General features: G+C 68.8%; 49 protein-coding genes (2 of these 49 only partly in view). 21 read left to right on the top strand and 28 right to left on the bottom strand.

The annotated features are described in order from the left end of the window. From ACWGE0_RS29520 to ACWGE0_RS29490, 7 genes are all read left to right on the top strand, one after another. Positions 1 to 1,813 carry the 3' portion of a S8 family peptidase gene (locus ACWGE0_RS29520; RefSeq protein WP_452264162.1) on the top strand. 1,310 nt of this gene lie to the left of the window's left edge, so the window shows 1,813 of its 3,123 coding nt (coding positions 1,311–3,123); the start codon falls outside the window, past its left edge; it ends in the stop codon at positions 1,811 to 1,813. Positions 1,814 to 2,488: 675 nt separating this feature from the next. Further along, positions 2,489 to 3,754: an alpha/beta hydrolase family protein gene (locus tag ACWGE0_RS29515; protein ID WP_452264161.1), complete on the top strand. Its 1,266-nt coding sequence runs from the start codon at positions 2,489 to 2,491 to the stop codon at positions 3,752 to 3,754. A 328-nt stretch (positions 3,755 to 4,082) separates the two neighbouring features. Beyond that, positions 4,083 to 7,889, top strand: a complete 3,807-nt coding sequence (locus ACWGE0_RS29510; RefSeq protein ID WP_452264160.1) for a discoidin domain-containing protein — start codon at positions 4,083 to 4,085, stop codon at positions 7,887 to 7,889. Positions 7,890 to 7,941: 52 nt separating this feature from the next. Beyond that, positions 7,942 to 11,244: a CARDB domain-containing protein gene (locus ACWGE0_RS29505; RefSeq protein WP_452264159.1), complete on the top strand. Its 3,303-nt coding sequence runs from the start codon at positions 7,942 to 7,944 to the stop codon at positions 11,242 to 11,244. Positions 11,245 to 11,325: 81 nt separating this feature from the next. Further along, positions 11,326 to 12,177, top strand: coding sequence for a universal stress protein (locus tag ACWGE0_RS29500; protein WP_452264158.1), 852 nt, complete (start codon positions 11,326 to 11,328; stop codon positions 12,175 to 12,177). A gap of 6 nt (positions 12,178 to 12,183) precedes the next feature. Next, positions 12,184 to 12,591, top strand: a complete 408-nt coding sequence (locus tag ACWGE0_RS29495) for a hypothetical protein (protein WP_452264157.1) — start codon at positions 12,184 to 12,186, stop codon at positions 12,589 to 12,591. A gap of 46 nt (positions 12,592 to 12,637) precedes the next feature. After that, complete coding sequence (locus ACWGE0_RS29490) at positions 12,638 to 13,465, top strand: hydrolase (RefSeq protein WP_452264156.1); 828 nt, start codon at positions 12,638 to 12,640, stop codon at positions 13,463 to 13,465. Positions 13,466 to 13,468: 3 nt separating this feature from the next. Here ACWGE0_RS29490 and ACWGE0_RS29485 read toward each other — a convergent pair whose 3' ends face one another. The 3 genes from ACWGE0_RS29485 to ACWGE0_RS29475 form a co-directional block, all read right to left on the bottom strand. Then, entirely contained in the window at positions 13,469 to 14,404 is a 936-nt protein-coding gene (locus tag ACWGE0_RS29485) for an alpha/beta hydrolase (RefSeq protein ID WP_452264155.1), read from the bottom strand. Between the two features lie 134 nt (positions 14,405 to 14,538). Then, entirely contained in the window at positions 14,539 to 16,539 is a 2,001-nt protein-coding gene (locus ACWGE0_RS29480; protein WP_452264154.1) for a neutral/alkaline ceramidase, read from the bottom strand. A 25-nt stretch (positions 16,540 to 16,564) separates the two neighbouring features. Beyond that, the gene (locus ACWGE0_RS29475) at positions 16,565 to 17,425 is read right to left on the bottom strand and encodes an EamA family transporter (RefSeq protein ID WP_452264153.1); all 861 of its coding nucleotides are present in this window, start codon (positions 17,423 to 17,425) and stop codon (positions 16,565 to 16,567) included. 69 nt (positions 17,426 to 17,494) lie between these two features. Here ACWGE0_RS29475 and ACWGE0_RS29470 point away from each other — a divergent pair, with 69 nt between their 5' ends. Together ACWGE0_RS29470 and ACWGE0_RS29465 are read left to right on the top strand one after the other, a co-directional pair. Beyond that, on the top strand, positions 17,495 to 18,343 hold the full coding sequence (locus ACWGE0_RS29470; protein ID WP_452264152.1) for a LysR family transcriptional regulator: 849 nt from the start codon (positions 17,495 to 17,497) through the stop codon (positions 18,341 to 18,343). An 80-nt stretch (positions 18,344 to 18,423) separates the two neighbouring features. Continuing rightward, a complete protein-coding gene (locus tag ACWGE0_RS29465; protein ID WP_452264151.1) occupies positions 18,424 to 20,028 on the top strand; it encodes a long-chain fatty acid--CoA ligase in 1,605 nt (534 codons plus the stop codon). Between the two features lie 227 nt (positions 20,029 to 20,255). Here the strand turns inward: ACWGE0_RS29465 and ACWGE0_RS29460 are convergent, their stop codons facing one another. Then, positions 20,256 to 21,923, bottom strand: coding sequence for a helix-turn-helix domain-containing protein (locus ACWGE0_RS29460; RefSeq protein ID WP_452264150.1), 1,668 nt, complete (start codon positions 21,921 to 21,923; stop codon positions 20,256 to 20,258). A 144-nt stretch (positions 21,924 to 22,067) separates the two neighbouring features. Here ACWGE0_RS29460 and ACWGE0_RS29455 point away from each other — a divergent pair, with 144 nt between their 5' ends. Continuing rightward, positions 22,068 to 23,432, top strand: a complete 1,365-nt coding sequence (locus ACWGE0_RS29455) for an MFS transporter (protein ID WP_452264149.1) — start codon at positions 22,068 to 22,070, stop codon at positions 23,430 to 23,432. Between the two features lie 55 nt (positions 23,433 to 23,487). Further along, a complete protein-coding gene (locus tag ACWGE0_RS29450) occupies positions 23,488 to 25,059 on the top strand; it encodes a tannase/feruloyl esterase family alpha/beta hydrolase (RefSeq protein WP_452264148.1) in 1,572 nt (523 codons plus the stop codon). An 8-nt stretch (positions 25,060 to 25,067) separates the two neighbouring features. Here ACWGE0_RS29450 and ACWGE0_RS29445 read toward each other — a convergent pair whose 3' ends face one another. Beyond that, a complete protein-coding gene (locus ACWGE0_RS29445) occupies positions 25,068 to 25,955 on the bottom strand; it encodes a LysR family transcriptional regulator (RefSeq protein ID WP_452264147.1) in 888 nt (295 codons plus the stop codon). Positions 25,956 to 26,037: 82 nt separating this feature from the next. On the opposite strand from ACWGE0_RS29445, the gene ACWGE0_RS29440 reads away from it, so the two are divergent. Continuing rightward, complete coding sequence (locus ACWGE0_RS29440) at positions 26,038 to 27,270, top strand: MFS transporter (RefSeq protein ID WP_452264146.1); 1,233 nt, start codon at positions 26,038 to 26,040, stop codon at positions 27,268 to 27,270. Here ACWGE0_RS29440 and ACWGE0_RS29435 read toward each other — a convergent pair. From ACWGE0_RS29435 to ACWGE0_RS29425, 3 genes are read right to left on the bottom strand one after another with little or no spacing between them, the layout of a single operon-like run. Then, entirely contained in the window at positions 27,203 to 30,979 is a 3,777-nt protein-coding gene (locus tag ACWGE0_RS29435; RefSeq protein ID WP_452264145.1) for an nSTAND1 domain-containing NTPase, read from the bottom strand. The genes ACWGE0_RS29440 and ACWGE0_RS29435 overlap by 68 nt on opposite strands. After that, positions 30,945 to 31,814, bottom strand: coding sequence for a phosphotransferase (locus ACWGE0_RS29430; RefSeq protein ID WP_452264144.1), 870 nt, complete (start codon positions 31,812 to 31,814; stop codon positions 30,945 to 30,947). The genes ACWGE0_RS29435 and ACWGE0_RS29430 overlap by 35 nt, the downstream gene beginning before the upstream one ends. Further along, complete coding sequence (locus tag ACWGE0_RS29425; RefSeq protein WP_452264143.1) at positions 31,807 to 32,535, bottom strand: DUF1963 domain-containing protein; 729 nt, start codon at positions 32,533 to 32,535, stop codon at positions 31,807 to 31,809. Before ACWGE0_RS29425 ends, ACWGE0_RS29430 begins: the two co-directional genes overlap by 8 nt. Before the next feature lie 69 nt (positions 32,536 to 32,604). On the opposite strand from ACWGE0_RS29425, the gene ACWGE0_RS29420 reads away from it, so the two are divergent. After that, positions 32,605 to 33,072 (top strand): hypothetical protein, encoded by a 468-nt coding sequence (locus tag ACWGE0_RS29420; RefSeq protein ID WP_452264142.1) that lies wholly within the window; start codon positions 32,605 to 32,607, stop codon positions 33,070 to 33,072. A gap of 45 nt (positions 33,073 to 33,117) precedes the next feature. Here ACWGE0_RS29420 and argG read toward each other — a convergent pair whose 3' ends face one another. Both argG and ACWGE0_RS29410 read right to left on the bottom strand, forming a co-directional pair. Further along, the gene (gene argG / locus ACWGE0_RS29415; RefSeq protein WP_452264141.1) at positions 33,118 to 34,563 is read right to left on the bottom strand and encodes an argininosuccinate synthase; all 1,446 of its coding nucleotides are present in this window, start codon (positions 34,561 to 34,563) and stop codon (positions 33,118 to 33,120) included. Positions 34,564 to 34,648: 85 nt separating this feature from the next. Further along, entirely contained in the window at positions 34,649 to 35,128 is a 480-nt protein-coding gene (locus ACWGE0_RS29410) for a hypothetical protein (RefSeq protein WP_452264140.1), read from the bottom strand. A 78-nt stretch (positions 35,129 to 35,206) separates the two neighbouring features. Here ACWGE0_RS29410 and ACWGE0_RS29405 point away from each other — a divergent pair, with 78 nt between their 5' ends. Then, positions 35,207 to 36,028, top strand: coding sequence for a siderophore-interacting protein (locus ACWGE0_RS29405; protein WP_452264139.1), 822 nt, complete (start codon positions 35,207 to 35,209; stop codon positions 36,026 to 36,028). 252 nt (positions 36,029 to 36,280) lie between these two features. Continuing rightward, complete coding sequence (locus tag ACWGE0_RS29400) at positions 36,281 to 37,027, top strand: NPP1 family protein (protein WP_452264138.1); 747 nt, start codon at positions 36,281 to 36,283, stop codon at positions 37,025 to 37,027. Here ACWGE0_RS29400 and ACWGE0_RS29395 read toward each other — a convergent pair whose 3' ends face one another. Then, positions 37,028 to 37,699, bottom strand: coding sequence for a TetR/AcrR family transcriptional regulator (locus ACWGE0_RS29395; RefSeq protein ID WP_452264137.1), 672 nt, complete (start codon positions 37,697 to 37,699; stop codon positions 37,028 to 37,030). Between the two features lie 93 nt (positions 37,700 to 37,792). On the opposite strand from ACWGE0_RS29395, the gene ACWGE0_RS29390 reads away from it, so the two are divergent. Both ACWGE0_RS29390 and ACWGE0_RS29385 read left to right on the top strand, forming a co-directional pair. After that, entirely contained in the window at positions 37,793 to 38,518 is a 726-nt protein-coding gene (locus ACWGE0_RS29390) for an SDR family oxidoreductase (protein ID WP_452264136.1), read from the top strand. Then, positions 38,518 to 39,390: an SDR family oxidoreductase gene (locus tag ACWGE0_RS29385; protein WP_452264135.1), complete on the top strand. Its 873-nt coding sequence runs from the start codon at positions 38,518 to 38,520 to the stop codon at positions 39,388 to 39,390. The genes ACWGE0_RS29390 and ACWGE0_RS29385 overlap by 1 nt, the downstream gene beginning before the upstream one ends. Positions 39,391 to 39,413: 23 nt before the next feature. On the opposite strand, the gene ACWGE0_RS29380 is transcribed toward ACWGE0_RS29385, so the two are convergent. From ACWGE0_RS29380 to ACWGE0_RS29355, 6 genes are read right to left on the bottom strand one after another with little or no spacing between them, the layout of a single operon-like run. Further along, positions 39,414 to 40,133, bottom strand: a complete 720-nt coding sequence (locus tag ACWGE0_RS29380; protein WP_452264134.1) for a polysaccharide deacetylase family protein — start codon at positions 40,131 to 40,133, stop codon at positions 39,414 to 39,416. A 7-nt stretch (positions 40,134 to 40,140) separates the two neighbouring features. Continuing rightward, the gene (locus ACWGE0_RS29375) at positions 40,141 to 40,629 is read right to left on the bottom strand and encodes an MOSC domain-containing protein (RefSeq protein WP_452264133.1); all 489 of its coding nucleotides are present in this window, start codon (positions 40,627 to 40,629) and stop codon (positions 40,141 to 40,143) included. Next, complete coding sequence (gene msrA, locus ACWGE0_RS29370; RefSeq protein ID WP_452264132.1) at positions 40,608 to 41,105, bottom strand: peptide-methionine (S)-S-oxide reductase MsrA; 498 nt, start codon at positions 41,103 to 41,105, stop codon at positions 40,608 to 40,610. The genes ACWGE0_RS29375 and msrA overlap by 22 nt, the downstream gene beginning before the upstream one ends. 23 nt (positions 41,106 to 41,128) lie before the next feature. After that, complete coding sequence (locus ACWGE0_RS29365) at positions 41,129 to 42,277, bottom strand: AI-2E family transporter (RefSeq protein ID WP_452264131.1); 1,149 nt, start codon at positions 42,275 to 42,277, stop codon at positions 41,129 to 41,131. 51 nt (positions 42,278 to 42,328) lie between these two features. After that, positions 42,329 to 45,238, bottom strand: coding sequence for a DUF4062 domain-containing protein (locus ACWGE0_RS29360; protein ID WP_452264130.1), 2,910 nt, complete (start codon positions 45,236 to 45,238; stop codon positions 42,329 to 42,331). A 46-nt stretch (positions 45,239 to 45,284) separates the two neighbouring features. Continuing rightward, positions 45,285 to 45,680: a nuclear transport factor 2 family protein gene (locus tag ACWGE0_RS29355; RefSeq protein ID WP_452264129.1), complete on the bottom strand. Its 396-nt coding sequence runs from the start codon at positions 45,678 to 45,680 to the stop codon at positions 45,285 to 45,287. 83 nt (positions 45,681 to 45,763) lie between these two features. Between ACWGE0_RS29355 and ACWGE0_RS29350 the strand changes: the two genes are divergently transcribed. Next, positions 45,764 to 46,132, top strand: a complete 369-nt coding sequence (locus tag ACWGE0_RS29350; protein WP_452264128.1) for a winged helix-turn-helix transcriptional regulator — start codon at positions 45,764 to 45,766, stop codon at positions 46,130 to 46,132. Here the strand turns inward: ACWGE0_RS29350 and ACWGE0_RS29345 are convergent. Both ACWGE0_RS29345 and ACWGE0_RS29340 read right to left on the bottom strand, forming a co-directional pair. Next, complete coding sequence (locus ACWGE0_RS29345; protein ID WP_452264127.1) at positions 46,129 to 47,304, bottom strand: FAD-dependent oxidoreductase; 1,176 nt, start codon at positions 47,302 to 47,304, stop codon at positions 46,129 to 46,131. The two genes, ACWGE0_RS29350 and ACWGE0_RS29345, sit on opposite strands and share 4 nt — an antisense overlap. A 26-nt stretch (positions 47,305 to 47,330) precedes the next feature. Next, on the bottom strand, positions 47,331 to 48,092 hold the full coding sequence (locus ACWGE0_RS29340; RefSeq protein ID WP_452264126.1) for a DUF4142 domain-containing protein: 762 nt from the start codon (positions 48,090 to 48,092) through the stop codon (positions 47,331 to 47,333). Positions 48,093 to 48,187: 95 nt separating this feature from the next. On the opposite strand from ACWGE0_RS29340, the gene ACWGE0_RS29335 reads away from it, so the two are divergent. Then, the gene (locus ACWGE0_RS29335) at positions 48,188 to 48,676 is read left to right on the top strand and encodes a MarR family winged helix-turn-helix transcriptional regulator (protein WP_452264125.1); all 489 of its coding nucleotides are present in this window, start codon (positions 48,188 to 48,190) and stop codon (positions 48,674 to 48,676) included. Here the strand turns inward: ACWGE0_RS29335 and ACWGE0_RS29330 are convergent. From ACWGE0_RS29330 to ACWGE0_RS29310, 5 genes are all read right to left on the bottom strand, one after another. Further along, a complete protein-coding gene (locus ACWGE0_RS29330) occupies positions 48,623 to 49,180 on the bottom strand; it encodes a TetR/AcrR family transcriptional regulator (RefSeq protein WP_452264124.1) in 558 nt (185 codons plus the stop codon). The genes ACWGE0_RS29335 and ACWGE0_RS29330 overlap by 54 nt on opposite strands. Before the next feature lie 10 nt (positions 49,181 to 49,190). Further along, the gene (locus tag ACWGE0_RS29325) at positions 49,191 to 49,619 is read right to left on the bottom strand and encodes an SRPBCC domain-containing protein (RefSeq protein ID WP_452264123.1); all 429 of its coding nucleotides are present in this window, start codon (positions 49,617 to 49,619) and stop codon (positions 49,191 to 49,193) included. 111 nt (positions 49,620 to 49,730) lie between these two features. Beyond that, positions 49,731 to 50,810, bottom strand: a complete 1,080-nt coding sequence (locus ACWGE0_RS29320) for a CU044_5270 family protein (protein WP_452264122.1) — start codon at positions 50,808 to 50,810, stop codon at positions 49,731 to 49,733. Further along, positions 50,803 to 51,444 (bottom strand): RNA polymerase sigma factor, encoded by a 642-nt coding sequence (locus ACWGE0_RS29315; protein WP_452264121.1) that lies wholly within the window; start codon positions 51,442 to 51,444, stop codon positions 50,803 to 50,805. Before ACWGE0_RS29315 ends, ACWGE0_RS29320 begins: the two co-directional genes overlap by 8 nt. 22 nt (positions 51,445 to 51,466) lie before the next feature. Then, complete coding sequence (locus ACWGE0_RS29310) at positions 51,467 to 52,033, bottom strand: GNAT family N-acetyltransferase (RefSeq protein WP_452264120.1); 567 nt, start codon at positions 52,031 to 52,033, stop codon at positions 51,467 to 51,469. Positions 52,034 to 52,112: 79 nt separating this feature from the next. Between ACWGE0_RS29310 and lexA the strand changes: the two genes are divergently transcribed. Next, positions 52,113 to 52,769, top strand: a complete 657-nt coding sequence (gene lexA / locus ACWGE0_RS29305) for a transcriptional repressor LexA (RefSeq protein WP_452264119.1) — start codon at positions 52,113 to 52,115, stop codon at positions 52,767 to 52,769. Between the two features lie 6 nt (positions 52,770 to 52,775). Here the strand turns inward: lexA and ACWGE0_RS29300 are convergent, their stop codons facing one another. Continuing rightward, complete coding sequence (locus tag ACWGE0_RS29300; protein ID WP_452264118.1) at positions 52,776 to 53,669, bottom strand: LysR family transcriptional regulator; 894 nt, start codon at positions 53,667 to 53,669, stop codon at positions 52,776 to 52,778. Positions 53,670 to 53,724: 55 nt separating this feature from the next. Between ACWGE0_RS29300 and ACWGE0_RS29295 the strand changes: the two genes are divergently transcribed. Further along, on the top strand, positions 53,725 to 54,381 hold the full coding sequence (locus tag ACWGE0_RS29295) for a type 1 glutamine amidotransferase domain-containing protein (RefSeq protein WP_452264117.1): 657 nt from the start codon (positions 53,725 to 53,727) through the stop codon (positions 54,379 to 54,381). On the opposite strand, the gene ACWGE0_RS29290 is transcribed toward ACWGE0_RS29295, so the two are convergent. The 3 genes in view from ACWGE0_RS29290 to ACWGE0_RS29280 are tightly spaced (at most 27 nt apart) and all read right to left on the bottom strand, a layout consistent with a single transcriptional unit that may run on beyond the window. Then, entirely contained in the window at positions 54,378 to 55,901 is a 1,524-nt protein-coding gene (locus ACWGE0_RS29290) for a nucleotidyl transferase AbiEii/AbiGii toxin family protein (protein ID WP_452264116.1), read from the bottom strand. The genes ACWGE0_RS29295 and ACWGE0_RS29290 overlap by 4 nt on opposite strands. 27 nt (positions 55,902 to 55,928) lie before the next feature. After that, positions 55,929 to 57,233: a DUF6297 family protein gene (locus ACWGE0_RS29285; RefSeq protein WP_452264115.1), complete on the bottom strand. Its 1,305-nt coding sequence runs from the start codon at positions 57,231 to 57,233 to the stop codon at positions 55,929 to 55,931. Next, positions 57,230 to 57,435: the 3' end of an ABC transporter ATP-binding protein gene (locus tag ACWGE0_RS29280; RefSeq protein WP_452264114.1), read on the bottom strand. 406 nt of this gene lie beyond the right edge of the window; 206 of the gene's 612 nt are visible here — the last part of the coding sequence; the start codon falls outside the window, past its right edge — the gene reads right to left on this strand; it ends in the stop codon at positions 57,230 to 57,232. The genes ACWGE0_RS29285 and ACWGE0_RS29280 overlap by 4 nt, the downstream gene beginning before the upstream one ends.

Raw genomic sequence — 57,435 nt, 5'->3', positions numbered from 1 at the left:
CGGCAGCACCACGCCCACCGCGAAGCTGACCCCGTTCGAACAGGGCTCCGGCCGCGTCGACGTCGCCAAGCTGATCAAGCAGAACGTGACCTCGAACCCGACCAGCCTCAGCTTCGGCGCGCACCAATGGCCGCACACCAGCAAACCCGCGCTGACCAAGGAGATCACCTACAGCAACGCGGGCACCGAGCCCGTCACGCTCGACCTCACCACCGACACCAACGGCTCGCTGTTCAGCGTCTCCCCCGCCAAACTCACCGTGCCCGCGGGCGGCTCCGCGACCGCCACCGTCACCGCGGACATCGCCAAGCAGCCCAACGGCGGTGTGATCGGCGGCGCGGTCGTCGCGAACGGCGTCCGCACAGCCGTGGTCGTCGACCTGGAAACCGAAAGCTACGACGTCAAGATCACCGGCGTCGAACGCTCCGGCGTCGCCACCACCTCGACCTTCGCGTTCCTGATCAACGTCGACACCGGCACCCGCGTCTGGCCGAACAACACGACCGGCGTGGCCCGCCTCGCCAAGGGCCGCTACATCCTCAACGGCAGCGTCATGTCGTCGAGCGGCGCTTACACCCACGACGTGATCAACTACCCGAACCTCACCATCACCGGTGCCACCACGATCGACCTGGACGCCCGCCAAGCCAAGCCGGTCCAGGTGAAACTCCCGGTCGCCGCACAACTCTCGTTGCTGCAGACCGGTTTCGAACGTGTCGTCAACGGCACCGCCTACACCATCGGCAACTTCTCGGTCGGCGGCGTCATCGACCACCTGGGCGTCGCGAGCCTCGGCCCCGACTCGAACGAGGTCACCGGCAAGACCGCGACCTTCTGGAACGCGGGCCCAGACTTCTACGGCCTCGCCTGGTACCAGAAGGGTTCCGCACCGAAGGGCCTGACCAAGGCCATCGCGAAGCGGGACCTGGCGTCCGTCAAGGTAGACATGCCCGCACTCCAGCCAGGCCAGAACGCCACCATCGGCCACACCTCGGCACCAGAAGGCCGCGCCGACTGGGGCTACGGCTCACTCGACAACCTGGCAGCCGGCCAGCGCACCGAGTACTACGGCGGCGAGGGCGGCGACTGGTCACGCAGGTTCAACCTGTTCAACGAAAACGGCTTCGCCGGCGCACTGGTAGGCCCGCTCAGGCACTACCGCCCAGGCAAGTCCTACGTGGAACCGTTCAACCGCGCGGTCTTCGGCCCCGCCCTACCCGAAGCCCGCGACATCCCGCACACGTTCCGCACCGGCGACCTGATGCGAATCACCGTCCCCCTCTACGGCGACAACGCCGGCAACGAGGGCTACGGCCCGGTCACCGAAGCCAAAACCACCCTTTACCGCAACGGCACCAAGGCCGGCGAAACCGCCGAGGCAGGCTGGGGCCTGTTCGACGTAGAACCCGGCGCCGCCAGCTACCGCGTAGAAACCACCGCAACCCGCGACACCCCTTTGAGCACCACGGTGTCCGGCACCTGGACGTTCCGCAGCGACACCACAACCAAACAAACCGCACTGCCCTTGTCCGTAATCCGCTTCACCCCACAACTCGACGACACCGGCACCGCCCGCGCCGGCCAAATGCTCGCCGTGCCAATCTCAACCCAATCCCAAACCGGCTCAGTGCACGTCACCTCCGTCGAGGTGTCCTACGACGCCGGCAAGACCTGGCGCCGCACCCCCATCACCCTGGGCCGCGTACTCCTGGCCCACCCCAAGGACGCCAAGTCGGTCTCCTTGCGCGCCAAGGCATCCGGCACCGGCCAAACCGTGGAGCAGACCATAATCAACGCCTACCTGCTCCACTGACGACCGGCCCGCGCGCTCCCAGCCCACAAGGCAACCGAGCGCGCGGGCCTCCCACCACGCCTCCCCAGCTCCACCCGACGGCCCCATCACCCGGACGAGTGAACTCAGTCCCGATCCACGCCCGGCGCCGTCAAGTAGATGTCCTGAATGCATGATCGTCCACCTCCCCGCAGGAGGAAGGGGCGGGCGGCGGCGGCCAGGTCGGGACACGAGGGCCAACACAGGCGACACAAACGAAGACGCAAACGTTGGTACGAACGGACATGCGAACGGTGGTGGTGAACGGGCCCAGCCAGGCAGCGCGGCCAGAGGAGCCGGACGCGGGGAACCCTTGAGCCGACCGGAGATCAGGGCGACACGACCCGCCAGCCAGTGGACACGGATGCCAGAATGGGCACCGGCGAGCGAAGGGGGCGCGAGCGAGCGGCGCAACGGACCCGAGCTCGTGTGAGGGACGCGAGCGACGCGAGTGCGTGTGAGGCACTCGAGCAAGCGGCGCGAGGACGCGAGCGCGTGTGAGAGACGCGAGCAAAGCGGCGCGAAGGCAAGGGCTCGGGAGAGATGCGCGAGTGCGAGGGCGGCGCGAGCGAGCGGCACGAGAGCTGAAGCGCATGCGACAGAAGCGAAAGCGGGAGCGCGTGCGAGGGCGGTGCGAGACGCGAGAGCGGGGCGCGGGTGCGGGAACTGACCGACGAGATCGTGGTCAACCACTGCCCACCGCCCGCCGCATCCCCATCACCGCCGAGCGACGTGCGCATCCCGAACCGCCACGTCGCCGACACGGCCCGGCACCCCGACGGCCGACTCGCCGTGATCACCTGGTCCTCGCCGAAGATCGACCCCGGCCTGCTCAACCCCGCCCTCCACGTGGTCGACAACGGCAAGGTCACCGACCTGGGCCCGACCGCGGCCGACGCCGGCAACCCGGTGTGGTGGGGCGACGAGATCGTGTACCTGGCCCTGACGCCGCCGCACCTGCAGGGCGGCAACGCCGTCTTCGACCAGCGCCACCGCAACCTCACCGCGGGCATGCAGGCCTGCCCCGTCGAGCTCGTCCAGGACGACGGCGACGCGCCGATCATGGTCGTCGCCACCGGGCTGGACACCGAGTTCCACCGCCTCGGCCAGGGTCTGCTCGGCCGCATCACGGGCGCGCACCGGCCGCGGGGTGGTCATGCGCGGCGACCCGAAGGCATCCGGTGGGGCGCGCAGGAACGCGTGCGCTACCAGGCCGAAGACGGGCTCGACCTCGATGGGCTGCTAGTGCTGCCGCCAGGTAGAGCGCGGCGGGACGGTCCGTTTCCGCTCATCACCCTCGTGCACGGCGGTCCCTACGACCGCTGGTCAGACGACTTCCAGCTGCACTGGGTGCCGTCGGCGCAGTGGTTCGCGCATCAGGGGATCGCGAGTTTCCTGCCCAACCCCAGGGGAAGCCTCGGCCGCGGCCACGAGTTCGCCGTCGCGGCGGAGAAGCGTGTCGGGCAAGAGGAGTGGCACGACATCGAGTCCGGCATCGATCTGCTGGTAGAACACCAAATCGCGGACCCGGACCGGCTCGGTATCGCGGGCTGGAGTCACGGCGGGTTCATGGCCGCCTGGGCGACGACCCGGACGCAGCGGTTCAAGGCGGCGCTCGTGGGCGCGGGGATTTCCGACTGGCCCAGGCAGATCGCGAAGGGTGAGTGGGGCGCGTTCGAGGCGGCGCTCGGGGACGGGCCGGAGCACAGTCCGCTCACGTATGCGGACCGGATCAGCACGCCGATGTTGATCGTGCACGGTGCGGAGGACACCAATGTGCCCTTGGAGCAAGCAGAGCTGTTGCACCGGGCGGTGGGGCACTCCGAGCTCGTCGTCTATCCGGGCGAGGGGCACTCGCTGCGGCGGCGTGAGCACAGGCTGGATCTGCTGAACCGAACCAGAAGGTTGTTCGCGAAGCTCTGAGGTTTGCGCGCAGCCTGCGCAAGCCTTGCGAAAGCTGTGCAAACGCGCAGCAAGCCGGTGCAAGCGAGCGTATCGAGATCAAATCAATTTATTGCGCACGTTCGGGCTCGAACCGACGACACGACACGACGAGCTGCCGCTGGTGATCGCCCCTGCGGCGCCCAGCACCGGGTTCAGGTACCCGAACCGGGACACATCTTTCCTGTTCAGAGGGCGATGTCGCAAATTTGCGCAATCACGTCGAGATATTGCGGTAATCTGCTAGTCACTTCTACGGTGAGGCGCGCCACACCCCCTCGCGTCCCCACCGAGAAGGGCCAAGCACGCCATGTCATCGACGACACGCGCTCGCTCCCTGCTAGCCCCCTTAGTCGCACTCATCACCACCGCGGCCACGCTGACCGTCTCCCCTGCCGCACACGCCGCAGCGGTCAGCGTGGACCTGCAGAAGCAGACCCGCATCGGCCAGGTCGCGCTCAAAGCGTCCCGTGACGGCACGGAGACGTTCGCCGTGCAGACGAGTCTCGACGGCAGAGGCTGGTCGACGCTCGTCGCGGAACAGCCGCACACCTTCAAGAACGGCAAGGTGACGTTCCAGGTCGACCCGACGCTCGCCCGGCACGTCCGCGCCACCAAGACGACGGCCAGGCTGGAGGTCGAGGAAGCCGCCGCCAGTGCCAAGTTGCAGGCGAGCTTCAGCGCCAGCAGCGTCAACCAGGGCTACACCCCCAACAACGTGGGTGACGGCAACCAGGGCACGTACTGGGAGAGCGCGAACAACGCGTTCCCGCAGTGGATCCAGGCCGATCTCGGGTCCGCGATCAGGGCCGACCGGGTCGTGCTGAAGCTGCCCGCCGCGGACTGGGGCGCGCGCACCCAGACGTTCGCGGTGCAGGGCAGCACGGACGGCCAGAACTTCACGGATCTCGTGGCGTCCAAGGGGTATGAGTTCAACCCGGCGGCGAGCAACACCGTCACCGTCGACTTCACCGCCGCCACCGCGCGGTACGTGCGGCTGCGGATCACCGGGAACACCGGCTGGCCCGCGGGGCAGCTCAGCGAGTTCGAGGTGCACGGGCCCACGACCGGTGACACGCAGGCACCGAGCGCGCCGGCGGCCCTCGCCTTCACTCAGCCGCAGGCCGGGCAGATCCGGCTGACCTGGAACGCCAGCACGGACAACGTCGGCGTCACCGGCTACGACGTCTTCGCCAACGGCAGCCTGCGCACCACGGTCACCGGCACGACCTACACCGACAGCCAGCCCGACGGGGTGCGGGTGACCTACCACGTGATCGCGAAGGACGCGGCGGGCAACCAGTCCCCCGCCAGCAACTCCGTCACGCGTGAGGGCGCCACCGGCACGAACCTCGCGCAGGGCAAGCCCGTCACGGCCAACCACAACGTGCACAACTTCGTCGCGGCCAACGCCAACGACGGCAACGTCCAGACCTACTGGGAGTCCAACGGCTTCCCCGGCATGCTGACCGTCCAACTGGGATCGAACGCGGACCTGAGCTCGCTCGCGGTCAAACTCAACCCCGACGGCGCATGGGGTGCCCGTACCCAGAACGTCGAGGTCCTCGGCCGCGAACAGAACGCCACCGGCTTCACCAGCCTGGTCGCCGGCCGCGACTACCGCTGGGATCCGGCCAGCGGCAACAGCGTCACGATCGGCGTGAGTGCCAGGGTCGCCGACGTCCAGCTGCGATTCACGTCCAACACCGGCGCGCCCGGCGCCCAGGTGGCGGAGATCCAGGTGTTCGGCACCCCTGCCCCGAACCCCGACCTCACCGTCACCGGCACGTCGTTCACGCCGGCCAGCCCGGTCGAGACCGACCAGATCACGCTCAACGCCACGGTTCGCAACGCGGGCACGGCGGCCAGCATCGCGACCGACGTGACGTTCTTCCTCGGCACCACCGCGGTCGGCACGGCTCAGGTCGGCGCGCTCGCGGCGGGTGCGCAGGCAGGCGTCAGCACCACCATCCCGGCCCGTCCGGAGGGTTCGTACCAGTACACCGCGAAGGTCGACGAGACCAAGAAGGTGGCGGAGCAGGACGAGACCAACAACTCGCGCCTGCACCCCAACGCCCTCGTGGTCACGCCGGTCCCGAGCTCTGACCTGGTCGCGGTGCCGGCCTGGTCGCCGAGCAACCCCAGCAACGGCCAGAGCACCACGTTCACCGTCGCGATCAAGAACCAGGGCACGCTCGCTTCGGCAGCAGGCGCCCACGGCATCACGGTCACCATCCTCAACAGCAGCGGCCAGACCGTCCGCACGCTGACCGGCAGCCACAACGGCACGATCAACGCCGGTGCCACGTCCGCGGCGGTCAACCTCGGCACCTGGCCCGCCGCCGACGGCCGGTACACGGTCCGCACCGTGATCGCGAACGACGGCAACGAGATCCCGGCCAAGCAGGGCAACAACACCAGCGAGCAGTCGTTGTTCATCGGCCGCGGTGCCAGCGTTCCGTGGCAGCACGTGGAGGCCGAGGACGCCACGATCGGTGGTGGCGCGCAGGTGCTCAGTCCGAACAGGACGATCGGTGACCTCGCCGGTGAGGCGTCCGGCCGTCGTGCCGTCACGCTGAACGGCAACGGCCAGTCGGTCGAGTTCACGACGAGCGGGCCGACGAACACCCTGGTCACCCGGTTCTCGATCCCGGACAGCTCGGGTGGCGGTGGCATCACGTCGAACCTCAACGTCTACGTCAACGGCCAGTTCCACAAGGCCATCGACCTGACGTCGAAGTACATGTGGCTCTACGGCAACGAAGCCAGTCCCGGCAACTCACCGGGAGCCGGTGGGCCGCGGCACATCTACGACGAGGCGAACGTCATGCTCAACTCGACGTTCCCGGCGGGCACGAAGATCAAGCTGCAGAAGGACGCGGCCAACACCACGAACTACGCGATCGACTTCGTGAACTTCGAACAGGTGTCGGCGGCCGGAAATCCTGACGCCGCACGCTATGCCGTGCCCGCCGGGTTCTCCCACCAGGACGTGCAGAACGCGCTCGACCGCGTCCGGATGGACACCACCGGCAACCTCATCGGCGTCTACCTGCCCGCGGGTACCTACCAGACGCAGCAGAAGTTCAACGTGTACGGCAAGGCGATCCGGGTCATCGGCGCCGGCCCCTGGTTCACCAGGTTCCAGGCCCCGCTCACCCAGGAGAACACCGACATCGGGTTCGACGCGCAGTCGTCCGCGAGCGGCTCGACGTTCAGCGGATTCGCCGTGTTCGGCAACTACACGCAGCGCAACGACGGGCCGGGCAAGGTGTTCAACTTCGCCGGCGTGCAGAACATGACCATCGAGAACATCTGGGTCGAGCACATGATGTGCCTGTTCTGGGGCAACAACGTCGACAACAACGTCATCAGGGACAGCCGCATCCGCGACATGTACGCGGACGGCCTCAACATGACCAACGGGTCGGCGGGCAACCGGATCTCGAACATCGAGGCCCGGTCGACCGGTGACGACGCGTTCGCGCTGTTCGCCGCCACCGACAACGGCGGAAGCGGCCAGCAGAACAACGTCTTCGAGAACCTGAGCGTGCTGACTCCCTGGCGCGCGGCGGGTCTCGCGGTCTACGGCGGCAAGCTCAACACGTTCCGCAACATCTACGTGGCGGACACGCTGACCTACTCCGCCGTGACGATCAGCTCGCTCGACTTCGGTTACCCGATGGAGGACTTCGGACCGGAGCCGACGACGTTCAGCGGGCTCACCCTGGTGCGTTCCGGTGGACATTTCTGGGGCGCGCAGACGTTCGGCGCGATCTGGATGTTCTCGGCTTCCAAGAAGTACACCGGGATCCGGGTCAGTGACGTCGAGATCATCGATCCGACGTACAGCGGAATCATGTTCCAGACCAAGTACAACGGTGCGGCCGAGAACATCTTCCAGGACACGGTGCTGTCCAACGTGAGCATCTCGGGTGCGCGCAAGAGCGGCGACGAGTTCGACGCCAAGTCCGGGTTCGGCCTGTGGGCCAACGAGATGCCCGAACCGGGCCAGGGTCCCGCCGTGGGTTCCGTGACGTTCAACGGCCTGCGGTTCAGCAACAACTTCCAGGACATCAGGAACACGACCTCCACCTTCACGATCAACATCAACTGATTTCCCTGCCGCGAAGGACAATTCAATGAAAAACACGCTATTGAGGCGTGCGGTGAGTGCTGCCCTTGTCAGCGCCCTCGCACTGTTCGGATTGACACCCACGGCAGGAGCAGCAGTCGTCCGGCTGTCGGCCAACCTGACCTCGTCGAGCAGCAACGGCCCGTACGGCGCAGGAAACGCCGGTGACGGCAACCAGGGCAGCTACTGGGAGAGCACGAACGCCGTGTTCCCGCAGTGGATCCAGGCCGATCTGGGTGCCGCGAAGGAGGTCAGCAAGGTCGTGCTGCGGCTGCCCTCGAACTGGGAGCAGCGCACGCAGACCCTCGCCGTGCAAGGAAGTTCGAACGGTTCGCAGTTCACCGACATCGTGGGCTCCGGCGGGCGGACGTTCTCGCCCGGCTCGAACAACACGGTGACGCTGGACTTCACCGCGACCAGCACCAGGTACGTGCGCGTCACGATCACCGCGAACACCGCGTGGCCCGCGGGTCAGCTCAGCGAGTTCGAGGTGCACGGCGAGTCCGGCCCGGTCGACCCGCCGCCCAACGGCGACAACCTCGCGGCGGGCAAGCCGGTCGAGGAGTCCGGTCACGTGCACAACTTCGTGCCGGGCAACGCCGTCGACGGCAACACCGGCACGTACTGGGAGTCCAACGGCTTCCCCGGTCACCTGACCGCGAAGCTCGGCTCGAACGCCGACGTGACCTCGGTCGTCGTCAAGCTCAACCCGGACGGCGCGTGGGGTGCCCGCACGCAGAACTTCGAGGTGCTGGGCCGGGAATCGAGCGCCACGGCGTTCGCGACCCTGAAGGCGCGGGCGGACTACCGGTTCGACCCGGCCACCGGTAACACCGTCACCATCCCGGTCAGCGGCCGGGCGGCGGACGTGCGGCTGCACTTCTACTCGAACACCGGTGCGCCCGGCGGCCAGGTCGCCGAGTTCCAGGTGTTCGGCGCCTCCGCACCGGCTCCTGACCTCACCGTCACGAACCTGACGTGGACGCCGGCCAGCCCGAGCGAGGCGGACGCGATCCGGCTCACCGCCACCGTGCGCAACGGCGGCACCGTGGCGTCCGGCGCGACGACCGTCAACGTCACGCTCGGCGGCACCGTCGCGGGCACCGCGCAGGTCGCGGGGCTCGCTCCTGGAGCCACCGCCAGCGTCAGCGTCGACGCCGGTCGGCGGGGCGCCGGGTCCTACGCGGCCGCGGCCACGGTGGACCCGGCCAACCAGGTCGCGGAGACCAACGAGGGCAACAACACCTTCACCTCCGGCACTCCCCTGGTCGTCGGCCAGGCGCCCGGACCCGACCTGCAGATCACCGGCATCACGCCGAACCCGTCGTCGCCGGCGGCGGGCCAGCAGGTGACGTTCGCGGTGCAGGTCAACAACCGCGGCACGTCCAACGCCGGTGCCTCGGTGACGCGCGTGGTCGTCGGCAGCAGCACGTTGAACGCCAACACCTCCGCCATCAACGCCGGCCAGACCGTGACGGTCAACGTCGGCACGTGGACCGCCACGAACGGTGGTGCCACGGCCACCGCGACAGCAGACGCGACGGGTCAGGTCGCGGAGACCAACGAGACCAACAACACCGCGACCCAGTCCATTGTGGTCGGACGCGGCGCTTCGGTTCCGTTCACCAGCTATGAAGCCGAAAGCGGCCGCTACCAGGGCACGCTGCTGCAGGCCGACGCGAAGCGCACGTTCGGGCACACCAACTTCGGTTCCGAGTCCTCGGGCCGCAAGTCGGTGCGCCTCGACAGCCAGGGCCAGTTCGTCGAGGTCACCTCGACGGTCAGCACGAACTCGATCGTGGTCCGCAACTCGATCCCGGACGCCGCCGCGGGCGGTGGCCAGGAGGCGACGATCAGCCTGTACGCGAACGACCAGTTCGTGCAGAAGCTGACCCTGTCGTCGCGGCACAGCTGGCTCTACGGCACGACCGACGACCCCGAGGGCCTCACGAACCGGCCGGGCGGTGACGCCCGCAGGTTGTTCGACGAGACCTCACAGCTGCTCGCGAGCTCCTACCCCGCGGGCACCCGGTTCAAGCTCCAGCGCGACGCCGGTGACAGCGCCCAGTTCTACGTCATCGACCTGATCGACCTGGAGCAGGTCGCGCCGGCCGCGCAGAAGCCCGCCGAGTGCGTGTCGATCACGCAGTACGGTGCCACGGCGAACGACCAGACGGACGACACGGACGCGTTGCAGCGCGCCGTGACGGCCGACCAGAACGGGGAGATCCCCTGTGTCTGGATCCCGGAGGGCAAGTTCCGCCAGGAGAAGAAGATCCTGACCGTCTTCAACAGCGGTGGGGACAACCAGGTCGGCATCCGCAACGTCACGATCCGCGGCGCCGGCATGTGGCACTCGCAGCTGTTCTCGCTGATCCAGCCGCAGGACGCCGACACGATCAACCACCCGCACGAGGGCAACTTCGGGTTCGACATCGACGACAACACGCAGATCTCCGACATCGCGATCTTCGGTTCCGGCCGGATCCGCGGCGGTGACGGCGGCGCGGAGGGCGGTGTCGGCCTCAACGGGCGGTTCGGCAAGAACACCAAGGTCACCAACGTCTGGATCGAGCACGCCAACGTCGGTGTCTGGGTCGGCCGCGACTACACCAACCTGCCGGACCGCTGGAACCCCGGCGACGGCCTGCAGTTCAACGGCATGCGCATCCGCGACACCTATGCCGACGGCATCAACTTCACCAACGGCACGCGCAACTCCACGGTGTTCAACTCGTCGTTCCGCACCACGGGTGACGATGCGCTGGCGGTGTGGGCGTCGAAGTACGTGAAGGACCAGAACGTGGATGTCGGCAGCGGCAACGCGTTCCTCAACAACACCATCGCGCTCCCGTGGCGTGCCAACGGAATCGCGATCTACGGTGGTTCGAACAACCGCGCGGAGAACAACATCATCTCCGACACGGCGAACTACCCGGGCATCATGCTGGCGACCGACCACGACCCGTTGCCGTTCGGCGGCACGACGTTGCTCGCCAACAACGCCCTCTACCGCACGGGTGGCGCGTTCTGGGGTGAGGCGCAGGAGTTCGGCGCCATCACGTTGTTCTCCCAGAACCTGGCGATCCCCGGTGTCGTCATCCGCGACACCGAGATCCTCGACTCCACCTTCGACGGCATCCAGTTCAAGGGTGGCGGCAGCGGCATGCCGGACGTGCAGATCACCAACGTCCGCATCGACAAGTCGAACAACGGTGCTGGCATCCTCGCGATGGCCCAGGCCAGGGGTTCGGCGCGGCTGACGAACGTCACGATCACCAACTCCGCCGACGGCGACATCGTCAGGGAGCCGGGGACGCAGTTCGTCATCAACTAGTGGCGTGACACGGCGCTAGATCCGTAGATCACTTTTGGAGCCACCTCCAGCTGGGTATGCCCTGGCTGGAGGTGGTTTCTCATGTCCACTGTCGTGGTCGGGTTCGACGGTTCCGAGCTCGCCGAGCGGGCCGCGTTCTGGGGCGCCGAAGAGTCCTCACGCTGCGGTTCGGACCTGCACGTCGTGCACGCCGTCCGCGCGCCGCTGCCCGAGCCCGTCTTCACCCCCATGTCCGCCCCGATCCCGGAGTTCGTCACCGAGGAGACGATGCGCAAGGCCGCCGAGGATCACCTGGCCGAGCTCGCGACCGAGATCAGGCAGGGCTGGCCAGACCTCCAGGTCACCACGAACGTCCGCATCGGCCGCGCGGTCGACGTGCTCGCCGAGGAGTCCGGCGACCTGCTCGTGCTCGGGTCCTCGGGCCGCACCGGCATCGCCGAGATGGTTCTGGGCTCCACCGCCGCCGAGCTCGTGTCCATCGGCGGCCGCCCGGTCGTCGTCACGCGCACCGGGCCGCTGGACGGCCGTGTCGTCGTCGGCATCGACGGTTCCGAGACTTCCACGGACGCCATCGAGTTCGCCTTCGCGTTCGCCGCCCGGCACGGACGCGAACTGCTCGCCGTCCACGCCTTCAACGACATCGCCTGGGCCGAACTGCCCGAGGGGGACGTCGACCACGTCCGTGCCGACCTCGCGAAGCTGCTCGACGAACAACTGGCGCCGCACGTCGCCCGCCACCCCGAGGTGCACGTGGCACAGGAAGTCGCGTTCAACGCACCCGCACGGGCGTTGCTCCAGGCGGCCGATGGCGCCGCGCTCGTGGCCGTGGGCAGTCACGGCCGTGGCGCGGTGAAGCGTGCAATTCTGGGTTCAGTGAGCCACGCTGTGCTCCACCACGCGCCGTGCCCGGTCGCCGTGGTTCATCGGAGGTGACGCGAGATGCGCGGTTCAACCGTGCTGCTGTGTCTGGTCCTGGCCGGCTGTGCTGGACAGGCGCCGCCACAGGTCCCCGCGTCGAGCACCCCGACGACGGTCACCTCACCCGGCACGTCCACACCGAGCATCCCGGCTCCACTACCACCGTCGTCCGCGCCTCTCAGCACGACGCCGTCACGGGCGTTGGAGCCGGGGATGACAGTGCGCGGCACGGTGTCGGCAGGCGTTGAGTCGGGCTGTCTGGTGCTGAACACGGGCACCGCGCAGTACTTGCTGCTCGGCGCCGACCCCGCGATCGCGGTGGCCGGCGCCGAGATCGAGGTGACGGGCAGGGCCGAGCCGGGCGCGATGACCACCTGCCAGCAGGGCACGCCGTTCCAGGTGACGAAGACCCTGCGGATCAACCCCTGAGCGAGGTGCTTGACCTCGACTTCACTGGAGGTTGAAGACTTGGATCATGACGATCTGGATCTGCGGGACGTGCGGGGTCGAACACCCCGACAGCGCCCGACCTCCGGCGGGTGTCTGCGAGATCTGCGCCGACGAACGGCAATACGTGCCCGAGTCCGGCCAGGTGTGGACGACGCTGGACGAACTGGCCGCTGACGGTCACGAACTGGTGCACCAGGAGGTCGAGCCGGGCGTCCACCGGCTGCACCGGGAACCCGAGTTCGGCATCGGCCAGTGGACGTTCGTGGTCCAGACGCCGCACGGCAACCTGCTGTGGGACCCGCCCAACCACCTCGACCCGCAACTGATCGACAAGATCACCGAGCTGGGCGGCGCCGCGGTGATCGTGGCGAGCCATCCGCACATGTACGGCTCGCAGGTCGGCCTCAGCCACCTGCTCGGCAACGTCCCGGTCCTGGTGCACTCCGCCGACCGGCGGTGGGTGCGGCGGGAGGACCCGGTGATCGGTGAGTGGTCAGGCATCGAGGAGGTGCTGCCCGGCATCACCCTGGTCGAAGCGGGCGGGCACTTCCCCGGCGCCGCGGTCGCCCACATCGCCGCCGGCTCGGACGGAAGAGGCACGCTGCTCGTCGGGGACACCATCGTGCCGGTGCCGGACACGGGCTGGGTGACGTTCATGCGCAGCTATCCGAACAGGATCCCGCTCTCCGCCGGGCTGGTGCAGCGGATCGTGGACCGGCTCGAGCCGTATCCGTTCGAGCGCCTGTACTCGCTGCTGGGCGGCGCGGTGCTGGTCGACGCCAAGGAGGCGGTGCGCCGCTCCGCCGACCGCTACAGCGCGTGGGTCAGCGGAGCGAACGACCACCTCGGGTGACGGTCAGCTCGTCAGGGCCTTGCGCAGGAACGCCGCCGCCTGGGCGATCGCGGCCTCGGCGGCGTGCGTGCCGCGCAGCGCGTTGAGCATCACGAAGTCGTGGATCGCGCCCGCGTATCGGACGGCGGTGACGGGCACACCGGCCTCGCGCAGCTTGTCCGCGTAGGCCTCGCCCTCGTCGCGCAGCACGTCGGCCTCGGCGGTGATCACCAGCGCCTGCGGGAGACCCGCGAGCTGTTCGGTGGTGGCGCGCAACGGGGACGCGGTGATCTCGGCGCGTTCCAGCGGGTTCGTCGTGTACTGGTCCCAGAACCACTGCATGCCGTCGCGGCGCAGGAAGTACCCCTCGGCGAACTGCAGGTACGAGTCGGTGTCGAAGGAAGCGTCGGTCACCGGGTAGAACAGCACCTGGGCCTTCAGCTCGATGTCGCCGCGTTCCTTGGCCTGCAACGTCAACGCCGCCGCCATGTTGCCGCCGACCGAGTCACCGGCGATCGCGACGCGGGTGGTGTCGAGGCCGTACGAAGCGCCGGAAGCCTGGATCCACTGGGCGGTGGCGTAGTTCTGGTTGATCGCGACCGGGTAGCGGGCCTCGGGCGAGAGCGAGTAGTCGGGGAAGACGACGGCCGCGCCCGCGCCGACCGCGAGTTCGCGGACCAGGCGGTCGTGGGTGTGGGCGTTGCCGAACACCCAGCCGGCGCCGTGGATGTAGAGGATGACGGGGAGCTCGCCCGCGACACCGGCAGGCTTGATCACGCGGACCTTGAAGCCGTCCAGCTCCACCCATTGCTCGTCGACCTCGGGCTTCTCGACGGCACCCGACTGCACCTCGTCGACGGCCTTGCGGCCCTCCTCGGGGGCGATCTCGAACAGGAACGGCGGCTGGGCGGTGGCGGCGGCGAACTCGGCGGCGGCGGGCTCGAGGACTGGGCGCTTCATGGCTGCTCCTTCGGATCGGATGCCATAAAGCTATTGCGCGATTAAATCGTGCACAACGTAACCATGACCTCAGCGAGCGTCGGAATAGATTCGGCCCTCGCCGAAGTTCGACGAGGGCCGAACGCTCAGCTCACTCAGGCCACCGTGAAGCCCGTGGTCGCGCCGGTGAAGCCGGTGATCTTGCCGGTCCAACCGCTCTTCTCGTCGCCGTGGTGCACGATCCGGTAGGTGCCGGCGGGCGTGTCCGCCGGGATCTGCCAGGTGATCGTGGCGTTCGAGAAGGCGATGCCGACGCGTTCCCACTTGTAGCGCGTGGACCAGTCACCGTCGTCGGCGACGCGCACCCACTGGCCGTTCACCTGCCGCTGCACCTCGAGGAACGTGTGGTTGCGGTGCAGGTTGTTCTTCGGGTGCCCGGTGACGAAGACGGACGTCACGGTCTCGCCACGCCCGTAGGACGGCTTCGGCGCGATCAGGACGTCGCCGTACTTCTTGTCCGCGGGCTTGTCGTCGAGCACGACACCGGTCTGCAGGTTGATGTCGGTGAACGGCGGCTTGCCGGGGTTCGGGCCGGCCGGCAACGAGGAACCGGCCTTCATCGACGCCGCGAGCTTGCCGAACTCCTGCTGGTACGCGGGCGTGGTGTTGCGGCCGAACAACGTGGAGCCGCCCTCGTACTGCTGCGAGTCGTACTCCTCCGGCGTGGTGACGTACTGGCTGTAGTCGTTGGCGTAGCCCTGGATCAGCACGTTCTGTACCGGCACACCCAGCTCCGAAGCCACCGCCTTGCGGATGCGCAGACCCGCGGTGATCGTGACCTCACCCGGCATCGCGACGAGGTGCAGCTGGCCGATGCGGACGAGCTGCAGCGGCACGATGTTCGGCGTCGCGCCGATCAGACCCGTTGGCACCAAAGAGGCCTTGGGGAACTGGCAGTCCCGCAGCCACTGCGGAACCTCCATCTGCAACGGCTCGAACAGCTTCTTCCACGGCGACTGCATGCCCTCGGAGAAGCCGGGGATCGCCGGGCCGTCCTCGACGCTGCCCGCGATCGTCGACGCGCCAACGACTCCGGAGCACGTGGTGCCGGGCTGGCCGTTCGAGGTGAAGCGGCCGTCGACCTGCACGGCCGACATGTCCACGAACCGCATCCGCGAGTCGACGCCACCGGACACCGCGGCCTGCGGGCCGTGGTAGACCTCCTGCGCCTTGCGGTTCTGGCGCTCGCCGATGATCCGCGTGTTCTCCCACTCGTTCTCGGTGGGGCCGGAACCAGGCTTCAGGTTGAGGTTCGGCGACATGTCGCCGGCGTTGGTGTTCGGGAACGCCGCAACGAAGCCCGCGGTGTTGTCCAGGTACCGCACGCCTTCGTCGTCGTGCTCCCACTGATAGGCCGCGTAACCCTTGTTGTCCGGACTGATCAGCGTGTTCGCGTTGGTGACTGACGTGTTGTGCGTGGCGAACCAGCTGATCGCGCCGACGTCGTCACCGGCCTGCTTGAACTTCAGCACGGTCATCTGCGGGTCGATCCCGGCGGGGAACGCGCCCTTGTCGGGGTTCTTGTCGAACGCGACGCGCGAGCGGTTCACCGACGCGTTCGTGAGCTCCCCGAACCCAAGACTGATCGAACCGGGTTTGAGGTCCTCGTGCGCCTCGACGACCGACTCGGCGATGCCGTCGACCACCGCGGCGAGCGCCTGCGGCTGCATGCCGAGGATCGACAGGTTGTAGGCGAGGTTGTGCGACTGGCCGCCGGGCCCGGAGTGCGTGTGCGTCGCGGACAGCAGCAGGTTCTCGCGGGTGTAGGTGTTGCCGTACTTGGCCTGGAGCTTGCCGAGCACGCCCTCCTGCACCGCGCGGAAGATCATCGCGAGGTCGGCGTTGACGTACGCGACCCGCTTGTTCGTGGTCCGGTCGACCACGACGTACGCCCGCGACCGCAGCCGCTGGGCGATGCCCGTCGTCTTCTGGTCGAACTTGGAGTAGCCCATCATGCCGTTCTCGGCGGCCGGGCCGGTGACGTCGGAGATGCCCCTGCCGACGAGGTAGGGCTCGGGTTCCGCCCACGCGAACGGGCCGCTGACCAGCACCGCACCGGTCAGTGCGGCGACGACCGTCAAGACTTTGGTCCGCATGAGCACCCCGCTAAGTGAATGGGATTCACATTTCGGGTTGAACGGTAGGTGATCCAGACCACTTCGAGCAAGTCACCGCGAGTGCATTGGCGGTGACGACGAGCAAGATTCCAGTCCAATGGTGGAGTTCGAGCGTCTCCCCCAGCACCACGAGCCCCGCGAGTGCCGCCAGCACCGGGTGCACGCTCATCGCCAGCCCGAACAGGCGCGCGGGCACCTTCCTGAGCGCGATCACGTCGACGGCGTACGGCACGACGCTGCAGAACACGCCCGCGCCGACCGCGTAGAGGATCGACATCCCGGTCAGCTTCCCGTGCAGGACGAGCAGCACCACGACCGGGACGTACAGCGTCGCCGACATCGCGGTCGCGACGGCGGGCGCCTGGAGACCCGGCAAACGGGCCCCGACCAGGCGGTTGAGCAGGATGTAGGCGGCCCAGCACCCCGCCGCGAGCAGGCCGAGCCCGACGCCGAGGTAGTCGCTGCTCGGGCCGGGCTGCACCAGCACGTACACGCCGACGGCCGCGATCACCACGAACAGGAAGTCCTGGCGGGTTCGCGACCCGGCCAGCGCGACGCCGAGCGGCCCGAGCACCTCCAGCGTGACGGCGAGACCGAGGCCGATCCGGTCGATCGCCATGTAGAGGCTCAGGTTCATGGTGGCGAACACCAGGCCGAGCGCGATCGTCGGCCACCACTGCGCCCAGGTGAATCTTCGCAGGTTCGGCCGGGCCATCGGGAGCAGCACGGCGGCGGCCACGAACTGGCGCACGGCCACGACACCGGCCGGGCCGATCGTGGCGAACGCGTGGGCGCCCACGGCGGCACCGAGCTGGTTGCTGGCCGCGCTCGCGGTCATCGTCGCGAATCCACCGATGCTCTTCATGCCGTCCAGCCTGCGGTCGCGGCATCGATGCGGGAAATGCATGAGCCGCGTCAGCTATACGCTGGACGCATGGATCTGCGGCAGCTCCGAGCGTTCGTCGCGGTGGTCGACGCGGGCACGTTCACCGACGCGGCAAGGGAACTCGACCTCACCCAGGCCTCGGTGTCCCGCGCGATCGCCGCGCTGGAGTCATCACTGGGTGTTCGTCTGCTGCAACGCTCGACCCGGCACGTCGCTCTGACGTCAACCGGCACCCAGGTGCTCGCCGGGGCGCGGCGGGTGCTGGACGAGGTCGCGCACCTGCACCGGATCGCGTCGCAGTCGTCGACGGAGCTGCGGATCGGTTATGCCTGGTCGGCGCTGGGCAAGCACACCCGGCGCGTGCAGAAGTCCTGGGCCGCACAGCATCCCGGGCTGCCGCTGGTGTTCGTCCAGTCGAACTCGCTGACCGCCGGGCTCGCCGAGGGCACCGCCGACGTCGCGGTCGTGCGGAAGGCGCTCGACGATCCGCGGTTCGAGACGGCGTTGCTCGGCACCGAACGGCGGTACGGCGTCGTCGCGACGGACAACCCGTTGGCGCGCAAGCGTTCGCTGAAGCTGGCGGACCTGGCGCGGTACGGCATCGCGGTCGACGACCGCACCGGAACGACCACATTGGACCTGTGGCAACCGGGCAAGGCACCGGCAGTCGTGCGCAACACGCACAGCGTCGACGAGTGGCTGACGTTGATCGCCGCCGGGCAGGCCGTGGGCATGACGTCCGAGGCCACCGCGAGTCTGAACCCACGGCCGGGTGTGGCGTACCGAGCGGTGGTGGACGCACCGCCGATCCCGGTGTGGCTGGCGTGGTGGAAGGACCAGCCGCCGCAGCACCTGACCGACCTGATCACGCTGGCGTGCGACGCGTATCGAGTGTGAGGAATCGCTGCCAGGACAGGCGAATGAGTGGAAGGTTCTCCCCTCTTGCGCGTCGAAAAGCGCACTTAGGGTGACTTCTCATGGACGGGCTGATGCAACCTCGGCCGCTCACCATCGCGCACATCCTGGAGCGGGCCGAGCGACTCCACGCGCACAAGCTGGTCGTCACGGCCGGAGCAGAGCGGGTCACGTACGCCGAGGTGGCCGAGCAGACCCGGCGCCTCGCCGGCGCGCTGGACTCCCTCGGTGTCCCGGCCGGCGCCCGCGTCGGCACGTTCGCCAGCAACACGCGCCGTCACCTCGAGCTATACCTCGCGGTGCCGGTCACGAAGCGGGTGCTGCACTCGATCAACATCCGGCTTTCGGCGGAGCACCTCGAGTACATCGTCAACCACGCCGAGGACGACGTGGTGTTCGTCGACCGCGCGTTGCTGCCGCGGATCTGGCCCAGCGCCGACCGAATGCAGAAGGTGCGGCACTGGGTGGTGCTGCCTGACGACAGCGACGCGGTGATCCCGGCCGATCCCCGCGTCCTGCTCTACGACGAACTGGTCGCGGGAGCCGATCCGTTCGAGGGCTCGTTCGAGGACTCCTTCACGCTCGCGGACGAGAACCTGGCCTCCGGGCTCTGCTACACGTCAGGGACGACCGGACCGCCCAAAGGCGTGCTCTACAGCCATCGCTCGACGATCCTGCACTGCCTGGGAACGCTCGCGGCCGGGTTCATCGGTCTGTGCGAGAGCGATGTCGTGATGCCGATCGTGCCCATGTTCCACGCCAACGCCTGGGGTCTCCCCTACGGCGCGATGATGACCGGCGCCTCACTGGTTCTCCCCGGTCCTTCTTCGGATCCGGACCACCTGCTGCGGTTGATGGAGACCGAGCGGGTCACCGTCGCCGGCGCCGTGCCGACGGTGTGGACGAGCCTGGTTCCCGGACTGCGATCGCACGACCTCAGCGCCACGCGGTTCCTGCTCGGCGGCGGCTCCGCGATCGCCCCGGCGCTGTCGGAGGCCTACCGCGACGCGCTCGGCGTGCCCATCACGCACTCCTGGGGCATGACGGAGATCAGTCCGGTCGGGACGATCGGCGGCACCCGCACCCGGCACCGGGACGCGACCACGCGGGAACAGGTGGCGGTGCGGGCCTCCCAGGGCCAGCCGCTGCCGCTCGTGCGCCTGCGGATCGCCGACGTCGAGACCGGCGTGGAACTCCCGCGCGACGGCAAAGCGGTCGGAGAACTCCAGGTCGCGGGCCCGTGGGTGTCGGATGCCTACTTCCTGGTGGACTCCGGGGACAGCTTCACCGCCGACGGCTGGCTGCGGACCGGCGACCTCGCCACCCTCGACGGCGACGGTTACCTGCGGCTCGTGGACCGGATGAAGGACCTGATCAAGTCCGGCGGCGAGTGGATCTCCTCGGTCGAACTGGAGAGCGCCATCGCCTCGCACTCCGACGTCGTCGAGGTGGCCGTGGTCGCCCGCCCGGACCCGCGGTGGGTGGAGCGTCCCGTCGCCTACGTCGTGCTGCGTGAGGGAAGCGCCGCCACGGGTGAGGAACTCATGCGGCACATCACGCCGCTGGTCGCCAGCTGGTGGCTGCCCGACGAGGTCATCTTCCGGACCACGTTGCCCAAGACCGGCACCGGAAAACTGTCGAAGAGCGCCCTGCGCGACTCGGCCTAGTGTCCTGAGTCGCAAGTTCGCAGCCAGTCATCCCGTCTGGCTGGGTGGCGTCTGCAAGTACCGCCAACTCTTGATCAAATCGCCTGTAACTACACCCAACAAGCAGGTCCGCGGTCCGTGACCGCCGGAGCACGCCGGCCGGTTGGGTGTAGTTACACGCCCGATGATCTTGAGTTGGTGGTACTTGCACACGCCACAAGCTGACCGTGAACCAGCGACTCAGGACACTAGGTGAGGTTCCGCAACCGGTACAGCTGAAGCCCTAGTTGCAGCTCCAGGTCGTTCTCCGTGCGCCAGTCGGCACCGAGGACGTCACTGACCCGGTCCAGTCGCTTGAGGAGCGTGTTGACGTGCACGTGCAACGCGCGTGCGGTCGCCGCGACGTTCGCACGGTGGTCGTAGTAGGCGCCAAGGGTTCCGACGAGATCGGTACCGCGCCGTAGGTCGTAGCCGACGAGCGGGCCCACGGAGGTGTCGAGGAAGCGATCGAGCTCGCTGACCCGGTCCACGTCGAAGATCAACGCGTAGAGGGCGTACCGGCCGGTCGTGACGCCGCGATCGGTGTGCCCGAGCGCCCGCATGACCGCGCCGCACCGGCCGGCCAGGGTGAACGCACGCGCCCAGTCGTGGTTGACCGCACGCTCCCCCACGACGATGACGGGTGCGCCCGACGCGCGCCGCAGCCGCCGGTGGACCTCCTCGACGGTGCGGTCGTCGTCCGCGCTGGGCACGATCATCGTGGCCCGGCCGAGGTGTTCGCCCGCCAGTCCTGAACGGTCCCTGGCGATGTCGTGCAGGTGGCGCACGAGGTCGGTGGAGGACGCCGGCGAGTCCGCGACGAGGACCAGGTTCAGCCGGTCGGCGTCGATCTGACGGGCCTGGACGCGCGAGCGCTGGGACGGGCTGATGCCGGGGCTGCCGACCATCAGCTCGGTCAGCAGTTCGCCGCTGAGCCGTTCGTTCGCGTCGGCCACGGCGCGTTCCTTGAGGATCAGCAGGCCGAGGATGTGCGTGGCCCGTTCGAGTGTGCGCAGGTCCATGTCGTCCGAGACGCCACGCTCCCGCACCGCTTCGCGACTCCACGACAGCGCGCCGAGGTAGCTGTCACCCGCCCGGATCGGAGCCACGCTGTGCGCGACCCCCTCGGCGTCGACCGAGGTCGTGACGCGGCCGGAGTGATGTCCGGCAGCCCTGTCGAGCACGATCACGTTGCCACCGAGCTGCCCGGCGAGGAGCTGCGCGACGTCGTCCGGCGTGCCTCCCTCCAGCACCACACCTGTCAGGGTCTCGTGGATCGCCTGCGCCCGTTCGACGACGGTCATGTGTTCTTGCAGGTCCTGCAACGCTTTCCGGCTCTTCTCGTAGAGACGGGCGTTGTCCAGCGCTACCGCCGCGTGATCGGCGAACGCGCTCAGCAACGCGATCTCGCCCGCGTGGAACGACCGCTCGGAGCGGTACGCGGCGAACAGCGCGCCCACCACCTCGTCCCGGATCACCAGCGGCACGCCGAGCAGCGCGACCAGGTCCTCGGTGCCGACCAGCAGGTCGAAGCCAGCGTCGTGGTCGATGAGGGTCGAGGCGGCGTAGTTGCGCACCCACTGCGGGCGCCGGGTGGCCAGCACCTTGCCGCCGAGGCCGACGCCGGCCGGGATGGTGGCGCTCAGGAACGCGGCGGAGATCGTGCCCTCCGCCGCGCGGGCCGACAGCCTGCCGTCCGCGACCAGCGAGAGGTAGGTGAAGTCCGTGCCCATCAGGTCGTGGGCGTGGCGGACGATCGACTGCAGCACGTCGTCGAGCTCGCCGAGAGCGGTGAGCGACTTCGCCGTCGCGTACAACGACGCCAGCTCGCGCTGCCGGCGCACGAGCTCGTGCGACTCACTCGGATCGATGGTCACGGCGCGATTGTGCCCCAGCCACCGGTGGTGGAAAGGCCCACCGAATCAACGCGAGGGGTGTGTGATCCAGACCTCAGCCACGGGGTGTCCCCGCCCTAGCATTGGCCGTCATCACCTGCCGGTTCATCGACGAAGGCGGCATGTATGGCAACCCCTCTGGCACAGCCCGAAGAACAGTCCACGACCCGGCGCCGAGGCTTCCGCAAGCTGCTGACCGTCGGGCTGATCGGGAGTTCGATCGAGTGGTACGACTTCTTCCTCTACGGCACCGCGGCCGCGCTGGTGTTCCCCAAGGTGTTCTTCCCGCAGTCCTCTGCGCTGACCGGGACCCTGCTCGCCTTCAGCACGTTCTGGGCGGGGTTCGTGGCGCGGCCGATCGGCGGCGTGCTGGCCGGGCACTTCGGTGACAAGTACGGGCGCAAGCCGGTCGTCGTCACGTGCCTCGCACTCATGGGAGCCGCGACCTTCCTGATCGGCTGCCTCCCCACGGCTTCGGCCGTGGGCGCGCTGGCGCCGATCCTGCTGGTGACGCTGCGCTTCCTGCAAGGGCTCGCGGCAGGCGGCCAGTGGGGCGGCATCATGCTGCTGCTCACTGAGTCGGCGAGCCCCAAACGGCGCGGGTTCGCTGGAACCTTCGGGCAGACCAGCGTTCCCGTCGCCGTGATCATCTCGAACCTGATCTTCGTGGCGGCCAGTGGCCTGATGCCGAACGACGCGTTCCTCAGCTGGGGCTGGCGGATCCCGTTCCTGTTCAGCGTCGTGATGTTCGCGGTGGTCCTGTACATCCAGTCCAAAGTGGAGGACACCCCGGAGTTCCGCAAGCTGCAGATGGAGGTGTCGCGGCCGGAACGCGCCGTGGTCAGGGCGCCGCTCGCGCAGGTCATCAAAAGCAGGTGGGGCACGATCCTGCTCGCCTGCGGGATCCTCTCGGCCACCAACAGCCTCTTCTACGTCAGCATCGCCGGACTGCTGAACTACGGCACCACCTCTCTCAAGCTCGACCGCGACGGACTGCTGGCGGTCGTGCTGCTCAGTTCCGTGGCGATGCTCGCGGTCCTGCCATGGGCCGGACATGTCTCCGACCGGATCGGGCGCCGTCCGCTGATCCTCATCGGCGGCCTCGGCGTCGCTCTGTGGGGCTTCCCGTACTTCGGGCTCGTCAACACCGCGTCGCTGCCGCTGATCTTCGTCGCCGTGGTGGTGGGATTCATCTTCCAGAGCCTCACCTACGGCCCGATCGCCAGCTTCCTCGGCGAACTGTTCGCGCCCAACGTCCGCTACTCCGGCGCGTCGCTGTCCTACCAGCTGTCCGCGATCATCATCAGCGGAGGCACGCCGTTCCTCATGACAGCGCTCATCGCGCAGACCGGCAGCACCGTCCCGGTCGCCGCCTACATCACGGCCATGGGGCTGATCACCTTCGTCAGCGCGTGGTTCCTGCCCGAGACCAACCCCGCAGAGGTCCGCGAAGAGCCGCTGGCCGTTCCCGGCACACACCTCTACCGCTGAAAAGGAGTCCGGCGTGAGGCTCGCCCTGCTTTCGACCGCGCTTCTGTTGCCAGCAATGACTTTTCTCGGCGCTGCACCGGCAAGCGCGACGACCTCGTGCGCCGAGCTGAACCAGGTGAAGATCCCGGCCTCGGTCATCAGCCTGCCGACCACCGGCGGCCGCGTGACGGCGGCCGCCGTCACGTCCAGTGTCGTGAGTGGACAGACGATCGAGTACTGCCAGGTCGACGCCGACCTGTACCCCGTCGACCGCTCCGCGCCCGCCATCAAGATGCGCGTCGCCCTGCCGCACGGCTGGAACGGCAAGGCGTTGATGTTCGGTGGCGGCGGTTACAACGGCACGATTCCCGCCTTGACGGGGAACGTGCCGTTCGCCGCCGCCGACGCGCTGGCACCCTTGGCGCGGCGGTACGCGACGTTCGCGAGCGACTCCGGTCACCAGCAGGGTCCGGGATCGGTTCCGTCGCTGGACGGGGCGTTCGGCGTGAACGACGAGGCGGTGCGGAACTTCGCCGCCGGGGACGCGTTGAAGAAGACGCACGACGCGAGCCTGTTCCTGATCCGGCGCGCCTACGGCCGCAACCCTGCCGAGACGTACTTCGCGGGCGGCTCGACGGGTGGCAGGGAAGCGCTCATCGTCACTCAGCGCTGGCCGCGGGCGTTCGACGGCGTGATCTCGGGCTTTCCCGCGTGGAACAACCTCGCCGAGGTCCTGGACCTGGGGTACCTGACCCAGATCCTGTCCCGCCCCGGCGCGTTCCCCGGTCCCGCGAAGCAGACGTTGTTGTACGACAGCGTGATCGCCGCGTGCGACGGCCAGGACGGTGTGCTGGACCGGGTCGTGTCGAATCCGCGCTGCCACTTCGACCCTCGCGTCCTGCGCTGCCCGGACGGCGCCGACACCGGTCCGGCCTGCCTGTCCGATCCGCAGATCGGGGCCGTGACCGCCATGTCCACACCGTTCCGGTGGCCGTACCGGGTCGCCAGCGGTGAGACCCAGTACCCCGGTTTCCCGTTCCTCTCGGGCGCGGACATGCGGACGCCGTTCCTCGGGTTCGGCACCACTGCCCCTGCCAACCCGATGCCGGTCACGAGCGGGTACGGGATGCAGTACTGGGACCAGTGGGTGAAGTACTTCCTGACCCGCGACCCCGGCTTCAACTCACTCGACCTCGATCCCCGGCGTCCCGGCAAGTGGCTCGACCGGATCAGCCACCTCTCGACGATCCAGGACCGCAACAACGTGAACCTCGGCCCGTTCGCGCGCTCCGGCGGCAAACTGATCATGCTCCACGGCGCCGCGGACGAGCTGGTGTCCCACCGCTCGACGAACGACTACTACCAGCGGGTGCGCGATCGCCTGGGTCCTTCGACGACCGATCGGTTCATGCGGTACTACCTGGTGCCAGGGGCCAATCACGCGAACTTCGGCACACCGGCGTTCGCCGCCGGGTGGGACTCGCTCTCGGCGCTCGAACACTGGGTCGCGAAAGGACAGTCGCCGGCGAACCCGGTCGTGGCCGACACGACCCACGACCGCACTCGTCCGCTGTGCGAATACCCGGCCTGGCCCCGGTACCGCACAGGAGATCCGGACAGCGCGTCGAGCTTCGTCTGCACGCGTTGACGTGGTGCTCAGCGGGTGAAGATCTCGTGCACCACCGCGATCAACGCCCTGGAGGCGGCGCTGGGCGTCCGGTCCGCCGGTCGCGCGAGCCCGATCGGCCACCGCAGGTCGGCGCCGGTCACGCTCAGCGTCGTCACGCCCCGCGCGTCCCCGAGGATGTAGTTGGGCAGCAGGGCCACGCCGAGGCCGTGCCGGACGTAGTCGACGCCGGTGTAGATGTCCGACATCTCCAGCGTCACCCGGCGAGGAACGGACGCCGCCGCGAACGCCCGGTCGGCCACGGCCCGGTTGCCGTAGCCGACCGGCGAGTCGATGAAGTCCAGTCCGGCCAGGTCGCCGATCGTCACCTCGGCCTTGCGGGTCAGCGGGTGGTCGTGCGGCACGACCAGGTCCATCACCGAGTGCGTGAGCTGGTCGAGGACGATCCCGTCCGGCACCTCGCCCGGCAACGACGCGAACGCCAGGTCGAGCTTGCGGTCCAGCAGCTGTTCGACCAGCCCCAGCGAGCCCCCGGTCGCCGCCCTCGTCCGCACCAGCACACCGGGGTGGCGGCGGTGGAACTCGCCGAGCAGCGCGGGCAGGTCGATCAGGGTCATCGACGTGAGCGTGCCGAGCCGGACCGTGCCGGTGAGCCCGCCCTGCACCTGTGCCACCGCCTCTTTCGCCTCGGTGGCGGCATCCAGCACGGCCTGGGCCTTCGGCAGCAGCGCCTCGCCCGCGTCGGTCAGCAGCACCCGTTTGGAGTTGCGGTCGAGCAGGGTGGCGCCGAGCTCGCGTTCGAGGGTCTTGATCGCGGCGGACACGGCGGACTGCACGACGTGCACGCGGGCGGCCGCGCGGGTGAAGTTGCCCTCCTCCGCGACCGCGACGAAGTACTCGAGCTGACGCAGGTCCACACCAGCAAGTATCTCAGAAAGTGATGATCACGAGCTCCAACTTTCGTTGGACGTGATGAATCCAGGCCCGCAGGGTGGTGACATGTCCCTGCTCCTCGACGCACCGGTCACCCAGCAACCCGGCAGCAAGCTCCACGGCAGAGGGTTCTGGGCCGTCGCCGCCACGTTCCTGATCGCGATGGCCTACTCGACCGTGCCGTCTCCGCTCTTCCCGCTCTACGTCGCGCGCGAAGGCTTCTCGACCTTCGCCATCACCGTCGTGTTCGCCGCCTTCGCGGTCGGCGTCGTGATCAGCCTGGTCCTCGCGGGCCACGTCTCGGACTGGGCCGGCCGCAAGACGGTCCTCCTCCCCGCGCTGGGCCTCGAGGTGCTGTCCGCGCTGCTCTTCCTGACCAGCACGTCCCTGCCGGTCCTGATCGCCGCGCGCGTGATCAACGGCCTGGGCGTCGGCATGATCGCCGCGACCGCCACCGCCTACCTCTACGACCTGCACGCACAACACCGCCCCGGTGCCTCGCCGCGCCGGTTCGAGATCGTCTCGACCGCCGCGAACATCGGCGGCCTGGGCTTCGGCGCGCTGGTCGCCGGAGTGCTCGCGCAGTACGTGTCCTCGCCGCTCAGCACCCCGTACGTCGTGCTCGCGGCGCTGCTCGTGGTGAGCATCGTCGCCGTTGCGCTGACGCCGGAAACCGTGGCGAAGAAGCGGGTTTCCTACCGTCCACAACGGATCAGCGCCGACCACGGCGACCGCCTGGGCTACCTCGTGGCCGGAGCGGGCGCGTTTTCGGCGTTCGCGGTCTTCGGCGTGTTCACGTCGGTCTCGCCGGGCTTCGTGGCGGGCGAGCTGCACCACCCGTCGCGCTTGCTGGCCGGCCTGGTCGTCTTCATCGTGTTCGGCGGCGCCGCGCTCGCGCAGACCGTGCTGGGCGGGTTGCGCTTGAGTGCGTTGCGGACGATCGGCCTTGGCGCACAGGCGATCGGCGTGCTGCTCGTGGTGGCCGGGATGTACGCGACGAGCTTCCCGCTGTTCCTGGCCGGCGGCGCGATCGCCGGTGTGGGCGCGGGCGTGCAGTTCAAAGCGTCGATCGGGGCGGTCGCGGCGATGGCGGCACCGGCGAAGCGCGGGGAGGCGTTGGCGGGCCTGTTCTTCATCGCCTACCTGGGGTTGAGCGTGCCGTCGCTGTCGATCGGGCTCGCGACGCGGTTCCTCACCCCGACGACCGTGATGACGTGGTTCGCCGGAGTCCTCATGCTGTTTCTGGCCGGGGTGGCCGCAGTGGGATCGGCAACCCGAACCGCCGCCGCTCCTCGCTAGTCAGCTCCCGCGCGACGGCCTGCCTGGCCATTGCGACCAGCTCGCCAGGCTGATCGGCCGACCAGAGGCGCACGGAGTCCTCTGCGCACGTCGCGATCCGCGTGCCGTCAGGTGACCACGCTGCCCTCATCGCCGCTTGCCCCTGGATGGCCAGACACCCGAGCTCGGCGCCGCCGGCCGCGTCCCAGATCCGCGCGGTGCCGTCGTTGGCCCCGGTGAGGATTCTCGTCCCGTCGGGCGACCACTCCGCACTGACGAGCGTGGCGTCGTGCCCCTCCAGGGCTTCGGTGGTACCGGTGGTGATGTCCCAGACCGCAGCGTTCCGGCCGTCCTCGACAACGACCTTGCGGCTGTCCGGTGACCAGGCGTGCGCCTTGAGAAAACGGTGTTTCGGCCTCAGCCTCCCCACCTGGGTCCCGGTGGTCGCGTCGTACCGGATGATGCCGGCGTCGCGAGTTGTGAGAATCCACGCCCCGTCGGGCGACCACGAGACGTATGTGACGGAGTACCCGAAGCACAGCAACTCAGCACCCGTGGTCGCGTCCCACACCCGAGCCTGCGCTGCGCCAGTGAGCAGCCTTGTGCCGTCCGGGGACCACTCGAAGGTCCATACGCCGACCTCGTGTTCGAGAGTCAGCAGCTCTGCTCCGGAGACGGCGTCCCAGACGCGGACGGCCCGGCCACCGCAGGTCGCGACGCGGTCGCCGGTCGGTGCCCAGGAGAGTGTCGAGCCGCTGTCTGTCACCTCCACGGGCAGGCTGGTCATCAACGTGCCTCGCTCGACGTCCCAGATCTGGACCCCGCCGGACGTCGCCGTCAGCACCCGTGTCCAGTCTGGCGACCAGATGGCCGTGACGACGTCGGCACCCTCTGACTCCAGCGTCATGAGGGCGACGGCCGTCGCGGGATCCCAGACCGTCGTGGTGGTCCGGTACCAGGTGAGCAACCGGGTGCCGTCCCCTGACCAGGCCGTTCCAGTCGCGTGCGCACCGAGCCTGTTGTCGTGGTCAGGGCCGCCCAGGTGCCAGACATGAGCGACATCGCCGGCCAGCAGGACCAGCCTCGTCGCGTCCGGTGACCACCTGATGTCCTCGACCAGGGCTCTCGACGCCGCTGGTCCCACCACGAGAGCGTCCCCTCTGGTGAAGTCGGCCGTGGTCAGCACCCGCACGACGCCGTGACCCATACCGACGGCGATCCGGCTGCCGTCCGGCGACCACATCGGCCGGGAGTACACGTTGCCGCGCAGGTTCACCTGGCTTTCCGGACGGTTGTCGTGCACCCTCATCAGCCGCGCCTGCCGCAGTGAGGTGACGCGCCACATGGCGAGCTGCTGCTCGACCAGCGTCAGGATCCGCTCGCCATCGGGCGACCAGGACGGGATCCGACCGTCCAACTCGGCCAGCAGCGCACCTGTCCCGGCGTTCCAGACCTTGGAGCGACGGTGGTCGGCCTGACCGACGACCAGGCGTCCGCTCGGCGCCCAGAACAGCAGCTTGCCGCCCATGGTCCGCAACCGCCGGCCGGTGTTCGCGTCCCAGATCCCCACTCGGTCGTCGAGAACTCCGATCGGATCGCGCCCCGCCACACGGGTTCCGTCCGGCGACCACTCCGGCGAGTGGACCATGACCTTGCGGATGCGCGTGGTGAGGGTGGCGTCGTAGACCGTCGACGAGTCGCTCCTGCCGACGACGATCCGGCTGCCGTCGGGCGACCAGCGCGCCTCCTGCAGATCGGTCTCCTCCACACCGGCGAGATCGGCTCCGGTCACGGCGTCCCAGATCACCACGCGGAAGAAGGGGTTCGCCTCGTACATCGAGGTCGCGCTGACGATCGTGGCGCCGTCGGGCGACCAGTCCACACTGCGCACGTTCCACTCCGGTGGCGAGAACCGCACGCTCAGGCGGGGTGCCGCCAATGCCCTGGCGAGGGCCTGCAGTGCCTTGGGAGTGGGTGCGTAGTCCTCGACGGCAGCAAGTGCCAGCGGCAGGCGGAGTTCGGCCTCCTCGTCGAACGACTCCAGGATCCGGGTGCCCAGCACCTCGGCCAGCCGACGCCGCTCGGCTTCGTCCTGACGCGCCGAGAGGTCGAGGAACATCGCGACCAGCGCGGAGTCCGGAGCGAAGTCCGGGTTGGCCCGGGCCCAATCGCGGGCGACGGTGGCACGTTCGGAGCGCAGCAGGTAGGCGTCGGGGCGACCGGCGCGGTCCCAGTCCAGGGCCAGCCGTTCGAGCTCCGAACGCCGCCGCAGGTCGTCGCCGCGACTTTCGGCGGCTTCGAGCAGCGGTGGCCACTGACGAATCAGCGCCTCGTGCACGACGTCCACCGTGGACTCGGAGGTGGTGAGCAGGCGAGCGTCCACGAAGGCTCGCACGACCTCCGCCTCCACCGGGTTCAACGCCGCGAGCGGGAGACGACGGCGGGTCAGCGTGCCTTCGGCGTCCACGTCGACGAGGCGCATCAGCGTGGGCACGACGGCGTCGGCGCGGCCCTGTCCGCGAAGGTCCGCGGTGAGTCGCTCGGCCTGGCGTCGCAGCGCTCCGGCGACACCGCCGACGGCCTGGTAGTGCTCGTGGCCGAGAGTGTCGCCGGGGCTGGTCCGTTCCCAGAGTTCACGGAGGGTGTAGGCGAGCATCGGCAGTGCGTCACCGCCTGCCGTGTCCGCGACGATGCGGCTGACCAGGCCCTCCTGGAAGAAAATGCCGGCGCGGGTGGCCGGTCGTTCGATCACCTCCGCGAGCCGGGAGCGGTCGAGCGGTTCGAGCAGGACCGGATCGTCGATCAGGGTCGTGAGCTCCTGGGCGGCGCCGAGGAACTCCGAGCGCAGGGCGGCAACGATCCACAGTGGAACGTCAGGAGCGGCCAGCAGGTCGAGGAAGGCGCGGCGTTCCACGGGGTCGGAGCGGAGGAGTTCCTCGGCCTGGTCGACGAAGAGCAGGACCGACGCGTCGCCGCGGTCGTGGAACAGGTCGCCGAACGTCTCGGGGGTCAGCCGTTCGGCGAGCGAGTCGACGTCATCACGGTCGCGCGCCAGGACGCGCGCGAGGTTGCGCAGCGGTCGCGAGCCGGGAATCAGCGGCGGGAGCACCAGCCAGCGGTCGGGGGTCCGAGCCAGGCGAGGGAGCAGGCCGGCGCGCACGAGCGAGCTCTTGCCGCTGCCGGACGGGCCGACGATCGCGACGAACCGGTTCGCACCGCGTTCGAGGGTGGGGGTGAGCAGGCGCTGCAGGTGCTCGATCTCGTTGCCGCGGCCGAAGAACACGGCGGCGTCGGCGCTGGTGAACGACGCCAGACCGGGATACGGCGAGCGAGCCGGGTCCCAGGCGAACGAGTCCTGCGGGTCCAGGCCTGCTCGGCGGAGGCCGTGCGGCAACCGGGCCACATCGGCCAGGTCGACCCACTGCACGTCGTTCAGCAACGGGTGCGTCGCACCGGCGTTGATCGGGAACACCGGCTTGCCGATGGACCGGGCCAGCACCAGTTCGGCGTGGCACCACCGAGAACCCACCGCCGCGTCCGTGCCGATGAACACGACCGCGTCGGCGCGGCGGAGCTGGCCGTAGAGCTCGCGTTCCCAGTCGCGGCCCGCCGCGATGCCGTCGGCGGGATCTACATCGAGGAAGACCGCGCCATAGCCCTCAGCGACGAGCCGGTCGTGGACGCGCTGGGCGAGATCACGGCTGCTGTGGCTGATGAACAGCACGGTCATCCGCCACCCCTTGCGCCGTCAGGTCCGCCAGCTTCTCCAGTGCGGTCCGAACGTACCGGTCCTGGCCCGAATCCCGGCCGTACAGGCCCGTGTCGACCGGCGCCATCCGGACGCGTTCCTCGATGTGCCGCCGCATCCCCGGCCAGGTGACGCCACCGTGGCGGGCGTAGGCGTCGAGCAACTCGTCGAGCCGCCCGAACCGGGTGACGAGCCTGCGGAAGTCGGCACCGGGATCGCCCACCAGCGAGTCCGTCCAGTCGATGACGCCGGACAGCCTTCCGTTGTCCACCAACGTGTTCGCCGGCTTGATGTCGGCGTGCACGAGCAACGACCGCGGCGGCCACGGTTCGTCGTCGGCCAGCCACTCCTGCCAGTGGTGCCACAACGCGTCCGGCAGGCCCAGTTCGGCGCGGGCGCGGTGGATCTTGTGCGCGATGGTTTCGCGGATCGCGTCCGGCACGCGCACCTCGACGCCGGTCCGCGCGGCCTCGTCGGGCGGGACGGCGTGCAGCGCGGCGAGAAACCTTGCGACGTCGTCGAAGTACTGGTCCGGCGGTGCGTCGGGAACGGCGCCGGGGAGCGTTCGGTAAACAGCTACGTGCTCGACCTCCGGCAGCCATCGCGGCACCGCCACCGGCAGCCGGTTCGCGATGAGGCCGAGCAACGCCCGTTCGGGTCCCATGCGCTTCAACGGCCACTCACGGCGAGGCGCGCGCAGGATCCAGCGGGCGCCGTCGTCGTCTTCCGCGTGCAGCACCAGGAAGTCCGCGCCGGAGTCGGCGAACTCGACGGGGCGCAGGCCGAGCTCGGCGGCCAGCTCGTTCAGGTCAGTCAATGTGCAGCGTGACCGGGTGGTGCACGTCCTGCGGGCAGGTGAAGATGTTCAGGTTCCCGTCCCGCCCGAACGACCATTCGACGTTGTCACCGGACGGTTCGCTGGTGCCGAGCGACAGCATCTGCCGTTGGGCCGTGCCGCACTCCCGGCACTGGAACTCCATCGGGCCGGTCTGCCACCAGCACGTCCAGCCGCCGATCTTCGTGCCGCTCGACGTCTCGGGCCAGTCCGCGTCTCGCAGGTCTTCGGGGCGGTCGTACGAGTGCGCGTACTCGGTGAAGCGGATCGGCTCGAGCACGTTGATCGTGGGGGTGTAGATCTCCTCGCTGACCGGCGGCTCGGGTTCCTCCTCGATCAGCTCGACGACCTTGGCGGAGTCACGCCACACCAGGCGCACGTCCGGGCCGTAGATGTCGTCGAGGTCGTGGTGGAGCGTGCACAGGAACACCTGCAGCACATCGGTTCCGTCGGGGAACGGCAGCTCCGGGTAGTCCCGCTGGTACAGCTGCACCGCGCCGACGAACGGCATCCCCACACCGGCGATGTCCCGGCCGGGGACACCGGGCGACCGCGGGTCGTGACGGCTGCCGTCGCACCACGGCCACGGCTCGTCGATCGGCCACAGCATCGGGCCGCCGATGTGGCTGTCGGCGTCCGTCGGATCGCCTTCGAGCGGGTTCAGCAGTACAGCGGGCCGCGCCCACTCCGCCTTGATCGACACGAGCGCAAGACTAGCCGTCGGGCATCTGGACCGGGGTAACGATGGCGAAGCAGGAGACGACCCGCAGGCATGAGGTTCTTGATCGCGCCTGTGCTCCTCGCCGTACTCGCGGCGGGCTGCTCCTCGGAGATCACCGGCTCCGGTTCCGGATCGGGCACCACGTCGTCCAGTGCTCCGGCAACCGGTCAGGAGGAGACCACTCAGCCGTCGGCCACCACGAGGACCACAGCCCTGAACGGGGTGCCTCCCGAGCAGTACGAGAGCCTGCCCTCGCAGTTCTGCGATCGGCCCTTCACCGGCGCCCTCGGCAAACCGATGCTGGCAGTCGTGGTGGAGACCCCGCAGGGGAGGCTGAACTGCGACCAGGCCGCGGCGGTGCTGTTCGACTACTACGCCGGACGCCAGGAACCGAAGCAGGGCTTGCCACCGGTCGAGATCGGATCGCTGTCGTGCAACCAGGTCGCCGAGGGCATCATGCCCCAGGTCGTGTGCGCCGACGGGGAGAACGTCGTCTACTCGATGTGGCCGCAGACCTGACGCGGACCGGGTGGGCGAGGTGATCACCCCGCCCACCCGCCGGGTTCAGTCCGTTCCCGACTCCATGGCCGCCGAGTCGAGCAGTTCGTCGGCCGCCGAGACCTCACCGCGCGAGGCGATGGCCTCCGCGCCGCCGTCGGGCACCTCTCCGATCAGCTGCGTCGGCTCGACCTGGGCCGAGATGAGCGCCGACTGGCGGGTGCCGACCATGCCGAGGCCCGCGAAGAGCTCCAGCTTGGCGCGCGAGTCCGCGATGTCGAGGTTGCGCATGGTGAGCTGGCCGATGCGGTCGACCGGGCCGAACGCCGAGTCCTCGGTGCGCTCCATCGACAGCTTGTCCGGGTGGTAGCTGAACGCCGGGCCGGCCGTGTCGAGGATCGAGTAGTCGTCGCCCCTGCGCAGCCGCAACGTGACCTCGCCGGTGACCGCGGAGCCGACCCAGCGCTGCAGCGCCTCGCGGATCATCAGCGACTGCGGGTCGAGCCAGCGACCTTCGTACAGCAGCCGGCCGAGCTTGCGGCCCTCGTTGTGGTACTGGGCGACGGTGTCCTCGTTGTGGATCGCGTTCACGAGACGGTCGTAGGCGATGTAGAGCAACGCCATGCCGGGCGCCTCGTAGATGCCGCGGCTCTTGGCCTCGATGATGCGGTTCTCGATCTGGTCGGACATGCCGAGACCGTGGCGGCCGCCGATGGCGTTCGCCTCCAGCACGAGGTCGACGGCGTCGCCGAACTCCTTGCCGTTGATCGTGGTCGGGCGGCCCTGGTCGAAACCGATGGTCACGTCCTCGGTCGCGATCTCGACCGACGGGTCCCAGAACTTGACGCCCATGATCGGCTCGACGATCTCGATGCCCTCGTTGAGCAGCTCGAGCGACTTGGCCTCGTGCGTCGCGCCCCAGATGTTCGCGTCGGTCGAGTAGGCCTTCTCGGTGCTGGAGCGGTACGGGAGGTCACGCTCCTGGAGCCACTCGGACATCTCCTTGCGGCCACCGAGCTCGGTCACGAACGCGGCGTCGAGCCACGGCTTGTAGATCCGCAGCGACGGGTTCGCGAGCAGGCCGTAGCGGTAGAACCGCTCGATGTCGTTGCCCTTGTAGGTGGAGCCGTCGCCCCAGATCTGCACGTCGTCGTCGAGCATGGCGCGCACGAGCATGGTGCCCGTGACCGCACGCCCGAGCGGGGTCGTGTTGAAGTAGGCGCGGCCACCGGAGCGGATGTGGAACGCGCCGCAGGCCAGGGCCGCGAGCCCCTCCTCGACGAGTGCCGCGCGGCAGTCGACGAGCCGCGCGATCTCGGCACCGTACGTGCCGGCGCGACCGGGGACCGTCTCGATCTCCGGCTCGTCGTACTGACCGATGTCCGCGGTGTACGTGCAGGGCACAGCGCCCTTCTCACGCATCCACGCGACCGCGACAGAGGTGTCGAGACCACCGGAGAAGGCGATGCCGACGCGTTCGCCGGCGGGAAGTGAAGTGAGCACCTTGGACACGTTGAGAATTATGCACGACGATGTATGGGCATGCACGTCGGGGTGGCTGTTAGTTGCGCCTCAGCCGTGTCGCCGCAGGTAGACGCTAGATCGGGTCGAGTTCGTCAGCCCTGGCCTGCATCCGCTCGACGTCACCCTCGCGCTCGCTCGCCCGCATCGCCGTGATCGCAGCGAACAGGTGAGCGCCGGTGTACGGATCTTGCTCCTTGCGCTCGTAGACCTCACCGAGCGTGGCGTTGTACATGGCGTGCGACATCGCGGCGAGCATCGCCCGTGTGCGCGGTGCGACGCCCTTGGGTGCGGCGGCGTCGATGATCGGCGTGACACGTTCCCAGACCTCGTCCGGCGGGCCGGGCGGGTAGATCTGGTTGAGCGCGAGCAGCCCGTTCTCCAGCGAGCCCATCACGAGCCCGATCTCGTCGTCGTCCGCGGGCAGCAGCCGCTCGACGCTCTCGGCGTCCTTCTCGTGATAGGCGATGGCGAGCCGCAGTCCGATCGCCTGACTGCGGTTCTTCTGCTCAGGCTCGGCGCACCACCACCGTTCCCGCGCGGTCCTGGGAAACATGTCACGCAGTGTGCGGCCGGCCAGCCGATTTCGCCTGAGGGTTTAGGTAAGCCTAACCAAAGGTGTAGGTTGCTCGGCATGTCGCGCTACTCCGCCCTCGACAGGTTCACGCTCAAGGCCGCCACCAAGGCCGCCGAGCTGCTGATGGCCCCCGCGAACCGGCGCGAGGTCTTCGACCAGTTCGTCATGACCGTCACGGCGGTGACCGAGCTGAGCGAGCACATGCGCCGGATCACCTTCCACGCACCGGAACTCGCCTCGTTCGCGCTGACGGGCCCCGACGAGTACTTCGGCCTGCTGGTGGCGACCGGCCGCGAACTGGTCATGCCGGCCGACGACCGCATCAACGTCCGCTCGTCGTTGCGTGCCATGCCGGAGGACGACCGGCCGGACCTGCGCTGGTACACGATCCGCGCGCACCGGCCCGACGTCGCCGAGATCGACGTCGACTTCGTGGTGCACGGCGACGCGGGCCCCGGCACGCGCTGGGCCCGGCGTGCCATCGCGGGCGACAAGGCGGGGTTCCGGGCCGGCGGTTCTGCCTATCGGCCGCCGGCGTCCGGTTCCGTGCTGCTGGTGGCGGACGAGACCGCGTTGCCCGCGCTGTCCGCGATCCTCGAGGTGGAGACGCGGCCGACGCACGTCTTCGTCGAGGTACCCGACGAGTCCTACCGGATCAACCTCGACGCGGAGTGGGTGTTCCGCGGCTCCGGCGAACCCGGTTCCGCGGTGGTGAAGGCGATCCAGGACAAGGCCCTGTCCACTGTGGACTACGGGTGGGCGTGCGGTGAGTCCGGGCTCGCGACCGGGGTGCGGCGGCACCTGGTGAAGGACCGCGGGGTGGACCGGAAGGCGATCATGTTCAGCGGCTACTGGAAGGTCGGCTCCGCCCGGATGTGAGGCCTCAGAACTCGCGGTTACGCGAAGGTGGAGCCCGCGTTGCGAAATCCGGTCGCGCGACCCGCCGCACGTGGGCTCAGCTGGGCTGATGAGAGCGCGACCCCGGGGCGTGATCGATTCCGTTCCGAGGTTGTTAAATTCCCGGTACGGCAAAGATTTGGCCAACTACCTAGACGTGAAGGTGGTTCATGTACCACCTTCTGCCTCGCACGCCTCTCCGTTTCCCCTGCTCTCCCGGAATCGAGGCCTCTGTTGAGGAAACTCCTACCCGCGCTCGCCGGAGCGCTCCTGATCACCGCGCTGTTCCCCGGAATCGCGCTCGCCGACCCGCCGCAGGCCATCCCCGCCAACTACGCGGAGGCCGACGGCAAGTGGCAGCCGGCGTTCGACTACGACGGTGACGGCTGCTACCCGACCCCGGCGATCTCGCCGACCGGACAGGTGGCGCCGGGCCTGAAGAACTCGGGCGCGCTGAACGGCAGCTGCCACGACCGGTCCGACCTGGACAACACGAACTCCTACAGCCGCTCCAAGTGCAACAACGGCTGGTGCGCCTACCTGTACGACCTGTACTTCGAGAAGGACCAGGCCGTGCCGGGCTGGGACTGCTGCGGCCACCGCCACGACATCGAGCACGTGGTGGTCTGGGTGCAGAACGACGTGGCCCAGTACGTCTCGACGTCCGAGCACGGCAAGTACAAGACCCACCCGCGCGGCAACGTGCAGTGGGAAGGCACCCACCCGAAGATCATCTACCACAAGGACGGCGCCAGCACGCACTGCTTCCGGCTCGCGGGCTACAACGAGCAGGCGGAGAACCACTACGGGGTGTACCAGTACCCCGACCTGGTCAGCTGGGACCGGTTCCCGGCCGGGGTGCGCGACATCCTGGTGAACGCGAACTTCGGCAGTGCCGGCCTCGGCATCAAGGACAGCGCGTTCAACTACAACCTCGGCCAGGCCAAGCCTGCCGGGATCCCGTTCGACCCGAACGCGTAGCTACTTAGCGACGCGATCAAGCCACTCGGCCAGGAGGGCCCGTTCCGCTGGAGACAGCATCAGGGGCGGGTCCTCTTCCAGTGCCTCCCGAAGCGCGATCGCGCGACTCGGGATGTCCGTCGGCTCGTCCGGTGAGGCGTCCGTCGTGATGGCCCTGATCACCTGTTCCCGGGAGAACGTGATCAGCTCCAGATCGCGGTCCTGCTCCGGCGTCGCGATCAGCGCCAGCACGACGCCCATGCCCGCCGCATGCACGAACTGCGCCGCCTGCTCGACCGGGACCGTCAACCGGCCCGCCGTCGCGATGCGGCTGATGATCTCGCGGAGCATCGCGTCCGCCTCCAGCCGCGCCGCACGCTTGCGCGGCTCGCCGTACATCAGCAGGTAGAACGCGGGCCGCGCCAGGCCGAACCCGATGTGCAGCTCCCACCCGCGACGCAGGTCGTCGACCGGGTTGTCGCTGGCGCCCATCGCGTGCTTGGTCGCCAGGTAGTCCGAGAAGCCGAAGGCCGCGACGGCGTCCAGCAGGCCGTCCTTGTCCCCGAACAACCGGTAGAGCGTCGGCGCCTGCACACCCGCCGCCGTCGCCACCGCACGCGTGGAAACAGCCTCCTTGCCGCCCTCGATCAGCAGGTCGGCCGCGGCCTTCACCAGACGCTCCCTCGTGTCCATGTAACGACGATAACACATCAGGGGTAGCGCTGATTCGATACCAGTGCTACGTTGATTGCGTTAGCGACGGAAACACCAGCTAGGAGTACCGACATGACTCGCGTTGCGATCGTCACCGGCGGATCGAGGGGCATCGGGCGGGCAGCCGCCGAGCGCCTCGCCGCCGACGGAATGGCCGTCGTCATCGTCTACGCCGGCAACAAGACCGAGGCCGACAAGGCCGTCGAGGAGATCAAGTCGACCGGTGGCCAGGCCATCGCCGTCCAGGCCGACGTGGCCGACGAGACCGCTGTCGCCGCCGCGTTCGACCTGGCCGTGGAGACCTTCGGCGGCGTGGACGTCGTCGTGAACTCCGCGGGCATCATGCCGTTGGGCACGGTCACGGACATGGACCTCGACGTCTTCGACCGCATCATGCGCACCAACGCCCGTGGCACGTTCGTCGTGGCCCAGCAGGCCGCACGGCGGTTGCGCAACGGCGGCGCGATCGTCAACGTCTCGTCGTCGGTCGTGGGCCTGCGGTTCCCCCAGTACGGCGCCTACGCCATGTCCAAGGGCGGCGTCGAGGCGCTGACGCTGGTCCTGGCCCGCGAACTGCGCGGCCGCGACATCACCGTGAACGTCGTCGCCCCCGGCCCCACCGCCACGGCGTTGTTCCTGGAGGGCAAGGACGAGGCGACGATCGACAACCTCGCCAAGGCGGCGCCGCTCGAGCGCATCGGCACGCCCGACGACATCTCCGAGGTCATCTCCTTCCTGGCCGGTCCCGCCCGCTGGGTCAACGGCCAGACCATTCGTGCGAACGGAGGCATCATCTGATGGGCAAGGTCATCGTGGTCACCGGGGCGTCCAGCGGTTTCGGGGCTCTCGCAGTTCGTTCCCTGGCCCGCGCGGGCCACACCGTCTACGCGGGCATGCGGGAAACGCTGGGACGCAACGCTCCCGCCGTCGCCGACCTCGGCGCGTTCGGTGCCGAGCACGGCGTCGACGTGCACGCCGTCGAGCTCGACGTGCAGTCCCAGGAGTCGGCCGACGCTGCTATCGGGTTGATCATCACCGAACAGGGCCGCCTGGACGTGGTGGTGCACAACGCCGGTCACATGGTCACCGGCCCGGCCGAGGCGTTCACGCCCGAGCAGTACGCGGCCTTGTACGACGTCAACGTCCTTGGCACGCAACGGGTCAACCGCGCCGCGCTGCCTCATCTGAGGAGCCAGCACTCCGGGCACGTCGTGTGGGTGGGTTCCAGCTCCACGCGGGGCGGCACTCCCCCGTACCTGGCGCCGTACTTCGCGGCCAAGGCAGCGATGGACGCGGTCGCCGTGTCATACCGCGCCGAACTGCTGCGGTTCGGCATCGAGACCACGATCGTCGTGCCGGGCGCTTTCACCCACGGCACCAACCACTTCGCGCACAGCGGCACTCCCGCCGATGGTGACGTCGCTGCGGCCTACGAGGAGTTCTACCCCGGTCTGATGGACCAGGTGGGCGCTCGCCTGGCCGAGCTGGAGCCGTCGTGGGCTTCCGTTTCCGCCGTCGCCGACGCGATCGTGTCGGTGGTGGGCGCTTCGAAGCCGCCGTTCCGGGTGCACATCGATCCTTCGTCCGATGGCGCGGAGGTCGTGAACGCGGTGGCGGACCGGGTGCGGAGCGAGTTCCTGCGTCGGGTGGAGCTGGCTGACCTGATCTGACCTGGCCTGATCTGATCTGGTCGTCAGGCTTGGTTGAGGAGCGCGGAGACGGTGACGAACCGGTAGCCGCGCTCCTTTAGCTTCTGGATGATCGGCTTGAGGGCCTGCCGGGTCTGGTCGCGGCTTCCGTACATGGGGTGGAGCAGGATGATCGAGCCCGGTTTGGTTTGACTCAGGGTGTCCTGCTCGATCTGCTGCGCTGAGGGCGTTCCCGCGGAGTCCGGTTCGACGTCCCACATGATCGTCTTGCGGTTGTGCTCTTTGAGGTAGTGCGGCAGGGCGAAAAGCTTCTTGCCGTTGGGCGGGCGGAAGTGGATGTCGCCCTGGTAGCCGGTTTTCCTGATCTGCGCGTCGGTGTCTTCGATCTCCTTGGCCACCGTGCTCGGCAGCACGCCGACCATTCGTTCGTGGTTGTACGTGTGGTTGCCGATCTCGTGGCCCGCCTCGGCGATCTTCCTGCCCAAGTCAGGGTGGCTCTGGAGATCGCGGCCCATGAGGAAGAACGTGGCTTGGACCTGTTCGGTTTCGAGGAGGTCCAGAACCTGCTGCGCGCCGGCCGGGTCCGGGCCGTCGTCGAAGGTGAGCGCCACGACCTTGTCGGTGGTTTCGACGCGGTCGACCAGCTCGCCGAAGAACTGGAACGTGCGGGAGCTGCTGATGTTCCAGAGGGTCACGGCTGCCGTGACCACGACTACGAGGCTGACGGCGGTGATGATCGTTGGCTTGCGGCGCAACCACTTCATGCGCCAACTATGCCAACGCGGCTTTCCCGACGCGCAGCACCCCGTCGTCGAGCGGCACGCAACGGATTCCGCCCTTACCCCGCAACCCCTTGAACGCACCTGGCGCGATGACCTCATCCATCCACGCACACGGGTTGGCCGGCCGGTGCACCTCGAACCGCACCGCACCGTCACCGGTGTCGAGGCTGAACACGGTGCCGCGGGGCAGCGAGTCCACATCGAACCCCCGCACCACGATGTTCCGCCGCGCCACCAACGGGTCCACCTGCCACGGGTCGAGCGACTCGGCGGCGATCAGCGTGACGGCGGCGTTGCGGTGCGCGGGGTGGTTGAAGTAGCGGTCACCCACGATCCCGAGCCCGGCGCGGATCACCACGTGGTCGCGGGAGACAGGCCCAGGATCGGGACGAGGGCCGTCCGACGGACGGCCCTCGTAGGCGTGCACGGGTGAGACGTGCAGCGCGACGATCTCGATCAACGCTCGCCGAGCTGCCACTCCGGCCGCACGTAGTGGCACGTGTAGCCGTTCGGGTAGCGCTCCAGGTAGTCCTGGTGCTCGGGCTCGGCCTCCCAGAAGTCCGACTCCTGGGTGACCTCGGTGACGACCTTGCCCGGCCACTTCCCGGAGGCGTCCACGTCCGCGATCGTGGCCTCTGCGACCTGCTTCTGCGTGTCGTCGGTGTAGAAGATCGCGGAGCGGTAGCCGGCTCCGATGTCGTTGCCCTGGCGGTTGCGGGTCGACGGGTCGTGGATCTGGAAGAAGAACTCCAGGACCTGCCGGTAGCTCAGGAGCGTTGGGTCGAACACGATCTCGATGGCCTCGGCGTGGTTGCCGTGGCGGCGGTAGGTGGCGTTCGGCGTGCTGGGGTCGCCGGTGTAGCCGACGCGCGTGGAGACGACGCCGGGGTGGCGGCGGAACAGGTCCTGCATGCCCCAGAAACAGCCGCCCGCGAGAACAGCCTTCTCCGTCACAGTGATGCTCCTCTGCTCGGTGTTCACTCAGGAGAACGTTCGGTCTCGGCCGGTTCATCCCCGGCAGGATGTGACGTATCCATTACGGGGGCCGTGGACCTCGCCTCGATAACCTCGCCCAGGTAGCGCATGACGACCGCCACGGCTGCGGCGACCGGTACCGAGAAGAACGCGCCCGCGATGCCATAAATGCTGGTACCCGCTGTGACCACGAGCAACACCACCGCCGCGTGCAGACGCAGGCTGCGCGACTGCAGGAGGGGCTGGAGCACGTTGCCCTCGACCTGCTGCACCACGATGACGATGATCAGCATGATGATCGCCGTGGTCAGCCCGTTGCTGACGAGCGCCACCAGCACCGCCAGCGCGCCGGCGATGAACGCGCCGATGATCGGGATGAAGCCGCCGAGGAACGTCAGCGCGGCCAGCGGAATCGCCAGCGGCACGCCCAGGATCACGAGCCCGAGCCCGATGAACACGGCGTCGATCAACGACACGATCGCCTGGCTGCGGATGAACGACCCGAGCGTGACCCACACCCGCTCGAGCACCGTCGTCACGTGCCCGCCCGCGCGCTCACCGATCAGCCCGCGCACCCAAGGCGTGAACCGCATGCCGTCCTTGACGAAGAAGAACGCCAGCAACAGCGCCACCAGCCCGGTCACCACACCGGACGTCACCGCGCCCGCACCGGTCAGCAGCCCGTTCGCGATCGACCCGATGCTCGACTTGACCTGGTCGACGCCCTGCGCGATCAACCGGTCGAGGTCGGTGTCCTTGAGGTTGAACGGCGGCCCCGAGGCCCAGTCCTGCAGCTGGGTGACGGCTTTCTGCGCGCTTTGCGCGATCTCCGGCACACCGGACGCGATCGACGTGGAGATGGCCGCGATGACACCGCCCAGCACCGCCAGCCCGACGACCAGCACGATCGTCGCCGACAACGCCGAGTTGAGCCCCTTCGACATCAACCACCTGGCCGGCGGCCACAGCACCGTCGTGATCAGCAGCCCCAGCAGCACGGGCATCACGACCACCCACAGCTGCCCGATGATCCACACGACCATCCAGAAGCCGAGCGCCGCCAGCGCCACCCGCAGACTCCACCGCGCGAGCCAGCTCACGCCGTGCCCGATGGCCTCACCCTTGTCCGCCCACCTGCGTTCCCGTTCCACGCCGCACAGTCTGTCGTGATCTAGCCCGATCGGGTGGCAGACCCGCCGTTTTCACCGCCGGAGCGACTTCACGAACGCCCGCGCCTCGGCCTCGATCGGTAGCTCCGGGTCGTTGGCTGGGTCGTAGGGAGGCAGAACCGGGACCGGGACGCCCAACTTGCCGAGCAACCGCTTCGCCCGTTCCAGGTCGTAGCCCAGCACATAGGGCTCACCGTCCGCCCAGGCCCGCCGATGCGCGGCGAGCGCGTGCTCGCGGGCTTTGCCGGCATCACCGATCGCGAGCAGGAGTTCGGCCAGCGCTTGATGATCCGGAGCGCGATGCTCGGCCAGCTGGGCGGCCGCCTGAGCCGGATCGGACAGCTGGTCCAGCTGGATCCGCGCCAGAGCAAGCCTGGCTTCCGCCATCGCGTCGTCGATACCGACTTCGTGTGCCATCCGCACTGCCTCACTCAGCACGGCGGCGGAACCCGCCCAGTCGCCGCGCTCCGCCAACAACCTGCCGCGCAGCACAAGCAGTCTCCGAAGAAGTCCCCGAAAGTTGATGCGCTTGCCTTCTGCTTCGACCACGGCCAGCTCGTCATCGGTCAGGGCGCCACGACTGAACTGCAGGGAAGCGTGATTGAGTGCGGCTTCGCACTCGAGCCTCCTCGAGAAGGGGTCATCTCCTGCGCGTCCTGCCGACAGGGTGTCCCAGACCTCGTCCGCCTCGTCGCTCCGCCCGGTCTCGGCGAGCCAGTCGAAACTGTCCAATCGGGCGCAGTACAGGTAACTCGCGTCCTTGAGGCGATTCGCCGCTTCGAGGTTCACCGTCCTGACGCGCCATGACGCCGCCAGCCGGTTCGCGTCGTGCAGCGCGAGGGCGATGTTGGACAGGCCGACCACGGCGTCACCAGGCTCATTGGCTTTGACCGCCAGACGGAACGCCGCCTCCAGCACCGTCAGCGTCTGTTCTTTGTCTCCGAGATGGCCCAACGTGTCGGCCGCGTCGCTCACCAGGCGCGAGGCGGCTGTGGCAGACAGCTTGGGCGAAGGCGATGACCAGTCCGAGCCGAAGAAGGGACGAAGCAATGACGACATCTCGGGAACTGCTTCGAACTGAAACCTCAGCGCCGAGTCCAACCCTCCGAGATAGACATCGGCGGCCGCGGTCAGCCGCCCCCTGCGCACCAGCGTCTGGACCAGCGTCATGTCGTCCCGGAGCTCTTCCAGCCGAGTGACGGCCTCGTAGCGGGATCTCCTGCGGGCGGAGAAGTAGTCGATCACCCGATTGCCGAGCTGTCGCCGATCCCACACGCCCAGACCGTCCGCCACCACGGCGCGCACCACCGGATGCATGTCGTAGGTCCCGGTTTGCCGATCGTGCTGGAGGAGACCCCTGCGTTCCAGATCCGCCACTGCTGGGGCGCTGGACCGGGGCCGGTTCAACGCGTCGAGTGTCGCGAAGTCGACGGCGCTCGGCAGCAACGCCAAGGTCGACAGCAGCTTCCGGCTCGCCCTCGGCAGGGTGTCGACGGCCTTCTTCAGGATGTGGTTGCGCTTCTGCACGAGATCGAGCTCGCCGATCTCCAGACTCCCGCCGTGTTTCAGGTCGGTCGACCACCTGTCGAAATCGCCGCGGGCAGGCGGGTAGTCGTTCACCAGGCCCGCCACGATGCCGGTGACGAGAGGGTGACAGTCGCAGTGGCGTTGCAGGAACGACCGCATCGCCGCGGAGTCGCCCCGCACCTTGCAGTTGCGCATGAGCGCCTCGGCATCGGCAGGCCGCAGGCCGGGCAGACGTTCGTGCAGCACTCCAGGAATCGGCTGGCTGGACGTGTTGAGCAGCACTCTCGGGACGAGCCGGGAGCTGATCAGGATCCGCGACGGCGCCGCGACGGCCAAGCGCCGCATCAAGTCGTCGTCCTCCGGCCGGATGGCGATCGTGGGGTCACGGTGCGCGATCTCGTCAGAACTGCCCGCGGTCTCGTCGCGCACCTGGGCGGCGTCCAGGCGGTGGTAGGCGACCAGGACGCGTTCCAGGCCGTCCAGGACCAGCAGCCACGGCCGCGACTCCAGCTCGTGCAGCAGCAGTTCGGTGAGCTCCGGCTGCTTCTTGGCCTCGAACGTCTTCAGCGGCTTCCCGGTCATGTACGCGAGCGCGTGCCGGCAGAAGTCGGCCATCACCGCGCCGGCCTCGTAGAACGAGTACCAGAACCGCCCGGCCCAGTCGCCGCGCACGCCCGGCGCGTGCCGGTTCGCCCACTCCCACGTGAGGATGCTCTTGCCGGACCCGCCGATCGCCTCGAACAACAACACCGCGTGCTGCCCGGCAGGCCTCGCCCAGTCGCTCAAGGTCGCCAGCTGTGCTTCGCGGCCCACGAAGTCGTGCGACCCGAGATAGCGCGGCTTCGCGTACAGAGCCGGTGCGGCCGGGATGTGGTCCTCGCTCTCGGACAGGGGTTCCGGTGTTTCGAGCACGCGGCGCAGCTCAGCCACGGACTGCGTGGCCGCGGTGGCGAAGGAGGCCAGGTCGGTGAACTCCTCGTAGACCTGGTGCACGTCCCCGCCCGCGAACTTGGCCTCCTCGCGGAACTTCTCCAGCTTCGCCCGCTTGACCGGGTCGAGCTCGACGGCGTCCTCGGTCACGAGGTGGCCGGGGCTCATGATGAACACCAGGATCGGCCGCCCCAGCCGGACGGCCTCGCGGAATTCCAAGTGGGTCAGCGAAAGGCCGTCGGGGTTCGCGGAACCGTCAGGTACCGCGCCGTACCTGCGGCCGATGATCGCGATGTAGGCAGCCGCGTCCCGCACCTTCTCCAGCGACGACTCGACGACGGTGGCCAGGCGGGCGGAGTCGGACTCCATTGCCACAGCGTGGAGTTGCTGGCCCTGGATGGCGCTCATCAGCGCCGCCCGGTGTTCGCGCAGGTCGGCGAAGGTCGACGACACCATCACACCGGGGTACTGCCGTGGCGCGGACATGTAGGGATCTCGCGCCACGGCCCGACGTCGTTACGGCCCGAAAGGGTCAGGCCTTGCCCCAGAAGGCGTCTTCCTCGGCCGGGTCGGCGGTGAACAGCCAGACCTCGGCGACCTTGCCGTCAACGACGCGCATCAGGTCCACGCCGACGCCGTCCATCTCGGCGCCCGAGCGCTTGGCGGTCCAGTGGACCGGGGCGGCGACGGTGGAGCCGTTGACCATCAGCGGGGCGTTGCGGCGCAGGGTGAAGGTGCCCTCGGAGACCGTCATCATGCCGCCGATCATCGCGCCGACGGCTTCGGGGCCGTGGTGGGTGCCGGAGAACTGGTTCGCGCCTGGCTGGTGCCACACGACGTCGTCGGCGAACTGGGCGGCCACGGTGGCGAAGTCGCCGGACTCGAGGGCGTCGAAGTAGGTGGTGGCCACGGCGAGCGGGGTGGTCATGGTTTCTCCTTCGGGCTGGTGTTGCCCTATGCTCACCAAAGGTAACCAATTACCTCAACGTAACTAATGGACGGATGTGCGCCATGTCACAGACGGTGCCGGACTGGAGCGTGCTCGCGGCCAGCTGTCCTTCGCGGGGCAGTTTGGCGCGCATCGCCAACAAGTGGACCGCGATGGTGGTCACGGTGCTGGGCAACGGGCGCATGAGGTTCGGGGACCTGCGGAAGAACATCGACGGCATCAGCGGCAAGGTGCTGACCGAGACGCTCAGGGACCTCGAGCGCGACGGCATCGTTGTGCGACAGGTGTTCGCGGAGGTGCCGCCGCGAGTTGAGTACGAGTTGACGGAACTCGGCTTCACGTTGCACGAGCCGTTGCTGGCGTTGTGCCGGTGGGCGGAAAAACACATCGCCGAGGTCATCGTGAACCGCGAGAAGTACGACACTCGCTAGCGGAGCGCTCGCAGCGCACCTGCGGGTGTGAGGACGCCATCGACGTCCGGCGTCAGCGAGCCGCGGATCAGGTTGCGCACGACGGGCAGGCCCGACAACCGGAAGAGCAGGTCCCGCAACAAGATCCGCCACCGCGACGACGGCGCCATCCAGCCGATGAACTTCCGCCCGTACGACTGGGTGTGCTCGACGGCGGGCTTCATCCGGGTCTGGTAGCGCTCGAACGCACCCTCGAACCCCGCCGAAAGCTCTTCCACCAGCACACAAGCGCCGGCCATCGCAAGGGACGCGCCGTGGCCGGCGAACAGCGACACGGCCCCGCACGCGTCCCCGACCAGCACGACCTTTCCGCGATGCCACGACGGCATGTCCACTTGGGACACCTCGTCGTAGTAGACCTCCTGCGGCAGCGCGGCAAGCAGATCGGGTGCGACCCAGCCCAGGTCACCGAACCGCGAGCGCAATCCCTCCACCGGATCCGCGGGCAACTCCTGTTCCGAAGACCTGTACAGCATCAAGGCCGCCATCGCGCCGTCCCGCACGGCGTAGCAGCCGATCATCCGCTCAGGCACCGTCAGCATCTGGTAGCGACAACCGATCCGCTCAGCCAGCGACGCATCCCGAACCGAGAACGCCGCCGTGTGGTGTCCCAAATACCGCACGAACGACGACGCCGGTCCGAACACCAGCTCCCGGACCCGTGAGTGCACGCCGTCCGCGCCCACGATCAGGTCGAACGAGCCAACCGAACCGTCCGAGAACGTCACCCGCCCGTCGTCAACAGCAGAAACCGTTACCCCGTAACGGAAAGAACAACGCACATCGGCACGAATCACCTCGGCGAGATCGCCCCGCAGCAGGCTGATCACGCCGGAAGCAACGGACTCGTAGGCCGACGCGGAGATCTCGCTCCGCCTCCTCCCCCGCGCATCCACGCTGGTCACCGACGAGATCGGCGCGCGACGGGCCTCCAGTGCCGGCAACAGCCCCATCCGCCGCGCCACCTCGTGACCAGGCCCGAAGAAATCGATCATGTAGCCGCCCGCGCGGAACGACGGCGCCCGTTCGACGACGAGCACCTCCCACCCCGCGCGCTCCAGCCACCACGCCGAAGCAAGCCCGGCGATCCCCGCTCCCACGACCAACGCTCGTTGGGCACTCGACTTAGGCATATGCCCAACTTAGCATCGGTCAGGCGTCAGGGGTGCATCTTGCGACTGCTCCGGCCACCGCTCCACAGCCACAGCGCGGCCACCACCGCGACCAGCACGCCGAGCGCGATGAGCCCGTCGGGAACGCCGCCGGAGCCCTGTTGTTGCTGCGTGACGACCTGCGGCGCGCGAGCGGCAGGAGGAGGCGCGGGCGCGGCAGAGGAAGGCTGCGCGACCAGGGCCAGCGGGATCGCGTCGGTGTCGCTGAAGTTGACCATCCCGGTCGCCTCCAGCACCGTCATGTGGTCGAGCACGGTGTCCATGCAGACCTTGGCGTAGTCGCGGATCGCCGTGTTGCGCGTGCCCGTGCGCACGGTGGCGAGGAACTTGTAGACCACGCCGTGCGCCGCACGAAGCCGGTTCGCGAACACGCGGTCGAACTCAGGACTGCGCGCGGGCGCGGCCTGCATCTCGTTCAGCCAGCCCTGCTGCGCCTCGTTGGGCTGCGTGGGCAGCTGCACGTTCAGCGTCCGGGCGAGTTGGACGGTCCGCCGGTCCAGATCGGAGTGACCGTCGATCAGGTGCCGGCCCGCCTCCTGCACCAGCGGGTTGGCCGACTTCTCCAGGCCCATCCGCCCGGCAGGGCCCTCCCACAACCCGGCGAGCGCCACCTTCTGCAGCAGGTCGCGCCCGGCAGGCCCCATCGGCCCGAACTGGGTCTGCACGTAGTCGGGGCCGAGGTCCTGCTGGGCGAACGCGGGCGGGGCACCGAGCAACAGGATCAGCAGGGAGACGAGAAGTGTCCGCATGCCGGGAGGTACGGACAGACCGCCAGACGCCGACCGTTGCACAGTGCAATGTTTATCGTTTCGTTATCTTGATCGAGCCCTGTAGAACTTGCGGGGTGAGCGATGTCGACGATCTGACCGACGCGGTCCTCACCGCGTCCCGCCTGTTGATCGCCGTGTCGGCACGCTCGCTGGCGGCGGTCGAGGAGACGCTCACGCTGCCGCAGCTCAGGATGGTCGTGCTGCTCGACAGCCGCGGCCCGATGAAGCTCACCGCGCTCGCCGACCTGCTCGAGGTCAACCCGTCGACCGCGAAGCGGATGATCGACCGGCTGATCACGTCGGACATGGTCGGCCGCGAGCCGAACCCCACCTCGAAACGCGAGATCGTCGTCGCCGTCACCGAACAGGGCCGCCGCGTCGTGGGCGAGGTGATGGCGCGCCGGCGGGCCGAGATCAGCAGGATCGTGGCACGGATGCCGGAACACCTGCGGCACGGCCTGGTCGAGGCACTGACCGCGTTCGCCGAGGCCGGTGGCGAACCCCGCTGGTCAGCCCGTGACGAGTCGCCGGAACGGACCCGCGACCACGCGGAAGTCGACTGACTCGTCCAACGCGCGGTGCAGCACCAACCCGTCGATGGCCGCACCCAACAACAACGCGACGGCATCGGCGTCCTTCACCCCGGAGTCGTGCAGCCACGCGGCGACCCTCGACCGGAAATCGGCGACCAGCGCGGCCAGCGACGACCGCAGCTCGGGCAGCCGATGTGCGGCCAGGAACGCCTCGGCCAGCAGCAACGACTCCGGATCCGTGCCGGTGTAGCGGGAGAGCTCCTCGAGCATCCGCTCGATGCCGGCGGCCGGATCAGCGGCACGCAACACGTCCGCGGACTCGGCCAGCATCTTCGACGCGAACCGCAGCGCGGCCGTCGACAGCAGTTCCGGCACCGACGAGAAGTGGTAGTGCACGAGAGCGGCGTTGACGCCCGCCCGCTCGGCGATCAGCCGCGTGGTGACCGCACCCCAGCCGACCTCGCCCACCAGCTCGGCGGCGGCGTCGAGAAGTTGTTCACGGGTGCGGCGACCACGATCGGCAGACTTGGGCACGCGCCCAAGGTTAGCTTTCGGCCTTCTTCCTGAACGCGTCGAGCACCTCGACCCAGCCACCCGAGTTGTCCTCGTGGGCCTTGGCGCGCAGCTCGTCGGAGCCGGCCAGCGCCGCGAACCCGCTCTCCACGACGCGCAGCCGCGTGCCGGAGCCCTCCTGCGTCAGGGTGAACTCGACCAGCGTCGTGTTGTCCGAGGTCAGCTCCTGCCCCTCGAACGCGCTGGCCCAGCGGTACGACACGAAGCTCTGCGGCGTCACGGTCTCGGCGCGCACCGGGTAGTCGCCGTACTGCTCGTTCTTGCACAGCGTCGTCTCACCCTCGACGGCCACGCCAGAGGGCGCCGAGGCCACCCACCACCCCGGCTCGGTCACCAACTGCCAGACCCGCTCCAGCGGTGCCTCGATCACGGTCTCGCGTTCGATCCGGTCCACGGTCACGACAACTCCTGAAGTCCGCCAACAAGTGCAACCCCAGAGTTGCACATCCCCCGAGGATGCGCAACTCCAGGGTTGCATGTCTCTCCCGCGCCCCGAACGCGGGAGACGTTCCTACGAGCGGGCTCCGAGCGATCCGACGATCCCCGCGGTCACCGCCGAGGAGCTGCGGACCGTGCCCTTCTTCAGGCTTGCCTTCCCTTCGGGCTGGTCCTCGGCGACGACCTCCCGCGTGCCGATGAAGTCACCGTTGTCCGGGTCGATGATGATCTCGGTGAAGTCGTCGTAGTACTTCTTGCCGAGCGCGACGCCTTCCTTGCCGTCGAGGTTCGCCCGCTTGTCGGTCACGACCAGGCCGGGCAGCAGGGCGAGCGCGCGGAAGAGGTTCGCCCGCACCTCGGCGGGGTACTGGCCCGTCCGCAGCGCGTTCAGCGCCGACATGAACGCACCTGCCTCTTCGGCGTGGCCCTCGTCCCTCAGCTTGGCCAGCAACTCCTTCGGGTCCTTCGGCAGCGCGGCGATGAACTCCGGCGTCGGGTTGTGGAACGACGCCGCGGTGCACCGGTCCGGCTGGCCTTCGGCGAAGTAGGAGTAGTTGCCGCACTTGGCGCGGAACTCCTCGCCGTCCTTGAACGACGTCGCTGCCTCCGGCTTGCCCGAGCCCTCGTGGCCAGGCACCCACTTCACCGAGTTGATCGTGTTCTTGAACATCCACTCGTCGCGGAAGTCGGAGGGAATCCACTGTTCCTGGACCATGTCGGTGGACGAGGCCTTCGCCGGCCCGTCCCCGGACTCGATCATGATGCCCTCGTACCGGGTCCGCACGTAGCGGAACTGGCCAGGGCCGACCGGGCGGTCGACCACGCGCGAGGCGAGGTCCGCGGCCTTGGTCAGCTCCTCGGCGGCGGTCGCGGAATTGCTGCCGACACCGGTCAGGTCGACGGTCGACGCGGCCAGGCCACCACCTGTCAGCACGGCGACGGCGGCCGCGGCGGCGAGCCAGCGGACACGACGGCGTGGCCGGTGTTCGGCACCGACAGCGATCGGCTCGGCGACTTCGGCACGCGTCTCGAGGGCTGCCGCCAGCGCGGACCTGCCGGCGGCGACGTCGAACTGGACGGGCTCGTCGCCGGCACGGGAAAGCGCCGCGTCGAGCACTCGGTCGAGGGTCTCGGGCTTGGTCGGCTCAGACATGGCTGTCCTCGGTGAAGTCGTAGTCGGTCGCGGCGAGGCGGGTGCGCAGCCGGGCGCGGCCGCGGTGCAGCCTGGTGCGCACAGTGGCCACCGGGACGTCGAGCGCCACGGCGATCTCGGCCGGCGAGAAGTCCGCCCACGCGTTGAGCAGCAGCACCTCGCGTTCCTCGAGGCGCAGTTCGGCGAGCCAGGCGGTGAGCGGTCCGGCGAGCACGTCCGCGTCCGCCGCGGCGCTCACCCGGTCACCGATGTCGGCCTCGTCGGTGCGGGCCGCGTACTCCTTGCTCCACGCACGCAGCTTGCGTTCCTCCGCACGCACGTGACCGCGCAGCAGGTTCGTCGCCACGCCGTAGAGCCACGCACGCACCGCGTCGGCGTCGTAGGACTGCCCTTGCCGTTGGTCCCAGAGCACCAGGAAGGCCTCGGACACCACGTCCTGCGCGGTGTCGGTGCCGACCCGCCTGGCCACGTAGCGGTGCAACCGCTCGGCCGTCGATTCGTAGAGAGTCAGCAGCGCGGCCTCGTCCAGCAGGCCGGGCGCCTCGTCTTCGATGGTCAGCGCCACGGGCGCCACGTCGCTTCGCACATGACTACCTGGCCGCAGCCCCCACGAGCGTTCCCGGCGTGTGCTCACCGCCACATCGTGAGGTCTCAGATCAGATCTCGCTCGGGTACGGGTGCCGTGCCGTGAACTCGGCCGCGGTCATCCCGAACAGCACCACGTCGTGATGGCGCCCGGCGAAGAACTCGTGGTCGCGCAGCCTGCCCTCCTCGTGGAAACCGAGCCTGCGCTGCAACGCCATCGACGGTTCGTTGAAGCCCCACACGCTCGCCTCGCACTTGTGGAACCTGCGCTCGCCGAACATGAAGCCCAGCAGCATCGTCACCGCCTCGGACGCGTAGCCGCGCCGCCAGTGGTCCCGGCCGAGCGCGATGCCGTAGGAGAACCGGCCGGCCCGGTGGTCCACCGAGTGCGTCGACGTCGAACCGACGAGCGCACCGTCCTCACACGACTCGATCGCCAGCTGGAACTGGTCGCGTTCCGCCTGCCGGAGCGCGGTTTTCTGCGCCCACTCGCGTTGCCGGGCGGCCGACGACGGTGGGTGGATCATGTCGGCGGCCCGCTGGGTGGCGGAGTCCTGGTCGAACTTCTGGAACGCCTCCCAGTCCTCGGGTTCCACCGCGCGCAGGCGGACGAGCCGTCCGGTCCAGACGTTGGTCATCCGGAGATCGAATCCGCCGGGCTCGCCCAGAGGCAACTCGTTTCGGGGACACGATCGGGTGACTACTAAGATCGTCCCGGTGACCGCCTACGACGACCTCGAGCTCGACACGACCGTGCTGCCGGAACGCCAGCAGAAGATCCTGGTCGCCATCCGCGACTGGGTTGTGGAGAACGGCTACTCCCCCAGCACGCGTGAGATCGGCGAGGCGGTCGGCCTGAAGTCGTCGTCGAGCGTCTCCAAGCACCTGTCGGCGTTGGAGGACAAGGGATTCCTCCGCCGCGGCAGCTCGGTGTCGCGGCCGATGGACGTGCGGGTCTTCCTGAACGAGACCACGTCGCCCGTGCGGGTCTCGGAGGACTCGATCTCCGTGCCCGTCGTCGGTGACATCGCCGCCGGTACGCCGATCACGGCCGTCGAGCACGTGGACGACGTGCTGAACCTGCCGCGCGGGCTGGTCGGGCGCGGCAGCAACGTGTTCGCGCTGCGCGTGCGCGGTGACTCGATGATCGACGCGGCGATCTGCGACGGCGACATGGTCGTGGTCCAGCAGACGCACGAGGCGTACAGCGGGCAGATCGTCGCCGCGATGATCGAGGAAGAGGCGACCGTCAAGGTCTACCAGCGCCGCAACGGGCACGTGTTCCTGGAACCGCGCAACCCCGACTACCCGGTGATCGACGGCGACAAGGCCGTGATCCTGGGCATCGTCGTCTCGGTTCTTCGCAGCGTCTGAGCACGGCTAGAGGGCGCCCCAGTCGCGTTCCTTCAGGTGCTCGGCCACGGCTTGCGCGGCGCGGGTCGGAGTTGCGCGGGTCACCAGGTAGAGGGTGTTGAGCGGCGGGATCTCCGGGTGGTGCAGCTGTTCGACGGATCCGGCGGTGATGGCCGGTTCGGCGAGGTAGCGGGGCAACGCCGACACGCCCGCTCCGGCGATCACCGCGGCCAGCACCGCGCGCAGGTCCGGGACGACGATCGCCGTGGGGTTCTTCGGGCGCCGGCCGAACTCGCTGCGCCAGTACCTCCTGATGATCGGCAGCTCGTCGGAGTAGGCGACCAGCGGCAGGTGTTCGAGAGCGCGCGCCGGGTCATCGGCGAGCAGTGCCTGGTCGACGGTTCTGGCCAGCAGAGGTGGGCCGACCAGGAGGAACTCCTCGTCGGTCAACGGCGTCGCGGTCAGTCCCGCGCCGGGGCGGACCGAGGACAGCACGATGTCGAGCTGTCCGGCCTTCAGCGCGCCGAGCAGGTCGTTCGCCAGGCCCAGCGTGATCTCCACCCGGATGCCGCGCTGGGTCAGCGGGGTGAGGGCCGGCATGCCGCGGGTGGTCATGAACTCGGCCGCTCCCCCGATCCTGACCGTGCCTTCGAGGGCAGGTGCCGGGTCGAGTGCACTTCTGAGCTGATCGACGTGCGGGCCGACGCGCCGGGCGAGGTCGTCGGCCCGGGGCGTGGCGGTGACCCCGCGGCTGCTCCTGATGAACAGGGGTTCGCCGAGGTCGCGCTCCAGCCTGGCGAGCTGCCCGCTCACCGCGGGCTGGGTGAGCCCGCGCCTGGTCGCGGCGGCCGTGATCGATCCGCCACGGTAGATCTCCAGGAACGTGGCCAGGAGATCCAGGTCTGTCAACTTCTCGGCCATAAGGCAGCTTATAGCACCGTCGGCGCGCTTGAAGGATTCGTGATGGTATGGCCGCATGAAGAAGCTACTGATGGTCGTGACCGGAGCAGACTCGCTGACGCTGGCGGACGGCACGAACCACCCCACGGGGTTCTGGGCCGAGGAAGTGGTCGAGTCGGTGCGCGTGCTCCGCGAGGCCGGCGTGGAGGTCACCGTGGCGACGCCGGGCGGTGTCGTGCCGACCGTCGACAAGGCGAGCCTGGACGGCAGGTTCGATGACGCCGTTGCCTCCCTTGAGGATCTGCGTGCGCCGGCGACCTTGGCGTCGCAGAAGGCGGCCGACTTCGACGCGATCTACCTGCCCGGCGGCCACGGCCCCATGACGGACCTGGCGTTCGACCAGGACCTGGGCACGCTGCTGGCGGACTTCCACGACAGCGGCAAGCTCGTAGCGGCGCTGTGCCACGGGCCGGCCGGGCTGCTCAGCGCGGTCCGGGCGGACGGCACGTTCGTGTTCGCCGGCAAGGAGCTGACGGTGTTCAGCGACGAGGAGGAGCGCATCGGCGGCCTGAACGTCCCCTACCTGGTCGCCGGACGGCTGGCGGAGCTGGGCGCGCGCGTCACGCCGGGTGAGCCGTGGTCGAGCACGGTGGTGGTGGACGGCAGGTTCGTGACGGGTCAGAACCCGCAGTCCACTGTGGCCACCGCGACTCAGGTCGCCGCTCTCATCTAGCGGAGGGCTGCCGCGATCCGTTGCAGCAGGGCCTGTTCGTCGGCCTTGGTGACCGGCAGCTCGTTCGGCGCGTTGTCCCAGTCGACGCCGTCCAGCCCCAGCACGGACTTCCGGTCGAAGTCGAGCGCCTGGTCCGCCATCTCCGGCCGCAGCAGGTCGATCACGAGACCCGTGTCCACGGTGGTGTGCCCGGCGAGCAGGGCGGCGTCGTAAAGGTCCTTGGCCTGCGGGTACATGTCGGTCGCGAGCCACTGGAGCTTCCAGGCCAGTGACAGCTCCTGGTTCGCCGCCAGCAGGATCGTGCCGGTGACCTCGACGGGCTCCGGCGCGATCGGCAGTTCCTCGTTGAACACCAGGTCGATCTGGATCGCGCCCTGCGGCAACCCTTCCACGTCGAACGGGAACACGATCCGCCGGCCGGGCACCCGCTCGTAGGTCCAGATGTGCTCGGTGTCGGCCTGGTCCGCGCGCAGGCCAGGTCCGGGGTCGTCCTCGACCGCCTGGACGATGTCGTCGATGAGCTGCTGCGCCCGCGGGCTCTCGAACGCGATGGAGCGCGGCGTGACCACGAAGTCGAGGTCGCCGGGTTCTCTGGCGGCGGCGCCGAACCACGCCTTCATCACGACGCTGCCGCGCAGCACCAGGTTCTCGGTCCAGGCCGAGTTCCCGATGAGGTGCAGCACGTGCGCCATCGCCCCGCGGCGCGCGTCGAGCCACCGCGCGCCGTCCGCGGGGTCACCGAACTGCGGGTCGCCGCCGCGGAAGGCGTGCGAGAACTGCTTGAGCGCGGGGTCGAACACCGCGCGCTGCTTGATGTCCTGGCCCGGCTTGACCACGAGCGGGTGGAACGTCGACGGGAAACCACGGTCCCAGCGCGGTGCCTGTCGCAGCCGCTCGTCCGTGCTGCGTGCGGACTTGCCGTGGATCCACCCGTTGTCGATGTGCAGCGCGTCGTCGTCGACGACGTACTCCTCCTCGACCTCCAGCACCTGGAACTCTTTCAGGTCAGCAAGAAGCCGGTCGAGCCGCTGCTTCGCCGTGGCGCGCCCCACCCCGAAGCACCGTTGCGTGATGAACCGCTCCTGCGAGCCGTCGTCGTACTCGCGGCGAGCGTTGCGCGAAACGTGCGCCTCGTGCCCGTCGATGGCCTTCCAGACGCGCGCGTGCCAGTCGTGCCACGTCCCGGTCATCAGGACTTTCACGTGGTGCTCGAAGTACAGCGCGGGATCGGCTTCCTCGTCGGTCTGCGGCACGCCCTCGTTCCACGGCGCCGCCTCGATCTTCACCCGCACCACGAACAACTCGGCGGCGAGCAGCTTCTGCCGCCAGCCCTCCGCGACCGCCCGCACCTCGTCGACCGTGCCCTTGGCGCCGATCGTCAGCATCGGCTGCGACCACACCTCGCCCCGGTGCAGCTTGATGTGGCTGAACTTGAGCCCGTGGCGCTCGGCGAACTCCCCCAGTTCGTCGACCTGCCACTCCGACCCGGTCAGATGTAGCTCGAACTCGCCCGCGTACATGTCCTCCCCCTCTACGAGGCGCTGACGTTAGCCGAGCATCACCTGCAACACACACAACAAATACAGCAGCACCGGCCCGCGGCTCAGCTGCAGCACCAGCCCGATCGGCACCGGCCCGAGCACCCCGAAGTCGATCGCGGCAACCCCGTAGTCGAGCGGCGGCCGCGTCGCGATCCGGTACACCACAGCCACCGCCCCCACCGCCGAAACCACGCCGTTCAGCCACGAGACGTGCGGCGTGAACGGCACAGTCACCACACACCAGACCACCGCGCCTGTGGCCGGCACCACGAGATGCGCGAGCCGCAGAAACCCGTCCGGCACACCGAGCATCCGGCGGATCGCCGCCGACCGGCAGACCGCCTTGAGCCCGGCCGCCAGGCGATCGGTGGCGACGAACGCGGCCAGCAGATGCACCGCCGGCACCCAGTCGACCTCACCACCGAGTGCCACCAGCGCGGGCAACGGCACCAGCCCGACCCACACCAGCACCGCGTTCGGTGCTCTGCGGGCACGCAACACGTCCGTCCACACCAGCACCGTCAGCCGGGATCCCCGCATCCGCGATGAGCGAACCCGGCCGAGCGCCCGCGCCCGCCGTTCCGCCAGGATCGCCCCCAGCAACGCCAGGTCGAGCCACGCCACCGACACCCGCACCGCCGCGGCGAGCGACGCTCCAGCAGCGAGGTCCGCGCGGTTCAACCGCCGCAACGACAATCCCGCGACCACGACCAGCAGCACCGCCACCGGAATCAGCCACACCGCCTCGCCCGCGGCGAAGTCCGGCCTCAGGAACAACGCGAGCACAGCCACCCCGGCCAGCACGCTCAGCCAGGTCTGCGGGCGCAGCCGAAACCTTTGCAGCACAACGGCACCCGCCACCACCGCCAGTCCGGCCGCAGCGGATCCCGCGAACAGCAACGGCCCTGGCGGCGCGGTCGCCCCCACCACACCGAAGACGGCGGCGGGCCACACGGCACCCACCGCCGCGCCGAACCCGAGCAGGCCGAGGAAGCGGGGCGTCAGCAACGCGACCCGGTCCACCGGCGAACTCAGCACCCAGAACATCCGGTCGCGGCCCGCGAACACCGGCCCGAACGCCAGCAACACCTTGAGCAGCACCACCGCCGCCAGCACGGACAGCCACAGCGCGGTCCACTCGCTCGCGCCCTGCTGCCCGGTCTTCTCCAGCCCCTTGAACGCGACACCCCAGCCGATCGCGCCGAAGATCGCCGTGGTGACGAGCCGCTCGTAGAGGCGGGCGAGCCGGAACCGCCACGGTGGCGGCGGACGCCTCAGCCGGTGCCGGACCTCGCCCGCGGACGGGATCACAGGAGCACGGAGCGGTCGGCGACCGCGTCGACGAGATCCCGGTCGTGCGAGGCGAACACCACGGCCACCCCGGCCGCCTTCTCCGCCTTCAGCCGCTCACGCAGCCACGTGCGTCCCTGCACGTCGAGCCGTTGCTCCGGCTCGTCCAGGACCAGCAGGCCGCGCGGCCGCACGAAGCACGAGGCGAGGCCCAGCCGGTGCC

Source organism: Lentzea sp. NPDC054927 (assembly GCF_053610285.1).
Note: the sequence above shows the minus strand (reverse complement) of the source record. Positions and strands in the feature narration are given on the sequence as shown.

What these genes read in the sequence shown, in the direction of transcription:
- ACWGE0_RS29405 (WP_452264139.1), top strand. Translation starts at nt 35,207, where the DNA reads ATGTCGCGCTACTCCGCCCTCGACAGGTTCACGCTCAAGGCCGCCACC.
- ACWGE0_RS29470 (WP_452264152.1), top strand. Translation starts at nt 17,495, where the DNA reads ATGGATCTGCGGCAGCTCCGAGCGTTCGTCGCGGTGGTCGACGCGGGC.
- ACWGE0_RS29385 (WP_452264135.1), top strand. Translation starts at nt 38,518, where the DNA reads ATGGGCAAGGTCATCGTGGTCACCGGGGCGTCCAGCGGTTTCGGGGCT.
- ACWGE0_RS29350 (WP_452264128.1), top strand. Translation starts at nt 45,764, where the DNA reads ATGTCACAGACGGTGCCGGACTGGAGCGTGCTCGCGGCCAGCTGTCCT.
- ACWGE0_RS29510 (WP_452264160.1), top strand. Translation starts at nt 4,083, where the DNA reads ATGTCATCGACGACACGCGCTCGCTCCCTGCTAGCCCCCTTAGTCGCA.
- ACWGE0_RS29435 (WP_452264145.1), bottom strand. Translation starts at nt 30,979, where the DNA reads ATGACCGTGCTGTTCATCAGCCACAGCAGCCGTGATCTCGCCCAGCGC.
- ACWGE0_RS29345 (WP_452264127.1), bottom strand. Translation starts at nt 47,304, where the DNA reads ATGCCTAAGTCGAGTGCCCAACGAGCGTTGGTCGTGGGAGCGGGGATC.
- ACWGE0_RS29500 (WP_452264158.1), top strand. Translation starts at nt 11,326, where the DNA reads ATGTCCACTGTCGTGGTCGGGTTCGACGGTTCCGAGCTCGCCGAGCGG.
- ACWGE0_RS29490 (WP_452264156.1), top strand. Translation starts at nt 12,638, where the DNA reads ATGACGATCTGGATCTGCGGGACGTGCGGGGTCGAACACCCCGACAGC.
- ACWGE0_RS29420 (WP_452264142.1), top strand. Translation starts at nt 32,605, where the DNA reads ATGAGGTTCTTGATCGCGCCTGTGCTCCTCGCCGTACTCGCGGCGGGC.
- ACWGE0_RS29440 (WP_452264146.1), top strand. Translation starts at nt 26,038, where the DNA reads ATGTCCCTGCTCCTCGACGCACCGGTCACCCAGCAACCCGGCAGCAAG.
- ACWGE0_RS29360 (WP_452264130.1), bottom strand. Translation starts at nt 45,238, where the DNA reads ATGTCCGCGCCACGGCAGTACCCCGGTGTGATGGTGTCGTCGACCTTC.
- ACWGE0_RS29390 (WP_452264136.1), top strand. Translation starts at nt 37,793, where the DNA reads ATGACTCGCGTTGCGATCGTCACCGGCGGATCGAGGGGCATCGGGCGG.
- ACWGE0_RS29340 (WP_452264126.1), bottom strand. Translation starts at nt 48,092, where the DNA reads ATGCGGACACTTCTCGTCTCCCTGCTGATCCTGTTGCTCGGTGCCCCG.
- ACWGE0_RS29320 (WP_452264122.1), bottom strand. Translation starts at nt 50,810, where the DNA reads ATGTCTGAGCCGACCAAGCCCGAGACCCTCGACCGAGTGCTCGACGCG.
- ACWGE0_RS29355 (WP_452264129.1), bottom strand. Translation starts at nt 45,680, where the DNA reads ATGACCACCCCGCTCGCCGTGGCCACCACCTACTTCGACGCCCTCGAG.
- ACWGE0_RS29395 (WP_452264137.1), bottom strand. Translation starts at nt 37,699, where the DNA reads ATGGACACGAGGGAGCGTCTGGTGAAGGCCGCGGCCGACCTGCTGATC.
- ACWGE0_RS29310 (WP_452264120.1), bottom strand. Translation starts at nt 52,033, where the DNA reads ATGACCAACGTCTGGACCGGACGGCTCGTCCGCCTGCGCGCGGTGGAA.
- ACWGE0_RS29465 (WP_452264151.1), top strand. Translation starts at nt 18,424, where the DNA reads ATGGACGGGCTGATGCAACCTCGGCCGCTCACCATCGCGCACATCCTG.
- ACWGE0_RS29300 (WP_452264118.1), bottom strand. Translation starts at nt 53,669, where the DNA reads ATGGCCGAGAAGTTGACAGACCTGGATCTCCTGGCCACGTTCCTGGAG.
- ACWGE0_RS29455 (WP_452264149.1), top strand. Translation starts at nt 22,068, where the DNA reads ATGGCAACCCCTCTGGCACAGCCCGAAGAACAGTCCACGACCCGGCGC.
- ACWGE0_RS29480 (WP_452264154.1), bottom strand. Translation starts at nt 16,539, where the DNA reads ATGCGGACCAAAGTCTTGACGGTCGTCGCCGCACTGACCGGTGCGGTG.
- ACWGE0_RS29295 (WP_452264117.1), top strand. Translation starts at nt 53,725, where the DNA reads ATGAAGAAGCTACTGATGGTCGTGACCGGAGCAGACTCGCTGACGCTG.
- ACWGE0_RS29410 (WP_452264140.1), bottom strand. Translation starts at nt 35,128, where the DNA reads ATGTTTCCCAGGACCGCGCGGGAACGGTGGTGGTGCGCCGAGCCTGAG.
- ACWGE0_RS29380 (WP_452264134.1), bottom strand. Translation starts at nt 40,133, where the DNA reads ATGAAGTGGTTGCGCCGCAAGCCAACGATCATCACCGCCGTCAGCCTC.
- ACWGE0_RS29495 (WP_452264157.1), top strand. Translation starts at nt 12,184, where the DNA reads ATGCGCGGTTCAACCGTGCTGCTGTGTCTGGTCCTGGCCGGCTGTGCT.
- ACWGE0_RS29450 (WP_452264148.1), top strand. Translation starts at nt 23,488, where the DNA reads ATGACTTTTCTCGGCGCTGCACCGGCAAGCGCGACGACCTCGTGCGCC.
- ACWGE0_RS29485 (WP_452264155.1), bottom strand. Translation starts at nt 14,404, where the DNA reads ATGAAGCGCCCAGTCCTCGAGCCCGCCGCCGCCGAGTTCGCCGCCGCC.
- ACWGE0_RS29475 (WP_452264153.1), bottom strand. Translation starts at nt 17,425, where the DNA reads ATGAAGAGCATCGGTGGATTCGCGACGATGACCGCGAGCGCGGCCAGC.
- ACWGE0_RS29290 (WP_452264116.1), bottom strand. Translation starts at nt 55,901, where the DNA reads ATGTACGCGGGCGAGTTCGAGCTACATCTGACCGGGTCGGAGTGGCAG.